Source organism: Paenibacillus lutrae (genome assembly GCF_009757775.1).
GTDB lineage: Bacteria > Bacillota > Bacilli > Paenibacillales > NBRC-103111 > Paenibacillus_F > Paenibacillus_F lutrae.
On sequence record NZ_RHLK01000002.1, the window covers coordinates 576,717 to 632,883 of the forward strand.

61 protein-coding genes (1 of these 61 running past the window's edge) are annotated in these 56,167 nt (G+C 53.9%); 55 read left to right on the forward strand and 6 right to left on the reverse strand.

What is annotated here, in order from left to right; genetic code table 11:
* The 9 genes in view from EDM21_RS25350 to EDM21_RS04840 are tightly spaced (at most 27 nt apart) and all read left to right on the forward strand, a layout consistent with a single transcriptional unit that may run on beyond the window.
* On the forward strand, positions 1 to 193 hold the 3' end of the coding sequence (locus EDM21_RS25350) for a glycosyltransferase family 9 protein (RefSeq protein ID WP_157333357.1). It extends 1,499 nt beyond the left edge of the window; only the last 193 of its 1,692 coding nucleotides appear in the window; the start codon falls outside the window, past its left edge; it ends in the stop codon at positions 191 to 193.
* Positions 190 to 630 carry a hypothetical protein gene (locus tag EDM21_RS04805; protein ID WP_235918028.1) on the forward strand — a complete coding sequence of 147 codons (441 nt, stop codon included), beginning with the start codon at positions 190 to 192 and terminating at the stop codon, positions 628 to 630. The genes EDM21_RS25350 and EDM21_RS04805 overlap by 4 nt, the downstream gene beginning before the upstream one ends.
* 10 nt (positions 631 to 640) lie before the next feature.
* Positions 641 to 1,123, forward strand: coding sequence for an adenylyltransferase/cytidyltransferase family protein (locus tag EDM21_RS04810; protein WP_157333361.1), 483 nt, complete (start codon positions 641 to 643; stop codon positions 1,121 to 1,123).
* Positions 1,120 to 2,802, forward strand: a complete 1,683-nt coding sequence (locus tag EDM21_RS04815) for a carbamoyltransferase family protein (RefSeq protein WP_157333364.1) — start codon at positions 1,120 to 1,122, stop codon at positions 2,800 to 2,802. The genes EDM21_RS04810 and EDM21_RS04815 overlap by 4 nt, the downstream gene beginning before the upstream one ends.
* The gene (locus EDM21_RS04820; RefSeq protein ID WP_235918029.1) at positions 2,789 to 3,460 is read left to right on the forward strand and encodes a D-sedoheptulose-7-phosphate isomerase; all 672 of its coding nucleotides are present in this window, start codon (positions 2,789 to 2,791) and stop codon (positions 3,458 to 3,460) included. Before EDM21_RS04815 ends, EDM21_RS04820 begins: the two co-directional genes overlap by 14 nt.
* Position 3,461: 1 nt before the next feature.
* Complete coding sequence (locus EDM21_RS04825; protein ID WP_157333366.1) at positions 3,462 to 5,393, forward strand: carbamoyltransferase C-terminal domain-containing protein; 1,932 nt, start codon at positions 3,462 to 3,464, stop codon at positions 5,391 to 5,393.
* A 27-nt stretch (positions 5,394 to 5,420) separates the two neighbouring features.
* Complete coding sequence (locus EDM21_RS04830) at positions 5,421 to 7,283, forward strand: carbamoyltransferase N-terminal domain-containing protein (protein ID WP_157333368.1); 1,863 nt, start codon at positions 5,421 to 5,423, stop codon at positions 7,281 to 7,283.
* A gap of 12 nt (positions 7,284 to 7,295) precedes the next feature.
* Positions 7,296 to 8,402, forward strand: coding sequence for an exonuclease/endonuclease/phosphatase family protein (locus tag EDM21_RS04835; RefSeq protein WP_157333370.1), 1,107 nt, complete (start codon positions 7,296 to 7,298; stop codon positions 8,400 to 8,402).
* Positions 8,399 to 9,349: an NAD-dependent epimerase/dehydratase family protein gene (locus tag EDM21_RS04840; protein ID WP_157333372.1), complete on the forward strand. Its 951-nt coding sequence runs from the start codon at positions 8,399 to 8,401 to the stop codon at positions 9,347 to 9,349. The genes EDM21_RS04835 and EDM21_RS04840 overlap by 4 nt, the downstream gene beginning before the upstream one ends.
* 226 nt (positions 9,350 to 9,575) lie before the next feature.
* Here EDM21_RS04840 and EDM21_RS04845 read toward each other — a convergent pair whose 3' ends face one another.
* Positions 9,576 to 10,373, reverse strand: a complete 798-nt coding sequence (locus EDM21_RS04845; protein ID WP_157333374.1) for a phytanoyl-CoA dioxygenase family protein — start codon at positions 10,371 to 10,373, stop codon at positions 9,576 to 9,578.
* A gap of 193 nt (positions 10,374 to 10,566) precedes the next feature.
* Here EDM21_RS04845 and EDM21_RS04850 point away from each other — a divergent pair, with 193 nt between their 5' ends.
* The 37 genes from EDM21_RS04850 to EDM21_RS05030 all read left to right on the forward strand — a co-directional run bounded on the left by EDM21_RS04850 (position 10,567) and on the right by EDM21_RS05030 (position 43,424).
* Entirely contained in the window at positions 10,567 to 12,525 is a 1,959-nt protein-coding gene (locus tag EDM21_RS04850; protein WP_157333376.1) for a carbamoyltransferase C-terminal domain-containing protein, read from the forward strand.
* Between the two features lie 18 nt (positions 12,526 to 12,543).
* Positions 12,544 to 13,335 carry a phytanoyl-CoA dioxygenase family protein gene (locus EDM21_RS04855; RefSeq protein WP_157333378.1) on the forward strand — a complete coding sequence of 264 codons (792 nt, stop codon included), beginning with the start codon at positions 12,544 to 12,546 and terminating at the stop codon, positions 13,333 to 13,335.
* 4 nt (positions 13,336 to 13,339) lie between these two features.
* Positions 13,340 to 14,176 carry a phytanoyl-CoA dioxygenase family protein gene (locus EDM21_RS04860; protein ID WP_157333380.1) on the forward strand — a complete coding sequence of 279 codons (837 nt, stop codon included), beginning with the start codon at positions 13,340 to 13,342 and terminating at the stop codon, positions 14,174 to 14,176.
* On the forward strand, positions 14,160 to 15,449 hold the full coding sequence (locus EDM21_RS04865) for an aminoacyl--tRNA ligase-related protein (protein ID WP_235918030.1): 1,290 nt from the start codon (positions 14,160 to 14,162) through the stop codon (positions 15,447 to 15,449). Before EDM21_RS04860 ends, EDM21_RS04865 begins: the two co-directional genes overlap by 17 nt.
* Positions 15,446 to 16,492: a hypothetical protein gene (locus tag EDM21_RS04870; protein ID WP_338043926.1), complete on the forward strand. Its 1,047-nt coding sequence runs from the start codon at positions 15,446 to 15,448 to the stop codon at positions 16,490 to 16,492. The genes EDM21_RS04865 and EDM21_RS04870 overlap by 4 nt, the downstream gene beginning before the upstream one ends.
* A 9-nt stretch (positions 16,493 to 16,501) precedes the next feature.
* Complete coding sequence (locus EDM21_RS04875; protein WP_157333382.1) at positions 16,502 to 16,753, forward strand: acyl carrier protein; 252 nt, start codon at positions 16,502 to 16,504, stop codon at positions 16,751 to 16,753.
* Between the two features lie 132 nt (positions 16,754 to 16,885).
* Entirely contained in the window at positions 16,886 to 17,425 is a 540-nt protein-coding gene (locus EDM21_RS04880) for a hypothetical protein (RefSeq protein ID WP_068776331.1), read from the forward strand.
* Between the two features lie 36 nt (positions 17,426 to 17,461).
* Entirely contained in the window at positions 17,462 to 18,691 is a 1,230-nt protein-coding gene (locus EDM21_RS04885) for an NAD(P)/FAD-dependent oxidoreductase (protein WP_235918031.1), read from the forward strand.
* A complete protein-coding gene (locus EDM21_RS04890) occupies positions 18,684 to 19,583 on the forward strand; it encodes a PDZ domain-containing protein (RefSeq protein WP_157333384.1) in 900 nt (299 codons plus the stop codon). Before EDM21_RS04885 ends, EDM21_RS04890 begins: the two co-directional genes overlap by 8 nt.
* A gap of 28 nt (positions 19,584 to 19,611) precedes the next feature.
* Positions 19,612 to 20,508, forward strand: coding sequence for a phytanoyl-CoA dioxygenase family protein (locus tag EDM21_RS04895; RefSeq protein ID WP_157333386.1), 897 nt, complete (start codon positions 19,612 to 19,614; stop codon positions 20,506 to 20,508).
* Between the two features lie 2 nt (positions 20,509 to 20,510).
* Positions 20,511 to 21,335 (forward strand): phytanoyl-CoA dioxygenase family protein, encoded by an 825-nt coding sequence (locus tag EDM21_RS04900; RefSeq protein ID WP_157333388.1) that lies wholly within the window; start codon positions 20,511 to 20,513, stop codon positions 21,333 to 21,335.
* Positions 21,332 to 22,129: a phytanoyl-CoA dioxygenase family protein gene (locus tag EDM21_RS04905; protein WP_157333390.1), complete on the forward strand. Its 798-nt coding sequence runs from the start codon at positions 21,332 to 21,334 to the stop codon at positions 22,127 to 22,129. Before EDM21_RS04900 ends, EDM21_RS04905 begins: the two co-directional genes overlap by 4 nt.
* A gap of 21 nt (positions 22,130 to 22,150) precedes the next feature.
* Positions 22,151 to 22,960, forward strand: a complete 810-nt coding sequence (locus EDM21_RS04910) for a phytanoyl-CoA dioxygenase family protein (protein ID WP_157333392.1) — start codon at positions 22,151 to 22,153, stop codon at positions 22,958 to 22,960.
* 126 nt (positions 22,961 to 23,086) lie between these two features.
* Complete coding sequence (locus EDM21_RS04915) at positions 23,087 to 23,326, forward strand: phosphopantetheine-binding protein (protein ID WP_166541830.1); 240 nt, start codon at positions 23,087 to 23,089, stop codon at positions 23,324 to 23,326.
* Positions 23,323 to 23,766 (forward strand): hotdog family protein, encoded by a 444-nt coding sequence (locus tag EDM21_RS04920; RefSeq protein ID WP_157333394.1) that lies wholly within the window; start codon positions 23,323 to 23,325, stop codon positions 23,764 to 23,766. The genes EDM21_RS04915 and EDM21_RS04920 overlap by 4 nt, the downstream gene beginning before the upstream one ends.
* A gap of 15 nt (positions 23,767 to 23,781) precedes the next feature.
* Complete coding sequence (locus tag EDM21_RS04925) at positions 23,782 to 24,195, forward strand: 3-hydroxyacyl-ACP dehydratase FabZ family protein (RefSeq protein WP_157333396.1); 414 nt, start codon at positions 23,782 to 23,784, stop codon at positions 24,193 to 24,195.
* Positions 24,188 to 24,994: an alpha/beta hydrolase gene (locus tag EDM21_RS04930; protein ID WP_157333398.1), complete on the forward strand. Its 807-nt coding sequence runs from the start codon at positions 24,188 to 24,190 to the stop codon at positions 24,992 to 24,994. Before EDM21_RS04925 ends, EDM21_RS04930 begins: the two co-directional genes overlap by 8 nt.
* A 3-nt stretch (positions 24,995 to 24,997) precedes the next feature.
* Positions 24,998 to 25,849, forward strand: coding sequence for an alpha/beta hydrolase (locus EDM21_RS04935; RefSeq protein WP_157333400.1), 852 nt, complete (start codon positions 24,998 to 25,000; stop codon positions 25,847 to 25,849).
* 10 nt (positions 25,850 to 25,859) lie between these two features.
* Positions 25,860 to 26,828: a hypothetical protein gene (locus EDM21_RS04940; protein WP_157333402.1), complete on the forward strand. Its 969-nt coding sequence runs from the start codon at positions 25,860 to 25,862 to the stop codon at positions 26,826 to 26,828.
* An 8-nt stretch (positions 26,829 to 26,836) separates the two neighbouring features.
* The gene (locus tag EDM21_RS04945) at positions 26,837 to 27,934 is read left to right on the forward strand and encodes an aminopeptidase (RefSeq protein ID WP_157333404.1); all 1,098 of its coding nucleotides are present in this window, start codon (positions 26,837 to 26,839) and stop codon (positions 27,932 to 27,934) included.
* A 15-nt stretch (positions 27,935 to 27,949) separates the two neighbouring features.
* Positions 27,950 to 29,104 (forward strand): glycosyltransferase, encoded by a 1,155-nt coding sequence (locus EDM21_RS04950; RefSeq protein WP_157333406.1) that lies wholly within the window; start codon positions 27,950 to 27,952, stop codon positions 29,102 to 29,104.
* A 12-nt stretch (positions 29,105 to 29,116) separates the two neighbouring features.
* Positions 29,117 to 29,350, forward strand: a complete 234-nt coding sequence (locus tag EDM21_RS04955) for a phosphopantetheine-binding protein (RefSeq protein WP_068776346.1) — start codon at positions 29,117 to 29,119, stop codon at positions 29,348 to 29,350.
* Between the two features lie 134 nt (positions 29,351 to 29,484).
* Positions 29,485 to 30,276, forward strand: a complete 792-nt coding sequence (locus tag EDM21_RS04960; RefSeq protein ID WP_157333408.1) for a phytanoyl-CoA dioxygenase family protein — start codon at positions 29,485 to 29,487, stop codon at positions 30,274 to 30,276.
* Between the two features lie 16 nt (positions 30,277 to 30,292).
* Positions 30,293 to 31,720, forward strand: coding sequence for a class I adenylate-forming enzyme family protein (locus EDM21_RS04965; RefSeq protein ID WP_157333410.1), 1,428 nt, complete (start codon positions 30,293 to 30,295; stop codon positions 31,718 to 31,720).
* A gap of 10 nt (positions 31,721 to 31,730) precedes the next feature.
* Positions 31,731 to 33,056 carry an aminotransferase family protein gene (locus tag EDM21_RS04970; protein ID WP_157333412.1) on the forward strand — a complete coding sequence of 442 codons (1,326 nt, stop codon included), beginning with the start codon at positions 31,731 to 31,733 and terminating at the stop codon, positions 33,054 to 33,056.
* 5 nt (positions 33,057 to 33,061) lie between these two features.
* Positions 33,062 to 33,823 (forward strand): class I SAM-dependent methyltransferase, encoded by a 762-nt coding sequence (locus EDM21_RS04975; RefSeq protein ID WP_157333414.1) that lies wholly within the window; start codon positions 33,062 to 33,064, stop codon positions 33,821 to 33,823.
* A 55-nt stretch (positions 33,824 to 33,878) separates the two neighbouring features.
* On the forward strand, positions 33,879 to 34,241 hold the full coding sequence (locus tag EDM21_RS04980; RefSeq protein WP_068776350.1) for a cupin domain-containing protein: 363 nt from the start codon (positions 33,879 to 33,881) through the stop codon (positions 34,239 to 34,241).
* Between the two features lie 18 nt (positions 34,242 to 34,259).
* Complete coding sequence (locus EDM21_RS25355) at positions 34,260 to 35,336, forward strand: methyltransferase (protein ID WP_166541831.1); 1,077 nt, start codon at positions 34,260 to 34,262, stop codon at positions 35,334 to 35,336.
* Between the two features lie 11 nt (positions 35,337 to 35,347).
* A complete protein-coding gene (locus tag EDM21_RS04990; RefSeq protein WP_157333418.1) occupies positions 35,348 to 35,491 on the forward strand; it encodes a hypothetical protein in 144 nt (47 codons plus the stop codon).
* A 58-nt stretch (positions 35,492 to 35,549) separates the two neighbouring features.
* Positions 35,550 to 36,398, forward strand: a complete 849-nt coding sequence (locus tag EDM21_RS04995; RefSeq protein ID WP_157333420.1) for a tetratricopeptide repeat protein — start codon at positions 35,550 to 35,552, stop codon at positions 36,396 to 36,398.
* Entirely contained in the window at positions 36,395 to 37,663 is a 1,269-nt protein-coding gene (locus tag EDM21_RS05000) for a beta-ketoacyl-[acyl-carrier-protein] synthase family protein (RefSeq protein ID WP_235918032.1), read from the forward strand. The genes EDM21_RS04995 and EDM21_RS05000 overlap by 4 nt, the downstream gene beginning before the upstream one ends.
* An 81-nt stretch (positions 37,664 to 37,744) precedes the next feature.
* On the forward strand, positions 37,745 to 38,575 hold the full coding sequence (locus EDM21_RS05005; RefSeq protein ID WP_157333422.1) for a beta-ketoacyl synthase N-terminal-like domain-containing protein: 831 nt from the start codon (positions 37,745 to 37,747) through the stop codon (positions 38,573 to 38,575).
* Positions 38,575 to 39,831: a beta-ketoacyl-[acyl-carrier-protein] synthase family protein gene (locus EDM21_RS05010; RefSeq protein ID WP_338043928.1), complete on the forward strand. Its 1,257-nt coding sequence runs from the start codon at positions 38,575 to 38,577 to the stop codon at positions 39,829 to 39,831. Before EDM21_RS05005 ends, EDM21_RS05010 begins: the two co-directional genes overlap by 1 nt.
* A gap of 10 nt (positions 39,832 to 39,841) precedes the next feature.
* Positions 39,842 to 40,591 carry a 3-oxoacyl-ACP reductase family protein gene (locus EDM21_RS05015; RefSeq protein WP_166541832.1) on the forward strand — a complete coding sequence of 250 codons (750 nt, stop codon included), beginning with the start codon at positions 39,842 to 39,844 and terminating at the stop codon, positions 40,589 to 40,591.
* A gap of 14 nt (positions 40,592 to 40,605) precedes the next feature.
* A complete protein-coding gene (locus tag EDM21_RS05020; protein WP_157333426.1) occupies positions 40,606 to 40,866 on the forward strand; it encodes an acyl carrier protein in 261 nt (86 codons plus the stop codon).
* Positions 40,867 to 40,913: 47 nt separating this feature from the next.
* The gene (locus EDM21_RS05025; protein ID WP_157333428.1) at positions 40,914 to 42,644 is read left to right on the forward strand and encodes a CRTAC1 family protein; all 1,731 of its coding nucleotides are present in this window, start codon (positions 40,914 to 40,916) and stop codon (positions 42,642 to 42,644) included.
* Positions 42,645 to 43,424 carry an RnfABCDGE type electron transport complex subunit D gene (locus tag EDM21_RS05030; protein WP_157333430.1) on the forward strand — a complete coding sequence of 260 codons (780 nt, stop codon included), beginning with the start codon at positions 42,645 to 42,647 and terminating at the stop codon, positions 43,422 to 43,424.
* A 73-nt stretch (positions 43,425 to 43,497) separates the two neighbouring features.
* Here EDM21_RS05030 and EDM21_RS05035 read toward each other — a convergent pair whose 3' ends face one another.
* Positions 43,498 to 43,698: a hypothetical protein gene (locus EDM21_RS05035; protein ID WP_157333432.1), complete on the reverse strand. Its 201-nt coding sequence runs from the start codon at positions 43,696 to 43,698 to the stop codon at positions 43,498 to 43,500.
* Positions 43,699 to 43,824: 126 nt separating this feature from the next.
* Positions 43,825 to 44,661, reverse strand: coding sequence for a transcriptional repressor LexA (gene lexA, locus EDM21_RS05040; RefSeq protein ID WP_157333434.1), 837 nt, complete (start codon positions 44,659 to 44,661; stop codon positions 43,825 to 43,827).
* Between the two features lie 377 nt (positions 44,662 to 45,038).
* On the opposite strand from lexA, the gene EDM21_RS05045 reads away from it, so the two are divergent.
* From EDM21_RS05045 to EDM21_RS05065, 5 genes are all read left to right on the forward strand, one after another.
* A complete protein-coding gene (locus EDM21_RS05045; protein ID WP_235918033.1) occupies positions 45,039 to 45,680 on the forward strand; it encodes a helix-turn-helix transcriptional regulator in 642 nt (213 codons plus the stop codon).
* A 94-nt stretch (positions 45,681 to 45,774) separates the two neighbouring features.
* The gene (locus EDM21_RS05050) at positions 45,775 to 46,782 is read left to right on the forward strand and encodes a DUF1702 family protein (RefSeq protein WP_157333436.1); all 1,008 of its coding nucleotides are present in this window, start codon (positions 45,775 to 45,777) and stop codon (positions 46,780 to 46,782) included.
* Between the two features lie 126 nt (positions 46,783 to 46,908).
* Positions 46,909 to 47,805: a YqaJ viral recombinase family nuclease gene (locus tag EDM21_RS05055; RefSeq protein ID WP_157333438.1), complete on the forward strand. Its 897-nt coding sequence runs from the start codon at positions 46,909 to 46,911 to the stop codon at positions 47,803 to 47,805.
* Positions 47,806 to 47,817: 12 nt separating this feature from the next.
* Positions 47,818 to 48,648, forward strand: coding sequence for an RnfABCDGE type electron transport complex subunit D (locus EDM21_RS05060; RefSeq protein WP_157333440.1), 831 nt, complete (start codon positions 47,818 to 47,820; stop codon positions 48,646 to 48,648).
* Between the two features lie 40 nt (positions 48,649 to 48,688).
* The gene (locus EDM21_RS05065; RefSeq protein WP_157333442.1) at positions 48,689 to 49,009 is read left to right on the forward strand and encodes a hypothetical protein; all 321 of its coding nucleotides are present in this window, start codon (positions 48,689 to 48,691) and stop codon (positions 49,007 to 49,009) included.
* A 272-nt stretch (positions 49,010 to 49,281) separates the two neighbouring features.
* Here the strand turns inward: EDM21_RS05065 and EDM21_RS05070 are convergent, their stop codons facing one another.
* From EDM21_RS05070 to EDM21_RS05080, 3 genes are read right to left on the reverse strand one after another with little or no spacing between them, the layout of a single operon-like run.
* A complete protein-coding gene (locus EDM21_RS05070; RefSeq protein WP_157333444.1) occupies positions 49,282 to 50,187 on the reverse strand; it encodes a glycine betaine ABC transporter substrate-binding protein in 906 nt (301 codons plus the stop codon).
* A 1-nt stretch (position 50,188) separates the two neighbouring features.
* Positions 50,189 to 51,022 carry an ABC transporter permease gene (locus EDM21_RS05075; RefSeq protein ID WP_157333446.1) on the reverse strand — a complete coding sequence of 278 codons (834 nt, stop codon included), beginning with the start codon at positions 51,020 to 51,022 and terminating at the stop codon, positions 50,189 to 50,191.
* A complete protein-coding gene (locus EDM21_RS05080) occupies positions 51,019 to 52,218 on the reverse strand; it encodes a quaternary amine ABC transporter ATP-binding protein (protein WP_157333448.1) in 1,200 nt (399 codons plus the stop codon). Before EDM21_RS05080 ends, EDM21_RS05075 begins: the two co-directional genes overlap by 4 nt.
* A gap of 255 nt (positions 52,219 to 52,473) precedes the next feature.
* Between EDM21_RS05080 and EDM21_RS05085 the strand changes: the two genes are divergently transcribed.
* The 4 genes from EDM21_RS05085 (at position 52,474) to EDM21_RS05100 (ending at position 56,081) form a co-directional block, all read left to right on the forward strand.
* A complete protein-coding gene (locus EDM21_RS05085; protein WP_157333450.1) occupies positions 52,474 to 53,049 on the forward strand; it encodes a GbsR/MarR family transcriptional regulator in 576 nt (191 codons plus the stop codon).
* 207 nt (positions 53,050 to 53,256) lie between these two features.
* Complete coding sequence (locus EDM21_RS05090; RefSeq protein ID WP_157333452.1) at positions 53,257 to 53,628, forward strand: hypothetical protein; 372 nt, start codon at positions 53,257 to 53,259, stop codon at positions 53,626 to 53,628.
* Between the two features lie 113 nt (positions 53,629 to 53,741).
* Complete coding sequence (locus EDM21_RS05095; protein WP_157333454.1) at positions 53,742 to 54,467, forward strand: AAA family ATPase; 726 nt, start codon at positions 53,742 to 53,744, stop codon at positions 54,465 to 54,467.
* A 360-nt stretch (positions 54,468 to 54,827) separates the two neighbouring features.
* Complete coding sequence (locus EDM21_RS05100) at positions 54,828 to 56,081, forward strand: S-layer homology domain-containing protein (protein WP_157333456.1); 1,254 nt, start codon at positions 54,828 to 54,830, stop codon at positions 56,079 to 56,081.
* Positions 56,082 to 56,167: the final 86 nt, after the last annotated feature.

Genomic DNA, 56,167 nt, shown 5'->3' on the forward strand with positions numbered 1-56,167 from the left:
TGTAAGCTTCCGCACGCTCAGCGCGAATTACAGCCTCGTACCCCGAAGCGCGGATATTCGGGACATCAGTCCCGAGCTGGCTTTTGCAAGGCTGAAGGAACTTCTCGACGGACGTATTTGCCTTTCCGCGGAAGTAATTACGGCCCATGACACGTTAAACGAAATAGGAATCGAATGGGTGGACGGAGCATGAGCCGGATTATGTATTTTGCTGTAAGGACTTCCCGTTGTTCTTCCAATTTGGAAGAGATACTGGAAAACACCCGGCAGGGCTTCCAGTCGCTTGGCTATACGGCTTCTTTGTCCTTATCGGATGAGAACAAGGCGGATTTCCTGCTCCTGCGGGAAGCAGAGATGACACCGGGAAACCGGGAGAACCAAGGGGTAGTCATCATCACCGATGACGAGAGTGTGCTTGCCGACACGAACAGTTTCCGCAGTGCGGCGGAATGCTGGGAAATGCCTTATGACATAGGAGCGGTCGTTCTGCTGGGAGAACGGAAGCTTTTTTCTTCCAGGTTTACGGGATTCGCTTTTTCCCCTCTATGTCTGGTACACATTGAATCACATTCTTCGTCCTATAAACGCCTGGCTTCCTATTGGATACATAAATCAGGCAGAAAGGGCTGAATGACAAAGTATGAAAGGCAAACAGTCGGATATTCAAGAATTGGCCGGTTTCCTTGAACGGAAGCGGATTACGAATTCGAAGATTGTGCTGGCAGGAGGCTGCTTCGATATTTTTCATATCGGTCATCTGGATTATTTGGAGGCGGCCCGCAAACTGGGTGATGTTCTGATTGTAGGGGTCAATTCGGATGAATCTATAACCAGAATTAAGGCGCGTCCGCCGGTTTTTCAAGCAAAAGCGCGTACAGCCGTATTGGCCGCCCTGACCGTCGTCGACTATGTGTTCGAGTTCGGCGAGGATACGCTGTCGGAGCAGCTGGTGAGGCTCCGGCCTCATATTTTTGCCAAGGGCTCCGATTACCGGGACCGCTGGTTTCCCGAGATGGAAGCCGCCCTGGAAATCGGCTGTGAAATCCGGATTGCGGGTGAGGCCAAAATTTCCTCGTCCTCGCAGCTGCGGCATCTGCTGGCACCCGAAAGGAGGAGGCAATGAACGTACTTGGAATAGGCGGCTCCATTCATGACTTTTCGGCCTGTCTCGTTCGTGGGGGAGAGGTTCGTTATGCAGTAGAGGAGGAACGTTTGACCCGGGTAAAACACTGTCTCGGGATGGGGGGTAAATTATTCCGGTGCAAGGCCGCGGAATACTGCCTCGAAACGGAGGGGCTGCACGCCCGTTCCCTGGATCTGATTGTCGGCAACGACTTGATTGAGCCCGTCTACTTTATGAAATACGGTAAAGAGATCAAGCTGATTAATCATCATCTCGCACACGCGTCAAGCGCATTCTATCCTTCGCCATACAAGCAGGCGGCAGTGCTCGTGGCCGATGGAAGAGGCAGCTTTACCGGCTCTGCACCACGCCAGCGGGAAACGGTTACTTATTATTGGGGGGATTCTACGGAGATCCGGGAGATTAAGAAGCTGACCGGAGAAGACCGTCTCGATTTTACTATCGACCATGAGTCCGAGAAAGAGCTGACCGATGCGGATATGTCTCATTCGATCGGAGGCTTCTATGAGCGGGTGACGTCTGAGCTTGGGTTCGGCCTGCTGCAGGAGGGGAAGACAATGGGGCTTTCCGCTTATGGAACTCCGCGGTTCGTCGAAGCATTCTATGCCTTCTATTCCATGGACAGAGAGGGGAATTTCAGTCAGACCCTGGAGCAGTTAAGCGATCTCAGAAATTATATCCGGCAAGGATTAAGTCAGATCAAGGATGCGAGGCAGCTTCTGCAGACCAAGGCTGATTTGGCTTATGCCGCGCAGCATCATATCGAACGCATCCTGATTATGGCGTGCCGGTATCTTCATGAGGTTACCGGGAGCCGTAATCTGTGCCTTGCGGGCGGTGTGTTTCTGAACAGTGTGGCGAATTACAGAATCCTGCGGGAAACCCCTTTTGAGAATGTGTTCATACAGCCCGCTGCCGGAGATGCGGGAACGGCTGTCGGCAGTGCGCTGTATGGTGCGCACATGCTGGGGGGCGAAGCGCGCACGGTGACGAACATTCCGTTCTCCCCGTATCTGGGCAAAGCTTACGGGGAGAAGGAATGCCTGGAAGCGGCTCTTGCTTGTCAGGATCAGCTGGAGAGAGTGGAGACGGACGACGTGTACCGCACAGCGGCCGGACTGCTGAGCGAAGGCTGCATCATCGGCTGGTTCCAGGGCCGCTCGGAGATCGGCCCCCGCGCTCTCGGCAACCGAAGCATTATCGCCGATCCACGGCACTCTGGCATGAAGGACACCATCAACGATAGAATCAAGCACCGTGAGGCTTTTCGTCCTTTTGCTCCGGCTGTATTAAGGGAGCGGCAGGGGGACTATTTTGAGTTGGAGTGTCCGTCGCCCTACATGCTGATGGTGTCTCCCTTCCGGGAAGGAAAAGGAGCGGAAGCAGGGGCAGTCTGCCACGAGGACGGGACAGGCCGTGTTCAGACCGTCACCGAGGAGATGAATGCCCCGTTCTACCGGCTTATCTCGGCATTCGACGAAATAACAGGCGTTCCGGTTCTGCTCAATACTTCCTTCAATGATAACGGAGAGCCGATAGTGGAAACACCCTCCGATGCCATCTCTTGTTTTTTGCGGATAGATCTGGATTATCTGGTGATGAATCAGATGATTTTCAAAAAACGAGCAAGGGTGTTGAGGACTGATGATGAGAAATAGTGTCCGCAGTTGTATGCACACCCGGCTGCTCTCGCATGAGCACCTGCAGGGCTGCGAGACAGTGCTTGCAGAAGCTTTTGACCTGCTTACGCACTGCTTTGAAAGCGGAGGAAAGCTGCTCATATGCGGCAACGGGGGAAGCGCCTCGGATGCGGAGCATATGGTGGGAGAACTGATGAAAGGGTTCCGTCTGAAACGGCCCCTGCGGGAATCACAGTGGAAACGGCTCGGACGGCGGCTTCCACCGCTGCTTGGACCAAAAGGCTTTGGCAGGCTGCAGAGCGCCCTTCCGGCGCTTTCGCTCGTCAGCCAGACCTCGCTTATCTCTGCGATTATGAATGATATTTCCGCCGAAGCGGTGTACGCCCAGCAAGTTCTAGGCTACGGCGCGGAGGGCGATGTGCTGATCGGGATCAGCACATCGGGCGGTGCCGAGAATGTGTGCTGCGCGATGGAACTCGGCCAAGCGATGGGCCTTAGAACCATTGCGCTGACCGGCGCGGCGCAGGGGCGTATCCGGTTGTTCAGCGATGTTGTGATTGCCTCCCCGTCAATCATCACGGATGAGATTCAAGAGGATCATGTCAGGCTGTACCACACTCTGTGCATGATGCTGGAAGAAGAATTTTTCGGACACGAGATGGAAACGGAGGGATAGCATGCGGGACGGCTACTATTTGTCCGCTTATTTGCATATAGATCCGCTGGATCACATGCTTGGCACCATTATCCGGCACGATCAGAACGCTTCGCTGTTTCACAAATCCGGCAGTGAGGTGCGGCTGGTCCGCATGTGGGAGCTGGAGAGAGTGACCGGCATCAAAGAGCATTACGTATCGTTTTACAGTGTGGAACAGGCGCAAGAGGTCCTGAACAAACTTCTGGGGGCTCTTGGCCTGTCGCTTGACGACATGGTTGAAATCTGGGGGACACCCGGCCTGCAGACGACAGAGGACTATCACTGCGCCGAGCTCTACAGTTCCTTGTCCTATCACAGTATTTCTCATTTATTCTCGGCTATGATGATGGATTCGCAGGTGTTCTATAACGGGAATATTCTGGGACTGGCCGTGGACGGGGGGCCGGACGGAATCGTGGACCGGAGGGAACGATCGGAGAAATGCTTTTTTGCGGGCGGCTACGCGCGGCAGGGGAAGCTGGATCTATTTGCCGTAGAGTCTCCGGGGATGTTGTGGGGATGGGCCAAGTTTTATTTCAAAATGCGTGAAGGCACGCTGATGGCGCTTGCTTCGGCAAGCACCAGTACGATCCTGTGGGAAGCGGGGGGGACGCTGCCTGTGCTGGACGGACGTCACGATATTTGGGAATCCGCGTATATCCGGGACCTCGTCGATCAGGTGAACAACTTGACGGACCAGGATGCAGGGACATTATTCAGCGGTTTTGATCCCCGGTTTACCGAGCGGGAGAACAAGATCAGCATGATCATGAAGCAGGTTCAGCAGGCATCCATAAAAATCATGGATACCAACATCGAACGCATTCTTCATGATTATAAGATTGATCCCGGGGAAACCTGCCTGGCTATGGCCGGAGGATATACCTTGAACTGCCCGACGAACAGCCATCTTATGAGAAAATACGGATTCCGGAGCTTTATGGCTCCTCCGTGCGTGGGCGATTCGGGTCTTTCTCTGGGTATGGGACTCTACGCTTTCCATAAAAAGCTGCAGGGCGGAGCGTTCCGCTTTGCCCTCCCGCATGCCTATTTCGGGGAACCCGACACGACTCTGCACAGCATCCTCACAGGAGGAGAATATGCTTCCTTTATCCGGAGCACGGCCCCGCTTGACTGCTCGCAAGCGGCTCGTGACATTCAAGAAGGGCCTATCGTCTGGTTCGATGGCGAAGCGGAAATCGGTCCGCGCGCACTGGGTCACCGGTCGCTGATTGCCGATCCGCGTCATGAAAGCTCCAAGAAGCGGATCAACGAAATAAAGGAGCGGCAGTGGTGGAGACCCGTTGCGCCGATCATTCTGGAGGAAGAGACGGGCTTATGGTTCGATACCTGTTATCCTTCCCGCTTTATGCTGCATACCTTCCAGGCCCGGGCGGAGAAGGCGCATCTGATCCCGTCCGTGCTTCATCTGGACGGAAGCGCGCGGGTCCAGAGCCTCGGGCGGGAGGAGAATCCCGTGTTATACCGTATTCTGTCTGAATTTTACGAGCAGACCGGCGTACCCATTGTGGGCAATACTTCTTTGAATGACCGGGGAGAACCGATCATCCATACGGTTCATGAGGCGTTCAACTTCGCTTTGCGCAAGGGATTACGTATTCTCTATGTGAATGGGATAAGGATTGAGCTTCACAATCATCAGGCGTACGCCGTAACCGCGCCGCATCCCAGGAGTATTTCGATGCAGATACTGGATGAGGAAGCCCGGCTAGATGCCTGGAACAGACTGAACCCATGCGGCATTCCTCAAGATGTGCTCTATCATTACCGCGATCCTAACGAAAGTGAGCCGGCGGGCTCATTCGATCTGACGAACCCGCAGGATGCGGAGCGGCTCTGCAGAGAAGTCCGTGCAGTCCAGCGGCATAAGAAGCTGTTCAGAACCATTTAGGGCAGCAATAAAAGGGTGTGGTGGAGATTGTTCATATTAGGCTTGGGAGGTTCCATTCATGATTTCTCCGCCTGCCTCCTCCAGGAGGGAGAAATAGTCTGCGCGATTGAGGAGGAACGCTTATCCCGCCATAAGCAGGCATTCGTCGATGCTTCGACGTTCCGCTGCAAAGCGGCCCGTTACTGTCTGGAGACAGCGGGAATCACGGAGAAAGACGTGGGCCTGATTATCGGAGGAGACAATATCGAAAGCCGCTACTATGCCAAATTCGGGCCGCGAATCCGCTTGATGAATCATCACTTGGCTCATGCCGCCAGTTCTTTTTATCCCTCTCCTTTTACAGAAGCGGCCGTTCTGGTTGCGGATGGCAGAGGGAGCTATTTGGACAAGCCCGGCAAGATTGTGGAAACGGTCACTTATTACACGGCACAAGGGACGTCCATCCGGGAAATACAGAAACGGCAAGGGCTGGAAAGTGCCGATTTCCGCAACGTTTCCAATTCAATCGGCCTTTTCTATCTGGCGGTGACCGAAGAGTTGGGTTTCGGGCCGATGCATGATGACAAAACAATGGCGCTGGCAGCTTACGGGACAGACCGTTACGTCGAGGCTTTCCGCGCGTTCTATTCCATGGACGACGAGGGGGGATTCAAGCAGACACTCGGGCAGCTGGAACGGCAGCGGGAATATATCCGCGCCGAGCTGAATGGGGCAGCACGCGAGGCAGCAGATTCAAGCGGGGGTTATGCTGCTAAAGCCGATCTGGCTTATGCCGCGCAATATCATCTGGAGGAAGTTCTTATCCGGGCCTGCCGATATTTGTATGCGGCAAGCGGCTGCGAGAATCTGTGTCTCGCCGGGGGAGTTTTCTCAAACCGTAAGGCTGTCAGCAGGCTGCTTAAGGAAATTCCATTCAAGCGGATGTATATTCCGCCTACTCCGGGAGATGCAGGGACAGCCATCGGCAGCGCCTTGTACGCGCACTATGTACTCGGCGGGCATACTCGCCGTGTACCGCCCATGCCGCCGGTGCCATCCGTGCCGCCCGCAACAACCGTACCAACCGTACCAACCGTACCGCCCGAGTCACCCGTACTGCCCGCACCATCCGTACCGCCTGCACCATCCGTACCGCTCGCACCATCCGTACCGCCTGCACCATCCGTACCATCCGTACCGCCCGAGTCACCCGTACCGCCTGCACCAACCGCCCCATCCGTACCAACCGAACCGTCCGCACCATCCGTACCGTCATCTCGCGATTCGCCCTATTTGGGCAGGGACTACGGGGAAGAAGATTACGCAAGGGCGGTCCGCACCTACCGGGAACAGCTGGAAGAGATTCCCGCCGCCGGCAATCCGAACCGTGCAGTGGCCGAGCTGCTGGTTGAGGGGCGCATCGTCGGCGTGTTCCGCGGCCGCTCCGAGTTCGGATCGCAGTCGCTCGGCAACCGCAGCATTGTGGCGGATGCCCGCAGCGCCCGGATGAAAGAGCGGCTTGATGCGGCCAAGGGGCGAGAAGCCTTCCGCCCTCTTAGCGCTGCAGCGCTGGCGGGAGACCCTTGGCTGTCCGCAGATCCGGGAATGGCTGTCCCCTATGGCTGCCGGATTCCCCGGCAGATCAAAGGCGAGCGCATCAGCTGCGTCCCGGCGATTCTCCAGGCGGACGGAACCGCCGATGTCCAGGCTGTAACGGCCGGTCTCAGCACGGGGCTGACCTCGCTGCTGGAGGCATACAGGCGTCTTGCGGATTCATCTCTGCTGGTGAATACGTCCTTCAATGCGGATGGTGAGCCGATGGTGGAAACGCCCGAAGAAGCGATCCGGTGCTTTTTGAAGCTCGGACTGGATTATCTTGTGCTGGATAACCGGCTGTTTACAAAACGCTGAGGAGGAACCGTTATGAGATACCTGGACGAAGAGAGGCTCCGCGAGTTTCGCCGGTTTTACGAAGAGCTGGATGAGCGTGAGAACGTATTTTATTTATTTTTCACAACAGGACTGCTGCACTGGGTATGTAAATCGCTCCAGTTTGTGCCCGCCTCCATTCCGGTTGTGCTGATCGGCTCGGGGCTTTCACGGGAGGAACGGGAATGGGTGGACGAGTCTCTCGGCCGTCCTTTCTTCTGTTTTCCCGAAAACGTAGATGAGGGAATTGTCTGGGACTACCTTTTTGCGGTCAACACATCTGATTTCGGCTGGCTCGATATTGACTGTTTTGTGCTGAACCCGGACATCTTCGATGAAATGGCGGAGATCCGAAAATCCGACTCGATGAACTGCATCTGGTCTTATGATTACGGTTTGCGAACGGAACCCCGCTCACGATTTTCTTTTCCGGTCGTCCGGACATTTTTCCTGTTCGTGAACCAGCATGTGATTCAGCGGTTGAACCGTACACGGCAGTTCTGGTCTCCGCGTCCGTTTCTGTGGGAAGAAGCCCCGGCCTCCTCTTCTTTCAAAAGGTACTCGACCTTCCACCTTCTGCCGGAAGCCCACAAAGAAAACCTGGCCCGGATTCTGCCTATGGATTCTTGTGGAAATGCCATTTTCCCGGTCCAGGAAATCAAGAAAGACGGGGTAGTGACCCGCCATCTCGATACGATGGTGCTCTACCAGCTGCTGGCTCATGAAGCCGGGTACCGCTTACGCCAGGTAAGACGGCTGGATGAGAACGGAACGGCAATGACCGATGAAGTCATTCATGTCGGCTCTATCTCCTACTACCGTTCCTTCGGGAATCCGGATTACGAGACCGTGAACGAAGAGGAGCGCAGCAAATACCGGGAAATCTATGAAAGGGTTCTACTTCTTGACTATCTGATTGCCGGTCAATTTCAACAAGAGCTGCCAAAGTCCTATTCTGTTTATAAAAGAATGCTGGAAAGAGAGATCAGGCAGATAGGCAAGCCGCTGGAAGGGGTGCTTGAGGAGGCGGTGTCGAGGATGACCGATGAGGGATTAAGCCGGGAATCGGCTCTGCGAATATGCAGCGGTGGCCGGCCATGACAAGTCCCCTTCGTACCGTTCTTGTTACGGGAGCGGGAGGCTATATCGGATGTGTACTGGTGCCGGAGCTGATCAGACGGGGGTATGAGGTCCGGGCGCTGGATAAGTATACCCGTTCCAGCGGAGCCGCTTATATCCATCCGAATCTTACCCGCATTTATGCGGATACCCGCACCTGGGGAGGCGAAGGACTGGAGGGCGCCGATGCCGTCATAGACCTGGCGGCTATTTCGCATGACCGAAGAGGAGAGGTTACTCCGCACGAGACGCTGGATATCAACCAGTTCGCACGCCACCGCACCGCCGTCAAGGCTAGAGAATCGGGCGTCCGGCGTTATCTTCTGATGTCCACTTGCGGCGTATACGGGCTTCGGGATTCAAGCTGCATGGCAAGCGAAGAATCCGATATAGCGCCCGTGACGACTTACGCCAGAGCCGCTGGCCAGTCAGAGCGCGACATTCTGCGGATGAATAGCGCCTCATTCGAGGTGGCAGCGGTCCGTCCGGCAATTCTGTACGGGTATTCTCCACGGATGCGCTTTGATCTGGCGGTGAATGCCATGGTACTCGCCGCCTGGCGGGAAGGTGTCATCCGGGTTGCCGGAACAGGCGGACAATGGAGGCCGTTTGTCCACATCACGGACGCCGTCGAAGCTTTCTGCCGGCTGCTGGATGCTCCCGCCGACCAGGTGGCGGGCGAGATTTTCAACATTGGCTCCAATGAGGGGAATATCCGGATCCGCGCTCTAGCCCAGCTTATTGCGGACACTCTTCCTGTTCCGGTGCAAATCATCACAGATGGCGCTGAAGATAGCCGTTCTTACCGGATTGACTTCACGAAGATACAAGACCGGCTCGGGTGGCAGGCCGTGCACGGGCTCAGGCAAGGTATTGCCGAAATATACGGACAACTGGAACGAGGCGTGATTCTGCCGGATCTTAAATAAGATAGCCGGAGTGAGGAGTGGTTGTTAATCGTTCACGGAGCCACCGGTGGTTGAACGATCACGAGGCTTACAACGAAGCTTGCCGCTGGCAAACGCAGAAAGACCTTCAGCAGCACCCTGACGGGTAGGGCTGAAGGTCTTTTCTGTGTGCCCGCTCGGCTTGCGGGGCCGGCACCGAGAATCCGGCGCAGTCCAGACCGGGACGCGTGCGCCTGCGGTTATGGCGTTATACCCTGCTGTAAGCCAGCGGGTTATAGGGACTTGCCGCCTTCTCGCCGATCTGCTGGCCGCCGAAATACTGGCTGAGGTGAGCCGACGGGTCCGTCCCGAATGGATTGACGATGGAAGCGCCATCCTCGTAATACATGATGGTCATCGCCTCCCGGGTCTGGGCGGTCTCGTTCGCGGGTGCATCATGAAGCGTCCAGCCGGCATGCAGCGTGATGTCCCCGAGTGCCACCCCGCCGTAGGTGTGTTCCTTGAGTGCCAGTCTGTAAGCCGTTTTAAGATTCTGCTTGGCGGTTTTGCCCCGGTTATCTAACAAGTGGGAACCGGACAAAAAGCGGAGCGAACCGGTTGCAGCCGTTACATCCTGGAGAGGAATCCAGGCCGTAATCGAATTGTCCCGGTCAAGCAGCATGTAGTTGTTATCCTGATGCATGGGGGTGGCTGCTGCTCCGGGCTGCTTGAAGAAAGCGGAGTCCCGGTAAATACGGACTCCGCTGACGCCCATCAGGTCAGCGGAAATCTTAGCCAGGCGGCGGGACATAACGAATGCGCTGACCTTGGCGTAGCGCAGGCGCAGGTTGACCGTGCCGTAATCGTCCGGACCGGAAGAAGGAATGTGACGGGTCCGGAAATCGCGGACAGCCTCCAGAATGGAGGGGCGGTAAGCAAGCACCTCTTCGGGACGGAATACATCTTTGAGGTAGATGTGGCCGTTTTCTTGAAAGAAGCGGATCTGCTCGCGGGTCAAAACATATTCCGAGGAAAGATCCGGCAATACATGGTTATCGAGTTCCAATTCGGGCCCCCCTTGTAGGACAGACTTTTTTCTATTATAAGACTGCGGTTTCCCGGCGCCTCTTGTTTTTTTGTCTGCTTGAGGCTAGTCGGTTTATCTGCTAAAGAAACCCCGATTAATACGCAAGAAGCTCAGATTGTCTGCCGGAAGCCGTTGATAGAATGAAAGTAAGTTCAAGTAGAGGGGGGAGAACATGCAGGACGGATACTACCTTTCGACTTATTTGCACATCGGAACTCTCGATTATTTGTACGAAACCTGCATCCGCCATGACCCGAATATGGCCTTGTTTCGCAAAACGGGCAGCCGTATCAAGCTCGTGAGGTATTGGGAATTAGAGCGGTTTACGGGGATGAAGCAGCACAGGCAGTCTTTCTTCAACCGGGATCATGCGGTGAACGTAATCAATGAATTGCTCCGGCCGCTGGGATTGACCATGGATGACATGGAGGAAATTTGGGGGACGCCGGGCCTGTCGACATGCGAAGATTATCATTCTCTTGCCGATTATCCGGGACTTGCTTATCACAGTATTTCTCATTTGTTTTCCGCCGTTATGAGCGACAGCAGGCTGTTCTACGGCGAGAACATCATCGGACTGGCCGTGGACGGGATACCGGACGATGTTATCGACCGGGAAGTCGGCAAGAAAAATTTTTTTGCAGGCTGTGTGGTGAGAAGAGGGGAGCTTGAGCTGTTTCCGGTAGAGTCCCCGGGTCCGTTATGGGACTGGGCCAGCTCCCGCTTTAAGCTGAGAGAAGGTACGCTGATGGCGCTGGCTTCCGCATGCGGGAGTGAGGCTCCCAAGCAGAATTTGTATCTGCCGCCGATAACGGACGGTTCTTTTAACATTTGGGAACAAGATTACTTGCGTCCTCTTCTTGAAAGCGTCCATGCCCTTATGGAGAAAGAAAGCGAAGGGAATTCCGCCGCTTTAGATCCCCGCTTCACCCGGCAGGAGAATGAAATTTCGATGGTGATGAAGCAGGTTCAAGCCGAGTCCATCTCCATCATGGAGAAGAATGTTGAGGCTATACTCGGCCGCTATGGGCTTGCGCCCGGCGACACTTATCTGGCTTTGGCAGGCGGTTATGCGCTGAACTGCCCGACGAACAGCCATTTGATGGACAAATACGGCTTTAAAGGCTTCATCGCACCGCCCTGTGTGAATGATTCGGGTCTCTCGCTCGGTATGGGCCTGTATGCGTTCTACCGCAAAATGTCCCCGCAGCGGCTCCGGTTTCAGCTCGGTCACGCCTATCACGGCAGCAGCGGGAAGACGCTGGAGGAGGTGCTCGGGGCCGGCACTTTCGAGGGCTGTATCGGCAAAGTCAGCCCGATCCGGTACAAGCGTGCTGTCGAAGATCTGATCCGCAGTCCGCTGATCTGGTTTGACGGAGCCGCAGAAATCGGCCCCCGGGCTCTGGGCCACCGCTCTCTGCTCGGAGATCCCAGGCGGCAGAGGACCAAGGATATCCTCAATGACATTAAAAGCAGGGAGTGGTGGCGCCCGGTCGCGCCGATCATTCTGGAAGGGCAGACGCAGCGGTGGTTCGGGCAGGATCAGGCCTCTCCGTATATGCTGCATACCTACACCGTTCAGGACGGCATGCGGGAGCTTGTGCCCGCCGCTCTTCATCTGGACGGAACAGCCAGGGTGCAGACCGTCTCCGGAAGAGGGCCTGCGAAGCGGCTGCATAAACTGCTCCGGCAGTTTCAGGAGACAACCGGCGTGCCGATGCTCTGCAACACCTCCCTGAACGATAAGGGCGAACCGATCATCCAGGATGTGGAGGAGGCGCTCCATTTTGCGCTGGTGAAAGGGATTCCGGTTGCCTATATCGACGGTATGCGTGTGGAGCTGCTCAATCACGACCGCTATAAGTCCCGCTGGGGGAAGCGCCCCTACACACGCTTCATTTCGTTTGAATTATTCAACGCGCGGGAGAGGCAGGAAATTGCCCGGCTCCACAATCCATGCGGAATCCCGGACGATGTGCTTAAGTTCTACAAGGAAAGAATCCAGCGCAGCGGGATTACCCGTTATGACATCTCGAATCCGGCGGATGCCAGGCGTCTGACCCGTGAGGTTAATTACATCAGGCAAAGCCGAGGAACACGGAATCGTCTGAAGTACAATAATCCCGACTAAAGGAAAGAGGAGGCAATTATGACCTTGTATACACTCAGCGGGCTGGAGAAAACGTTTTTTGAAGAGGAAGGGTACGTGGTCTTGAAAGGGGTGTATTCCCTGGAGGAAGTCAGAGCGCTGAAGGAAGAGTATCACAACATCTGGCTGGACTCGGTCGCCGGTAAAACCATTGTCCAGGACCCCGGCAAACCATTAACGAGCCTGTTCCCGCGAATGAAAGATCTCCACAAGGAGAATGAAGCAGTCCGCAGGTTTGTCTGGCAGGAGACTGCGATTGCCTGCCTGGAGGAGCTGATCGGCGAGCAAGCCCTGCTTGTATCGACCAACTATTATTTCAAGCCGCCGGGCGCCAAGGGGATGCCGTATCACCAGGACAATTACGGAATCGGCGTGCTGCCCGGCACTTGTTATGCGATCTGGGCCGGCCTCGATAAGGCTGGCGTTCATAACGGCGGCATGCGCCTGATCCGGCATACGCATACTTCTGAACTGCAGGAGCCGGGGAAGGTCTATACAGCGTCCGAGGATACGTTCGCGGGCTATGTGCAGACGCTGGAAGTTCCCGAAGGACATCAAGTGATCGAACTGGAAACGGAGCCCGGGGATATTGTCATCTACCATGGCAATCTTATCCACGATTCGGCGGACAACAACAGCGAGGTGCAGTTCCGTCATTCGATTATTAGTCATTTTGCGGCAGAGAGTGCGGAGAAAACGACCCTTAATTTTAATTATCTGATGGACAAAGAGGGCCGTCGCGTCCGCAAGCGGATGAATGCCGGAGCCAATATTTTGAGAAGAGGGGAGTGATCTTATGACTGAACAAGTGCTGCCGGCTTCAGATCTGGAACATTTTAACGAGCTGGGCTATCTGGTCGTCAAAGACCTGTATAACAGTCAAGAGGTAGAGGAGCTTATCCGGCAGTTTGATCTTCACTGGGTTAAGCTGACCTCCGGGGGAGAGATTATCCAGAACGGGGAGCGGCCGCTGGAAAGCTTGTATCCCCGGCTGAGGGATTACCACCGGAAGAATGAAATCATTAAAGGGCTGTCCCTGAAGCCGGCTTTGTTCGCCTATCTGGAGCAGCTGATCGGCGAAGAGGTGCTGATTATCTCGACGAGCTATTACTTTAAGTCGCCGACGACAAGGGGTCTGCCTCTGCATCAGGACAATTACGCTTTCGGCGTATCGCCCGGAACCACTTATGCGGCCTGGATCTCTCTTGATCCCTCGGATGAGGAGAACGGCGGCATGCAGTTCGTGCCGGGTACGCATTCGCTTGATCTGCAAGTGCCCGAAGGGGATAAGTCGAATGTACAGTCTTATTTTTCGGATGAGGGGCAGTGGCTGAAGGAATACGAGTCCGGAGAAATCAGGGAAGTGGCGACTGAGCCGGGGGACGTGATTTTTTTCAACGGGAATATTGTGCACGGTTCTTCGGATAATGGGTCCAGGCACCGATTCCGCCGTTCTTTGCTCATTCATTTTACAGGAGTGAGTGTGGAGAAACTCGCGCTGAATTTTAATCAGCTTATGGACAAAACCGGAACCAGGGTGCGCAGAAGACTCAATACGGATACGAAGATTGCGGAAGGCCAGGCGTCTGTATTCTCTATTCAGGAGGCGGATTATTTTGCCGGATGGAGGTAAGGCTGGCGATGCAGGAAAGGCCGGTGAGCGTATGAGGATACAGGTACCGATGGATAGAGTGAAGCGGGCGGGTGATCTCTCTCAGCTTGCGGAGAAAGTCTACTACCTGTCTGTAGACATTAAACATGTCAGCTGGGACGCTGGCGGGATGAACATAGAGTACACCGGCGCAGACGGGGAAGAGCTGCTGCTGAGGCTTGATGCGCTCTGCACTGCGCTGGCCGCCGGACGCAAGCTCCCGTACAAGAGGCTGAGGGACAACCGCAGTCCTCGCCGGCCAAAGCTGCGGGAAGCGTCCGCGGAGCCTCTGTACGCAGGCAGCCCTGTGCTGCAAGGAGCGCAGGTGCTGCTGGAGCAGGCCGTCGTCCGCCTGCTCAGAACGAGGGCGGATGCTGCAGGAGCGGTCCTGCGCAAGTATCCCACGCTGATTCCGGAAGAGGTCATCCGCAAAAGCGGTTATCTGCGCAACTTCCCGCAGAATGTGTATGCCGTGTCCGAATTCCGGCATCAATTCGACACGCTGGAGGGGGTGCGCTCCAGTCTGTCCGCAGGGGAGCCGCTGGACAGTCTGATGCAGCCCAGCGGTGCTTACATGCAGCCCTGCGTCTGCTATCACGTGTATGAAGAGTGCAGCCGGGACGGCCTTCCTCAGACGGATCCAGGCAGCGAGGCGGGGGCAGCCGGCTGCGACTTTGCAGCTGCGGGCGGCAGCGGGCGGGAACCGGATGAGCGGATGCCGGGGCCGGAGCGGGGACGGGAGCCGGTGCCCGAACCGTTCCCGTTCCGGTTGTTCTCGGCGTACGGGACGTGCTACCGGCATGAGCATGACAGCAGGATCAGCGAGTCCCGCCTGAGGGAATTCGGGATGTTCGAGATGGTGTATATCGGGGCAGCGGAAGCTGTGAAACAGATGCGCGCCGATCTGCTGGAAGATACTTGGGCGCTGTTTGGGGCGCTTGGTCTCCAAGGCTATGTCGAATCCGCCTCCGATCCGTTCTTCCTGCCGGAAGACGGCGACCGGCGCATGTTCCAGCTGGCCGCCGAGTCGAAGTTCGAGCTGCGCTGCACGACCTCAGGCGGAGACGATTTTGCCGTCACGTCCTTCAATGTGTGCGGGGATGTCCTGTGCCGGGCGTTCGGCATTGGCGGCAGCGGTTCGTATCCGCACTCGGGTTGCACAGCCTTCGGTGTGGACCGGTGGGTGCAGGCGATTCTGGATGCGTGGGGGCCTGATCCCGCCGGCTGGCCGGCGCTGATCAGGGGGCATCTGTGAACAGGGGCAGGATGAATCACCTGCCCGTTGTGGAAGCACCGGGATTTGAGACCGAATGCTACCACAACATCCGGCTTAGCATCGTTCAGGCTCACCGTGAACTGATGCCCTGGTATTATAGTCATTTTATGAATTTGACTTTGAAGACTGCGGGTGAGGATCTTTTTCCGGTCATCCGGTTCGAGGAGCACCTGGAGGTATACTCGGACATCATCGAAGAGACACCGCTGCCGGACTGTGAAGACTGGGTAGAGCAGGTCCGCAATTGTATAGATAAAGGCCGGTATCTCGTCGTTTACTTTAACTGGCGGCATATTCCGACTTCCCGTTACTTTAAGAAACAGGATATATATCACGAAGCGCTTGTGTATGGTTATGACGATTCCAGGCAGACGCTGCAATTTGTGGCTTTTGACGTAGAGGACAAAGGCTATGGAAGCTCGGAAGTGCCGTATTCTCTGTTCAACGACGAAATGAAGAGACTGGTGGCGGAGGACATGCACTCGCAGCGCTGGTTTGCTTTCTACGGTTTTCCCGCCTCGGTTATTTCCCTCAGAGATTCGCAGCGGACCCGTCCGGATACCCGCAGCATGTATTTTGCTTTGGACCGGGGACGTGTACGGGCGAGCCGTACGGAGAAGGATACGTTTGCAGCCGGATACTATGTGAACGAATATTTGGCGGGTTATTTCCGCCAGCTGGCGGAGGGCAGACCTCTGCAAGTGAAGGAGTTCGTCTATTGGAATATTATCGTACACAAGATGATTCTCCATAAAAGTCTGATGCTGCAGAGGATCGACTACATGAGGGGTTCATCCGGCTCTAAACAGCTGGAGCTTCTCAAAGCTCTGTATGTCAAGGTTAAGACGGAGATGGACCGAGTCAAGTGGACGAGCATCAAATACCAGCGGACGAAAGCGTCCGTATATCTGCATCAGCTGGCGGACCATTTCCATACGCTTTATGAGCTGGAGAAGAGGGCCGCCGCCATGATGATGGAGTTTCTTACCTTGTCTCATCTGAATCAAAATCTGGGTCACTGAGGTGCGAGAATGAATACTTCGGAAATGGAAGCCATTATTATCGACAATGTTAAACAGATTCTGCCCGAGAAGTTCGAAATTGAACCCGGGACCAAGCTGCTGGAGACGGGAATTGATTCCATGAGCTTTATCCGCCTAGTGGTCCTCTTGGAAGAATCTTTCGGCGTTGTAATTGAAGATGAGGAAATTCTTCTGGAGAATTTCGCGAATGTAGGGACGATCCGCTCCTTGATCGAACGCTGCCTTCCGAATAAAAGTTAGACCAGCGGGCACGGGATGCCAACAGAAGACGAAGAGTTCGTGGTCAAAAGCAGAGTATTAGGGCGCAGGGATATGAGATAGTAAAAGTACCCCGGGGAAACAAATAACAAGCCAACTCTAGGAGGAATGACCATGAAAACCGAACTTTCCAAGAACGCGAAGAATGCAAAGAAAGTGACCATGACGCTTGAAAACTCCAACAGCAAAACCTACTTGGAGATGCTGGACGGACGCTCCGAAGAGCTCCACTTTGCTCAAGTGGCACCGACGCAGTTCACGGTTGACGATTCCGAATTCAGCCTGAAGTCAGGCATCAACGTCGAGCTGGGAATCCTCAACGTAGACCTGGTGGCCACTTCCAGCGTGATCTGGCCCGGACAAACCATCCGCGTACGCGGAGGCCTGCAAGGACAGGGTGCTGCGATGAAAGCTCAGGCAACCATTCCTTTCAACAAGAAGATGGCGGACGGTGTCCAGGGTGAGTCTTGGCTGTACTGGGTTATCGAGACCCCGGAAGGTGAGCTTCACAATAAACAGCCGATTCACATGAAAGGCGTCCTGAAGGGGCTTCCTCCGAAGAATGCAACTTTCTATTCGGACAGCGTAACTCCGCTGTTCGACCGTGAAAACAATCAGGCGGGTACGGTTTACGGCTGCCTGCAATCCAACTAATCGCAAAGCACACGGAGGCACGGAGGGGTCATTTCTATGGACCCCTCTTTCCATACGTTAGAAGTCTGTATACGACAGGAGAATGCGATGTATGACGTTATTATCGTAGGCGCAAGGTGCGCGGGTGCGGCTCTTGCCGCTTTTCTGGGAAGCAGGGGACACCGTATTTTGCTGGTGGATCAATTTCCGTTCCCGAGCGGAACCAATTCGACTCACATTCTGGGTGAAAGCGGGGTCTACGAGCGTCTCGGAATTCTTCAGAAGATGGAGTCGGCGGGAGCGCCCGCATTAACGCGCATGAGGATCGATCTGCTGGGCACTGTATTTGAATCTGACATCACCGTAACCCAAAGAGCGCTCGGACTGCGCAGAGAGATTCTGGACCCGCTGCTTCTGCAGAGTGCGGCCCGCAGCGGCCGGGTCGATATTCAGCTGAATACCAGGGTTACGAAGGTCTTGATCAGAAGCGGACAAGCAGCAGGAATCCAGTGCAGCCGCAAAGACGGAACGAACGTCCGCTTCTATGGCAGGATCATAGTGGGGGCGGACGGACGGAATTCCATGGTGGCCCGTCAAGTTCAGGCTCCTGTGACAGCGGAATCGCAGCAGCCGCTGCATGGCGTAACCTACGCCTATTTCTCCAGGGTCGAACCTCTGCCTATTCCGGCGGTCGAATGGTACTGGCACGGCTCTTCTATCGTCATCAACAGCCCGATTGACGGACTTATGCACTGTATCGCCTATATGTACCCTCCGGCAGAGCGTCAGGCGATGGCGGGAATCAGCCCGGACAGCTTTCTTGAGAAACTCAGAGCCATCCGGACGCTGCAGCCGAGGCTTGGGAGGAGTGAAGTCGAGGGTGCGATTAGAGGGATACCGCCTCTTAAAAGCATCATCCGTAAAGCATGGGGTCCCGGCTGGGCGTTAGCGGGCGATGCGGGAGCTTTTCTTCATCCTGCTGCGGGTGTGGGAATCGACAATGCGGTCTGTACGGCGGAATACCTGGCGGAAGAGCTGCATGCTTTTCTGCAAGGGCGCAAAACCTGGGAATACGCTATGGAAACCTACGAAAAACAGCGTAATAAGCGGATATTCCCCCAATATGATCATTCTTTGGCTACTTTGGATTTCTCTCTCCAGCCTGTCCCCGAAGCTTCCCTGGACACGCTCGCAATGCTCGCCACTTTCCCCAGTCTCGTTAAGAAGGTCGGCCTTCAGGCCGGAGAGATTCTTTCAATAATTTCTGGAGGCAAAAATCATGAATAATGCTCACGCAGATTCTTCACTGAATGTTATCTATCTGGAGTCTTCACTAGAGAAGGTATGGTGGTCGGTTGCCACGGTGGAAGGGACCAATACTTATCTCACCTACGCGTCTTCAACCACCGGAATGTCCGGGGAGCCGGCGGTCGGAGATATCTACCTGTTAAATTACGGGGATATCGAGAACCGCGCACAGGTTACAGAATGCCAGCCCTGCCGCCGGTTTGCGCTGTCCGATGCTTACAACTCCCTGGCTCCGGACGGAGACAGGGAGGCGTTCCGCGTCAGCACTTCTTTTACGCTGGAAGAAATGGGGCCGTTCGTTAAGCTGAGTCTGTCGGTTCGGGGCTTCTCCGGGGACACAAGCGGGCAGTGGCTGCGCGAGTGTCTTGAAATGGGCTGGCGCCGGTCGCTTATGAATCTGAAATCGGTGCTGGAACTGGGTCTTGACTTGCGCACCGAGCTGTTCAGTTATCCGAGGCTCGGCGTTACCAACTGCACGGTAAACACGGAGCAAAGCCTGGAAACGGGTGTTCAGGCGGGTGGAGGGAACTATTTGCTTGAAGTCTTCCCGGGCAGTCCCGCCGGACAGGCGGGGCTAAGAGCAGGAGATGTCGTAACAGCGCTGGGCGGTTTGGAGACAGGTACTTACAGCGACTTCGTCCGGGTGATTTCGTCCTTCTATGGCACTCAAGGACTTGTATCCGTCACATTCGTACGGGAAGGCAGAGAGCAGGAAACAGAAGTCCGGCTGTCGGTAGAGGAGCAGTTTACGGGGCTGAACAAGGACAGCCTGACATTGGATCAGATTCAATCCAGGCGCGAGCAAATGGCCAGGAGCCGCTCGGCATCCGGGGCGTTCTGGTCAGAAGAACGGCCGCTCCCGCAAGAATAACCTTATTCGTCAGGAAAGGAGACATAAGATGAGTGAGAATGAGGAAGCCCTGCTGCCGGGTCTTGAAGAGGAATACAGCCTGACGAGCCGGCAGATCCAGGAGTATCAGGCGGACGGACATATCTACCTCAAGGGTGTCTGTTCGGCTGCAGAAACGGCAGTTTACCGTCAGGCAATCACGGAGATATACCCGGCGTTCACACCGGAATCTTATCCGCCCGGTGAACGGGAGTTTTACGGTGTGGAACGGGCTTTTCCGACAGTGATGAATATGTGGGAAAGAAGCCGGAAGGTAAGAAAGTTTTCTTTGGCCAGACGATTCGCCAAAATCGCCGCCGATCTGATGGGTGTGGACAGGCTGAGGCTGTATCATGATTCCGCTATCTTTCTTGAAAAGGGCGGGGGAGCCATCCCGTGGCACCAGGATAGCCCGTACATGCTCCAGACAGACCCCGATATGACCATGACCATGTGGATGCCGCTCGTCGACTTGCCCGCAGAGCTGGGCTCCATGAGGTTTATGTCGGGCTCTCATCTCCTGAAGGCGGATAAGCATACGAATCTGCTTCTCCAATCGTACCGGAAAGGGCTGTCTGAAGTACATTACGGAGCCATGCCCGCAGGAGATGCCACGTTTCATTCCGGTCTTACGCTTCATTATGCGGCGGCCAATACCACGAATATCGTGAGGGAAGTCGCCACAATCATTTATATTGCCGACAATCTGAAGATTGTGGAGCCGGATACGGAGGCCAGAGCCTACCATTTAAAACGGATATTCCCCGGTATGAAAGCCGGCGATCCTGCAGTCAGCCCATGGACACCTCTTGTGTTCGACAGGGATACGGAAGCGGAGGCGGATGTCCACCCGGTTGCCCAGTCGGATGCCCAGCCGGATGCCCAGCAGGAAAGGAAGGAGGATTAAGGATGGAGAACCAGACCGTATTCCACGCGCTTGAGCGTGAACGTGCACTGAGCCCGGAAGAACTCGGACAATTCCAGAGAGATGGCCGTCTGATGCTCCGGCAGCTCGCCCAATCAGAAGATATCGCCCGAATCCGCCCGGCACTCCTGGAGGAAGTCGGGAAGCTGGGGGAAGGGCTCCGGTTACAGGTGATGAATGTATGGAAGAAATCACCTGTCGTGCAGGCATTTGTGTTCGCCCATCTGTATTCCCAGATAGCCGCCGACCTGCTCGGAGTCGACGGTGTCCGGCTTTATTTTGATCAGATCTTCGTCAAAAAGCCAGGAGCCGGCGCAATGCCTTTGCATCAGGCGAACCAGTTTATGCTTCCGCTTGATCCGAGCAAGGTCATCTCGATGTGGATGCCGCTGACGGACATACCGGATGAATCCGGGCCGCTGTCTTATGTGCCGCAGTCCCATCTGCACGAGAAGCTGCGCAGCGCGAAGAATCCGCTGCTTGCGGCAATGCGGCTGGGTCTGGCAGAGGAGGCATGCGGTCCGATGATGGCCGGTGACGCTGCGTTTCATACCGGCTGGACGCTGCACGGGGCTTACGCGAACAACGCCGATACAGCGCGGGAAATGCTGATCATTACCTGGTTTGCGGATGAGGCCAGAGCCGTAGACCCTCAGGATACAGAGAATAAGAATCCGCAGCTGAAGAGCCTGTTCCAGGGCCTGGAGCCCGGTGATCCCGTGAAGGGGCGTAATTTCCCTTTGCTGTTCTACCGCCATTACAGAGACATCATGCGGATCGTGCATGAACGTGGGGAGGATCAGCGATGAGCAGCCCGTATCCCGGCGCTATGCCTGACCTGGCGGACAGTTATTATCTGGATGACAGCCTTCTGGAGCAGTACAGGGTCAAGGGCCATATCTGTCTAAGACAAGCCGCCTTTGTGGATGAAATTAGCGCTTACCGGCCTCACATCATCCACGCCGTCCAGAACTATATCGGAGACCGGAGTGTCCGCCCGCACAGGCAGCTTTATATGAATGTATGGGAGGAGAATGAGCAGGTACGCCGGTTTGTATTTGCACGCCGCTTTGCCAAAATGGCTGCCGAGCTGATGGGGGTGAGCGGTGTGAGGCTGTATCTCGATCAGGCCAGCTTCATCGAACCGGGAGCAAGCATCACACCGTGGCACAGGGCCGATGCTTATATGCTGGAGCTAGATCCCGACCGGATCATCACGATGTGGATGCCTCTGGTTGATGTTCCTGAACCGGAGGGCCCCGTCTCCTATATTACGGGCTCCCATCTGCTCGAACATTCTCCTTCCAAGAACAGTTTACTGGAGGCCAAACGTGCGGGCCTGCCGGAGGAAAGCTGCGGCCCGCTGAGGCTGGGAGATGCGGTCTTTCATTCCGGCCGCATTCTACACGGCGCACCGGGCAATAACGGTGTCATGATGCGGGAAATGATGACGATCACTTATTTTGCCGAAGACGCCTGCATTATAGACCCGGAGGATAAATCCGGGCGGGCGCCTCATCTGCGGAGACTCTTCTCGGGAATAGGGCCGGGACAGCCGGCGGCAGGTCCTCTGACCCCTGTGCTGTACAGCAATAAGGCTTGAATACATGGGAGGTAGGCGGAAATGGAAAACGGGATTTTCTCATCCGATCTGGAGAAGGAAATGATTCTGCTGCCGCAGCAGATCGAAGAATATCGCAGCCAAGGTCACCTTTATGTCGGACAGGCGGCCTCAAGGGAAGATATCGCAGCCGTCCGGCCTTCTATCACGGAATTGGTGCAGGCTTGCAGCAGGGATGTTCGGCCGCTTGCGGAGCGGGATGATTTCGGCAAGGCTTTTCTACAGATCATTAACCTCTGGCAAAAAAATGAACAGGTGAAGAAATTCGTGTATGCGCGCAAATTCGCCCGCATGGCGGCGGACCTGATGGAAGTAGACGGGGTCCGGTTGTACCTGGACCAGGTATTTTTTAAAGAACCGGGAGGAGGTCCCACCCCGTGGCATCAGGATGGCACCTACATGCTCCGCTTCCGGCCGGACAAGCTGATCACCCTGTGGATGCCGCTCGTCGACATCCCGGATGAGGTAGGCTCACTGCGGTTTCTGTCGCGGGCTCACGACATTGAAGCGATGAAGGGCTCGGACAATGTACTGCTGGACGCCCTCCGCAGAGGGCTGCCTGAGGCAGGATACGGCGGCATGAAAGCCGGCTGCGCAACTTTCCATGCAGGATGGACGCCCCACAGTGCTCTAAGCAATCCTACTTCTTCGATGAGAGAAGTGCTGACTATTACGTATATCCCGGACGAAGCTGTCGTGGCCGACCCGGCCGGCAATCCGGCACGAGAGAACCACTTGAGGATATATTTCCCCGGCGTGCTTCCCGGTGCAGTGGCGGCAAGCCCGCTGAATCCCGTGCTGTACCGCAGATAAAAGTGCCCAAGCATGAACGATGGTGCGGCTCAACAAAGGAAGAATGAACCGCAAGCGAAGCAGAGAGAAGGAAAGGGGAGCCCTATACAATGAAGATAAATGCACGGGATTGGAAGGTGAAGGACAGTGTCTGTTAAAAAGCAAGTCTGCGTGTTATTGAGCGATCAGGGCTGCGGCGTTCTGCCGGTTGATGAGATCGGGGAGGACATGGGACTTTTCGAGATAGGGTTTGACTCACTCCGTTATATGGAGTTTATCGTTCTGCTGGAAGAGCATTATGGCATCCAGTGGCCCGATGATGCGCTGGAAATCAGCAGTGCAACGAAAGTTAAGGACATGATCGGTGTGCTGGAAGGCTGTTTATGAGTCAGGCTCCCGATTGGTCCGCTCTCTTGACCATGCTCCCCCACCAGTATCCGCTGCGCCTTATTGACGAGGTCAGAGACTACAGTCCGGGGGAGTTTCTTACAGCTTCTTTCCGTCCTGCCAAACTGCGGCCTTATTGTGGAGACAAGGATGAAATTCCTCCCACGATTCTGATTGAAGGGCTGGCACAGACCTGCGTGATCATGACCCAGCTGGAAACGGAGCCGCTTGCCGATGGGGAAATGCCCCTGCTGGGTGCCGTGAAGGCGCGGATAGCCTGTCCCGTCTATTGGGATCAGCTTCTTTTATACAAGGTGAATCCGGTACGGATCTGGGCCAAGAAAGCGATCTTCAGCGGAGTTTTGTATGGCCCGGACGGGAAGATTGCCGTGACCGCGGACCTGAGTGTGGCGGTAACGAATGAAGCAACTATCAAATAGGCGGGGGATCATCGTATGTCAGCAGATGTTTATTCGCTCTATCCGAAGCCCTGGATCATGGTGGATCGGATTATCGACCGCAGCGCTGCCCGGATTACAACGGTGAAACTTATATCGGCCAGCGATTTCTACCTCCAGGGGCATTTTCCTTCCTACAGCGTCTATCCCGGCATGCTGATGGTCGAGTGCATTCTGCAATCGGCGGAGCTGTTATTGGGGCAGCGGCAGGGAGTTGGAAGCGTCGGACCCTCCTACATAGTGAGTGAAATCGCTTCCCGCTTCCTTAGTCCGGTCACGCCGGGAGATACCGTCGTTTTTGAGACGGGTTTGAGCGTCTCGGGGCTGGAAGTCACCGCTGTAGGCAGGGCCGGAAGCCGGACGGTTATCCATGCCAGAATGAAGCTGGCGAAGGGGGAGGAATATGCTTGAGAATGAAGAGTTCGTGGACTTGTACGATCAGGGAAAATTAGCGGGAATCCTGCATCTTCCGCCAAAGCATCTGAGACCGTGCCCGGTTGTGATCTACTGCCCCGGCAAGAACGGGGAGAGATATGAGGTGCACCGGCTGGCAGTAAAATTCGCGCGGAGGCTCGCGGAGCGCGGAATTGCCTTTCTCCGGTTCGACTATTACGGAATCGGGCTCAGCGACGGCAATTATTATGATATGACAACCTCAGGTAAAGTTTCCAATGTTGTGAAGGCGTATGAATTCGTGTCCCGGCATCCCGACCTGGATGCGTCACGCACGGTGTTTCTAGGCTTCAGTGACGGGGCGCGCATCGCCCTGATGTCCGCTTTGCGGACCCGGGTCAGGCGAACGGTTCTCTGGAGCCCGCTTTTCTACGAATTCGGGGGGAACTATCCGGGCGGCAGACATCCCCGTTTCACGAGGCACCGGAATGAGCGGGGAAAGCTGGTCATGCCATGGGCGGGACTGTGGGTCGGCATGGAGTTTTACCGGGATTTGCAGAGTCTGGATACCGAAACGGCACTTACATCCTATGCAGGCAGTTCTCTTCTGATTTACGGGGATAACGATCCGCTCATTCAGGAGGAAATGCGTCTGTCGTATACAGATCAATATGCCATCTACAGCGGGACAGACAGAAACCGGGTGGTCGAGGTTCCGGAAGCAGGCCATCTGTTTACTTCCCGGCCGCTGGAAGAAACGCTGATGGAACAGACTGAAGCTTGGCTGAGATCCGAGCAGCTTGTTCAGGGAGGGTAGAGCATGTGGAAACAAAGGCGGTTCGGCAAAGGCGGGGAAATTTGCGGTATCGCAGTTGAACCCCGCAGGGCGTCTCCCGTTCTCGTAATCACTTTGCCCGGATTGGGTCAGGCGATGAGCGAGAAAAATTACATGTTCTCCGGGCTGAGAAAGATTCTGGCGGGACACGGACAACGGGTCGTCCAGTTTGATTACCGGGGCCACGGGGACAGCATCGGCGAGTTAGGGGACGCTACGGTCACCACGATGAAGCGGGATGCCCTTGAGGTCCTGTCGGAAGTTACCGAGGAACACCCGGCAGAGCGGATTTACCTGATCGGCCATGCCCTCGGTGCCGTCGTTGCCCTGCTCGTGGCTGACCAGTGGGAAAGAGAGTACGGCACTCCATGCGTTCTGGTCCTGCTGGCCCCGCCTCTAGCCGCATTTCCGTCCAAGGAAACACTGTTTCCTCCGGAAGTTCTCGGCAGGCTGGAACAAGAAGGCGTACTGGATTCCCAGCAGCTGGTTCCGGGGTTCGATTACTATACGCTAAGCGACTTCGACCGCCGGCAGTACGACTATTTCAGCGCTTGGGGCGCTCATATGCTGTATCTGCACGGGCAGTGCCTTTCAGCCGGTATGATCCATGAATTGGATGGACTCCGGCCCGTGCAGCTAATACAAGAATACGGCAGAGAAGTCCATATCATTTGCAGTACCGAAGATGCGCAGACCCAGGCAGCGGTCCGTGGGCTATCGCATGTATTCCTGCATCCGGTGGAAGGATACCGGTATTTTTACCAGCATCCCGAAGCGATGGACAGGTGGATAGAAGCTGCAGCCGGGATTGTGTTAAACCGCAAACAGGGAGAGTGAGAAGGATTTTATGGAACCAAGCCAAAAGACGATAGCCCAAACGATTCTGTCCCGGAATACGGACTGGCGTTTCCCGGATGGGGAAGGCTTGTCACAGCGGACGCTGGACTGCAGGCAGCTGTGTATGATGGAGGTGCTCAAATGGAAGGGTGTCTCCCGTTTGACGCCTATCTTTCTGAACGCGTTCGATTGCGAGTCGGCCGGCATGCTTTTGAGGAGGCAAGAACCGCAGCTTAATCTCGGCTGGAAGCTGACGCGGTATTCCCCCTCGAATCCGGAAGGATTATTTCCTCTGATTCAATCGATTTTTGATCACGAAGGTTATGTTCTTCTATTCTATAAAGCTCATGAGGCACCCTTTTCCGGCTATTACGAGAAATACGATATCGTTCACTGGTCCCTGCTGATCGGTTGTGACGAACAGGGTGTCGATCTCGTGGACGATGAGGGAGCACCGGCGTATTTTAATGGTTACATCGGAAGAGTTCCCCGGGAGGTTCTGCAGGATACTCTCGGCGCTTCCGGCTTCGGAGGTGCCGCCATTATCAAAGAAGACCCGGCCTACACGCGCAGCTGGGAAGAAGATTTCAGGTCGCTTGTGCAGATGTCCGTCGACAACATGATCAACCGGGAGGGACTTAAGAATCTGGCAAGTTTCGTTCAGGCTGTGGAAACCGCTCCTCTGGAAGAGCTTACCGGCAATCTGGAACGGCTGGAGTTCGACATCCATTACTACCGCAGATTGAGAGAGCTGTGGAAGACGGCGGTGGAGAAGCAGGTTGTTCCGGAAAGGTGTGTCGCCCCGGGATGGGTGGAGGAACTTCTGTATGTATGCAAATCCTGGTCTCTCGTGATGGGAGTGCTGGCGAAGTGGAAAAGGCAGCCTCAGCGGGATTACCGGCTCAAATTAACCGATTACCTGAACCAGACGCTGGAAAGTGAGCGCGGCTTTTTCAGGGAGCTGCAGCGGATACTGTGAGGTGGGAGATGGAGAAGCGGTATAAACAAATCGCGGATAGGGTTGTCGCGCATTCCCTCGGGCTGAGGCCCGGGCATAAGGTTGTACTTAAAGTACGCGGACAAGCGGACGGATTGACCGAGTGCCTGATTCCGCGAATCTACGAGGCCGGAGCGGTTCCTTTTCTGCAGCAAACCAGAACCGAGGAACTGAAGTGGCTGCTGAGCGGAGCGTCGGAAGAGCAGATCCGGCTGTGGGCGAAGCATGATCTGGAGCTTATCAAGGAAATGGATGCGTATATCGGTATTCATGCGGAAGAGAACATTTATGAGATGGAAGACGTGGACAGCGCGAAGTACAGCCTCTACGTTAAGCATTATTTGCAGCCCCTTATGATGGCCATGGCTTCCAAAGAACAATGGACTCTTCTGCGTTATCCGACCGGGGGAATGGCCCAGCAGGCAGGGCTGGGATCGGATAAGCTTCAGAATCTTTATTTCCGGAGCTGTACGATGGATTACGGCCGGTTGAAGGAGCAGGCCGAACCTTTGGCCAGGCTGCTGGAGAGGACCGAATCGGTCCGGATCGTATCTCCGGGCACTGATCTGAGCTTCTCCGTCAAGAACATTCCCGTATTCCTGTGCGACGGCCGTTACAACCTGCCGGACGGGGAACTGTTCACGGCCCCGGTGGCCGGTTCGGCGGAAGGGCGGATCCGGTTCAATGTGCCGACCAGCTATATGGGCCGGCAGTTTCATTCCGTCTCTCTGGAATTCCGTGAAGGCAGGCTCGCCGATGCCGCATGCAGCGATACGGCCGGATTGTTGGAGATTCTGAATTCCGATCCGGGCGCATCGAGGCTGGGGGAATTCGGAATCGGCTTTAATCCACATCTTACCGTGCCCATCAACAACTTATTGTTCGATGAGAAGATGGCCGGAAGCATCCATTTGGCGTTCGGGCAGGCCTATGAGATGGCGGACAACGGCAATACATCCGTCATTCATCTGGATCTGGTGCTCTGCCAGCTGGAAGCTTATGGCGGGGGAAAACTTTATTTTGACGGGGTGCTGGTGAGAAAGGATGGCATGTTCGTGCTGCCGGAACTGGCGCCTTTGAATCCATAGCGGGGAGAGAAGCGGATGGCCAAGGTTTATATAGCCGTGCAGCGGGTGCTGGGTCACGTCTATCCGGCACTTGGCATCGGGCAGCAGCTGCAGAAGAGGGGGCACGTGGTAACCATTCTGACCCACTCTTCGAACGAAATGCTGGTCCGCAGAGCCGGTCTGGATTTCCTGCCGGCCCAGTGGGGCAAATTTCCGGAGAAATTTGTATACGAGCAGACAATGGAAATCCATGCGTACGCTGCGGGCGGATCACCCGATCTGCTGATCTGCGATTCTTCCCAGGCGGCTCCGGCTTATGCCGCCGAGATGCTGGGGATGCCATGGATCAGTCTGCAGACGACGGTCCCTTACCCCGACTTTCTGCTGCCGGGAAGCAGAACCGTGCAGGAGCGCATGCGCAAAGTATACGAGGCGGAGCTTAATCATGTCCGGCAGAGGCTGGGTCTGGCTCCTCTCTCCGATCCGCTGCGCACGCGGGGGGATTTGGCCGGACTGTCCCCCCGGCTGCATCTGGTTAATGCAGTTTCCCTGCTGTTTCCCGGCGTGGAGAGTCTGCCGGCACAAACGAAGTTTGCCGGGAACTGCGTGCCGGACACCGGGGGGCAGCGGGAGGCAGTCCCGCTTCTGGAACCGGCGCGCGGGAAACCGGTCGTGCTCGTCTGCGCCTCCTCCACCGGGCGGCATGATTCCAGGGAAATCATGAACCGGTATATCTGGGCGGCCGCCTGGCTTGCCGGAGAAGGCGCGTTCGAGCTTATTGTATCGGAGCATCAGCCTTATCAAGGCCGGCAGCCCCTGCCCGCGAATGTCCATTGGATCAGCGAGTATCCGAATCATGATCGTCTGATGCCCATGGCTGATGCCGTTCTTACCCACGGGGGCTGCGGCACGCTGCAGACGGTCATGAAGCATGGGCTCCCGATGCTGATCGTGCCGCTGGCGTCCGATCAGGAGCTGCTTGCTTCGCGCTGCGTCGAGCTCGGTTTTGCCCGGGCCATGGGAGCAGAAGAAATCTCCAGGCAGCGGATACTCACCGAACTGGAGGCCCTGCTGCTTCCGGGCAGCCCGCTCAGGTACAGGGCGAAGCAAACCGCTGAGCTTGCGGAGCTGCGAAGCCCGGGTGATGTGGCTGCGGATGAGATCGAAAGCTTTTTGACAAATACAGTGTAGAGGGTGAAGCGAATGTTAACGGGCGAAGCGGCATTAGAGGTGATCGGTAAAATCGGCGGACTGGACTCTGTTGAACTGGATACTCATTTGCTGGAACAAGGAATTGACTCGGTCAAAGTTGTCGAAATTCTGATTGAATTTGAAATGATGTTCAATATTGATGTTCTCGATGATCAGCTGAATCTGGATGAGCTGACCACACCCGGGCGCATTCAAGCTTATATTAACGGCATACTTGCCAAGTAACGCAGAGCCGTGACGAAAGCCGAGTCATGCAGCGGGGTTCCTTTTATGCTTAAAAGAGACGAAAGCTAACGAGCAGGACATGATCTATTGTCAGATATGGACAGCGGGATTCGTCAGGAGAGGAGGGATCATGAATGACGACACAATGGGTTTCCCCGGAGCAGCTCCTTCAGTACAAGCAGCAGGGATATGCTGTTATTCCGGGAATGTTTGCAGAGCATGAGGTTGCCCGGCTGAAGCAGGGACTGAGGGAAGTGTGGACAGAAGGCATCCGGAGGCGGACGATCTTGCAGAGCATGCTGTTTCCTGTGGAAAGTCTTTTTCCGCCTTTGCGCAACGTCCACCAGGGACATAAGGATCTCCTGAATTGGGCGCTGGACCGCAGAACATTCGGTACAGCTTCGGAGCTTCTCGGCGAAGGGGCTCTGCTCGTCGGATCAACAGGCTTCTATAAATGTCCGGGAGCCAAGCAGCTTCCGCTGCACCAGGACAATTATGACATCGGTGCCGATCCTTCGGCAGGCTGTGCCTTCTGGATCTCCCTGGACGGGGCGGACCCCGGCAACGGCGGGTTGAAGATGGTGCCCCGCAGCCACCGTCTCGGCCTGCTGAAGCCGAGAATGCCGGGCAGCCGCTCCACCTACGGGCAGTCGGTTCCGGTCCCCGATCATCACGAAGCGGTCGATGTCGTTACCGCCCCCGGCGATGTTGTCGTGTTCCACGGCTTTACGGTGCACGGCTCCCATGCGAACCGGACACGCTATGATTTCCGCAATTCGCTGGTCCTGCATTTTGTAGGGGAGAGCGTTAAAAGTCTCTTTGTCCAGAACAGGGAACTGTTAAACTCGGCGGGGGATAAAATATTCAGGCCCGTCAACAAATCACACAGTGTTAAAAGGTTGTTTCTGACCTCCGATTCCAACTGAAACGGGAGGGAAGGCTATGGATAGCAGGCAGTTTTTCTCCGAATTATACAAGCATGGCGGAGTATGCGCAGCGGACGGGACCGGGGGCTTCATGACGTATAAGCAGCTGCGGGAGCGGATGGAACAGAACGCGCAGATCCTCACCCGGCTGGGTTTCGGCAAGAGCAACAGCAAGGGCCAGCAGCTGCTGGCGGTTGACGTCTCGCTGGGCTTTAGAGTGGTGCCGGTTTACTTGGCTGCCCTGCTCCTTAACATCACGCTTATCCCTGTGGATCCGCTCAGAAATCCCGCCTTGTCGGACAAAATCCTCCGGTGGACGAAGGCGGAGCTTTATATCACGGACAGCAGCCTGGACAGTCTGGGTAAGATTCTGCCGGGAAGTCTTCCCGGGACGATCCCTTCGCACAGGCAGGAACTGAGCGAGGTAGCCGTTGTGCTGTACACATCGGGAACGACGGGGCGTCCCAAAGGCGTAATGTTGACCTACGGCAACATTTGGTCGAATCTCCGCAGTATTCTGGATTATTTTACGCTAACCCCGAAGGACAGGCTGTATTTGTTCCGTCCTCTGACTTACGCGTCGGCCTTCACCGGTGAACTGCTGCCTGCCTTGTACAAAGGAGCAGCCGTTTACTTCAAGCCAGGAGATATCAACCCGATCGGCACGATGAAGAGTCTGGCCCGGGACGGGATTACGGCCTTGGGCGTCACCCCGACCGTGGCTGCCGCTTTTGCCCGTTTCCGCAGCCGTTATGATTTCTCGGGGCTGCGCTATCTGATTCTGAGCGGGGAATGCCTGAGCGCCGCACATGCCGAGCAAATTACGGCCGCCTTTCCGGCAGCCGGGATTTGGAACGCATACGGATTGACCGAGGCTTCTCCGAGAATAAGCTGTCTGACGGAGGCGGGTGCGGTAATCCGCAAGAAAGGCTGCGTGGGCAGACCGCTGGCGGGTGTAAAGGTGAAGGTAGCGGATTCTCAGGGGCGCCCTGTACCGGAAGGGCAGGAAGGCATCCTTTACGCTGCCGGCCCCAATATCATGAAGGGCTATTATGGGGATCCGGAAGCGACCGCCCGCAAAATAACGGATGGCTGGCTGTGCACCGGCGACCGGGCGGTAATCCGGGAGGGCGAAATTTATGTACTGGGAAGAAGTGACTTTCTTTTGATCCGGGGCGGAATCAACATGGATCCGAGTGAAATCGAAAGCGAGCTGACCCGAATTCCCCAAATCCGCGAAGCATTGGTATTCGGAGAAACCAGCGAAGGAAGAACGCGGGTTCATGCCTGGATCACTTGTGACAGCGGAGCGGAGATTCCCCAGATCCGTTCGACTATCATACGGACGATCAGGGACTCCAGACTCTGGCCCGATGTGATCGAAATCAAGCAGGAGCTTCCCAAGACCGCAAGCGGCAAGTTGATTCGACCTATTAATCCTTAGAGGTGAGAATATGCAAACAAGCTATCCGGTCATTCACCCGTTCACGTGGATGCCGCCGAGCGGGTCGCTGACCCCGGAAGCATGGTACGGGCAGTATACGTGTCTGGAGAGGGGGGAAGGATCGTGGGTGTACGACACACACGGCAACGCCTATCTGTATACGACAACGGCTGTGCCTGCAGTGGGTCTCGGGCATTGGCAGGTAATCCGGGCGATGAAGGAGCAGATGGAGAAGCTTAGCTTTGCTTCAACCTGTGCCCAGACGCACAATCTTGTTCAAGCTCTGGCGGAAAAACTGATCTCGCTGTGCAGCCGCCGATATTCCAAGGTATTCTTCGCCAACGATGGGTCGGGAGCCGTTGAAACCGCCATGCGGATGGTCCGTCAGCACTTTATTACCCGTGGGGAAAGCAGGCGGGAGATGTTCATTTCCCTGGATGGCAGCTATCACGGAACCACATACGGGTCAGGTTCCGTGACTCATCTGGGCATCCGGGAAATGTTCGGCAAAGGTCTGGAAGGCTGCTTGTGCGCGCCGACTCCGAATCTGTACCGGCCCCCGGCCGGCACAGATTCCCCGGAAAGCGCCGCAGCTTTCTGTCTGAAAGAACTGGAGCGGATAATCACGGAGGCCGGACCGGAGAACATCGCAGCCGTACTCGTCGAGCCCATTCAAGCGGTCAATGGGATTGTTCTCATGCCGGAGTCGTTTTTTAAGCAGCTCAGGGCTCTGACACGGCAGTACGGTATTCTGGTCATCGCCGACGAAGTAACGACCGGGCTCGGCAGAGCGGGATATTGGTCGCTCAGCGAGCATTACGGCCTGGAACCGGATGTACTGGCTGTATCCAAGGGTTTGACCGGCGGTTACTTCCCTATGGGAGCGGCTCTGATATCGGATGCTCTGGACAGCAGCCTGTTCGGCGAAGGAGGCATCCTGCTTCATGGCTCGACCCAGTGCGGCCATCCCGTAGGGTGTGCGGCCGCTCTTGCGGTACTGGACATCATCGAGCAAGAGCGGCTGCCGGACAATGCGCTCCTCCGGGGCAAAGACCTCATCAACGGATTCAGGGAATCGCTTGACGATCATCCTTGCGTAGGTGACATACGGGGTCAAGGACTTATGCTCGCCCTGGAGTTTGTGAAGGACAAGCAGACGAAGGAACCGGTAGATTACGAATGGGGCAAGAAGCTGACCAAGTTACTGCACGGGGAGGGTATTCTGGGCAACTACTTTAACGGAATCCTGCTCATGTATCCCCCATTGAACGTAAGTGAAGAAGAATGTGACTTTCTTATCCATGGCGTATCAAGAGCGCTGAGAAGAATGAGGTGAGTCTATTGGCGGACAGAGAGCATTGGCATGATTTTTTCGGTGCAGATTATCTGCTTTTCTCCGAAGTGATATTGCATGAAGAGCGGACGGCCTTCGAGGTGGATCAGCTCCTCCAGCTGCTCCGGCTCCCGCAGGGTGCCCGCATACTGGATCTGGGCTGCGGACAGGGACGGATTAGCGTGCCGCTGGCGCGAAGAGGCTACAAGGTGACAGGGATGGATGCATCCCGGACGCTGCTGGCAGCAGCGCGGAAGAGGGCGGAGTCCGCTGGAACGGCCGGGAATGCCGAGTTTGTAGAGCTTGATATGCGGGGGCTGGAGGCTGTGGAAGAGTTCGATGCGGTCATCAACCTGGGAACGGCCTTCGGCTATCTCCAGCATGAAGAAGAAGACCGGGACATTGTCCGCCGGATTGTCCGCAGTCTGAAGCCGGGCGGACAGTTCATCCAGGAAACGGAGAACCGGGAGTTTAAGCTTATGCACAGCGCGAAGAAAACGTGGGACATGATGAATGGCCAGCCTGTCTGGTCCCAGCGCGAGTTCGACAGCGTGAGCGGCAGATGGAATGAAGTGATGAACTGGCTGGAAGCCGGCAATCTCAAGACATCGCGCCTGAATCTCAGACTGTATGCGGCTACCGAGCTGCTCGGCATGCATACCGAAGCAGGTCTGATCCGTGAAGGGGTATACGGCGGTTTCGACTTCTCCCCCCTTACCACGAACAGTCCCCGACTTCTGATTCATTTGAAGAAAAAACAGGATGCATAACTTGCACAGTGGCACTTTAAGCCGGGAAAATATCCGATGAGCAGGGGGAGAACGGATGGATAACGTTAACAAGCACAAGCTGATCAAATGGGATGAAATGAAGTGGGAGCCCGGGATTTATGAGAATACGGAGATGAGTTATCTGTACGAAGATGAGCAGGGCCGGCTCTGTTTTCTGGTGAAGCTGCATCCGGGCAGTTTTATCCCGATGCACGATCACCCGCGCCGGGAATTCGCCTACTTGATTAAGGGTGATTTGATTCTCAATGAGGATGAAGTGATGAAGGAAGGGGATTTTCTGACAGCGGGGCTGGCCGAATCCCATGACGTGCGTACGGAGAACGGGGCTCTTCTATACGTCTTTATTGACTACCATGTAATCCGGCAGCAAATCGTTGAAATCGAAGCTACTTCGTAAGCCGAGGAGGAAATGGAAGTGACCGGTGTTGCAACAGTCAAGACGGCTCTATTCAATGAAGCCTATCATGCTTCCTATGATTATGTGTCTGATTATACGGCCTTTACCATCCTGCAGGTTTTGAAGGAGGAGGGCTTGCTCTCCTCAGCTCTTGCCGGAGAGCAAGAAATCATCTCCCGGCTAGGCGGCACGGATGCCAACATCCCTTTGGTCCGGTGGGCCCTGTTATTTCTGGAGCAGCAATTGTTTATCCGGAAGACGGATCCGGGCGTTTGGGAAACGACGGACAAAGGAAAACACTGGACGGATCGCGGCAATCCGTTCCCGGCCGTTCATGTCACTCCTTCCCTGGATCTGATCCGGTATGTCGGCTCATTCTGGCTGAAAGCGCTGCGGGATGAAGTGGAGCCCCGGCAAGTTCTTTTTAACCGGAGCGGAGCCGCTTTGTGGGAACGTTATTTTCATAACGCCCATGATTTGTATGCGGTTCACAACCAATGGGCGGCTGAGGAACTGGCGGACCTGATGACAGGACCTTGCGAAGTATTGGAGCTGGGTACCGGCTTCGGATCGGCAACCCGGGCTCTTCTGACGGAGATGAGGCTCCGGTCTAAGAAACTCCTCCGCTACACGGTTACGGATGCCAGTACGCTTCTGGCCGTCAAAGCCAGAAGGTCTCTGGAGACAGAGCTTGCATCCGACAAGCTGAGGCACAAGAAGCTGGATCTTAACGATATACCGGCCGGAGAAGGGGAGCATGATTTTATTTTCGCCGTGAATGTGATGCACTGTGCGGATCAGCCGGTCCATGCTCTAAGCAGACTGCGCGAGCATCTGAAGCCCGGCGGCTCTATTCTCCTGTCCGAGTGCGTCCGGAGGGACTACAGGAGCAAGCTGCAGCAGGAATTTATTTTCTCCATGCTGCCGGACTTCCGGGAGGTTGGTACCGGAAGCGGCGATCTCACCTGTTTCGGCTTATTAAGGCCGGAAGACTGGTGGGACATTATGCAGGCTGCCGGCTTCGGGCAAGTTGAGGTCAAAGTCAACGAGGGGCCTGTGCGTGGCGCCATAATCACAGGAACCAGGGAGAAATAGAGGGCCGTCCGATGATTATTGTTGTAGAGCTATTTATTTATTATCTGGCCTCCATTCAGCTTCATGGGGTCTCCATACCTTTATTTACCAGCCCGGACAGTGAAGAGTTAAAGACGGTGCGGATAGAACAGGATTACAGCCAATTTAAACGGTGAATAACCCAGGACAAGGGAGAATCCCGTCCTTTCCTGATTCAAGTGAGAGGGGTGCTTTATGAAAAAAAGATGGCAGTTTTTTCTTGCTTTGCTGATTACAGCCGGCCTGCTGACAGGGGCTTACTTGTACTGGAATAAACCTTATAAGCTTCCCCCTGTCTCGGATGAGATGAAGCTGGCTGAATTCAACCTGGTCTTTGATCAGGAGAGAAGCGTGCAGATTGCAGGCGATGCTTCGGTCGACGAGCTGAAAAGGCTCGTAACGAATAATCCCGATAATCTGGCTTACAGCAATGAGCTTCGTTTGAAAATGGGAAAAAGCGAGCAGACGGAGGCTTTTATTTCTTTTATGACAGAAATGAATAACCCGCCGGCGAGGGCCAAGCTTCAGCTGGCATTGGGGTATATCGACAGGATGCAGAACCAGTCTCTGGGGACCGCTTCGCTCGGGCAGATTTCCGTACACTCCATCAACCAGTTGAACGAAATTCTGGAGAAAGATCCTTATGACTGGCTGGCACATTACGCCCGGGGGATCAATAATCTCTACTGGCCGGTCGGGCTGCAGCGGATCGACAAATCCATCCAGGATTTATCGTTCTGTCTGGCTGTCACCAAGAAATTCGAGCAAGAAACCCCTTTTTATATGTGGGCCCTGGCTTACACGGCTCTTGGAGATGCACTGGTTAAAAAAGGGGAGGTCGGCGATGGAATCGACATCTGGAAACAGGGATACAAGTCGCATCCGGATGACGCCGGTTTGAAGGAAAGAGCAGCCGCCTCCAGGGAGCAGGCGCTGGAGATCGTCATCCGTGACAGAGGAATGGATCAGTTCCAGCGGCCGTCTCCGGACATCGGCGATTTGAGCCCGATCTGGAAGCCTTCCAAAGAAGGGCAAATTCAATGAAAACGGGGAGTGCAGCAATTGCCGGCAATGGCAATACAAGGATTGCGGGGGAAGGGGGACGGATTATGATGAAGCCGCCCGGCAGGCAAGCCGTTGTAACCGGTCTGGGAGTCGTTACTTCTATCGGCAGCGGGGAAGAAACGTTCTGGCGGAATCTGCTGGAAGGATCTACAGGGCTTAAACCGGTCACGGTATTCGATACGAGCGGGCATACGAATAAGCTGGCCTGCCAGATCGATGAGATTCCGCTGTCGCTGTACAACCAGGAAGAGATCCGCGCTTCGGGAAGAGCGACCCGGATTCTGGTCCCGGCAATCGAGCAGGCACTGAGAAGCGCGGGTCTGGACCAGGAAGCGTCCGCAGACTGCCGGATCGGTCTCTGCGTCGGCACCACGATGGGGGACATCGATCCGCTGGAGAACGCTTTGCACGGGCAGAGAAGCCGGGCGTTCGGCGGTCCTCACGAAATTACGGGGCAGATCCAGAAGATGATGCGCCTGCAAGGGCCCGTCTGGACGTTCACGAATGCCTGTGCCGCCGGGAACTTCGCCATCGCCCGAGCCGTGGACGAGATTGCGGCAGGCCGGGCCGACATCATGATCGCGTGCGGAGTCGATTCGCTCTCCTGGGTCGCATTCACGGGCTTCAGCACCCTGCGGGCCATGGCGCCCGACAAGTGCCGTCCCTTCGATGCGGCCCGCAAAGGGCTCATCCTCGGCGAAGGCGCCGGTGTGCTTGTGATCGAATCGCTGGAGCATGCGATATTAAGAAAGGCCCGGCCCCGCGCCCGGCTGCTCGGATACGGGATGAGCTGCGACGCTCATCATATTACGCAGCCGGACCCGGCAGGCCGGGGCGCCGCCCGTGCCATGGAGGCTGCGCTGCGGATGGCGGGCCTGGCACCCGGCGCCGTAGATTACGTGAGCTTGCACGGTACGGGCACGATGGCTAACGACAGGATGGAGGCAAGGGCGCAAGAGGCGGTATTCAGCGAAGGAAGCCTTCCGCCCGCCAGCTCCATCAAGGGCCATCTCGGCCACACCCTGGGGGCGGCCAGTGCGATTGAAGCCGTGATGAGCGTCAAGTGTCTGGAGACCGGGATAGCTCCGATGACGCTCAATCTGGAGCAAATGGACCCCGAATGCTCCATTCCGGTTATCAGGGGACAGTCCAGGCCCGGAAAGTACCGGACGATTCTTTCCAATTCTTATGCTTTCGGGGGCGTGAATTCCTCTATCCTGCTGGCCGCTTGTACTTCCGACTGACGGCCGCCCGGCTATGATGATATGCAGCGGTACATTCACGGCGGTGAGCGGTCCACATCAAGCGAGTAAGGAGAGATTGGCATGGAACCGGTATATATAACGGGGGCAGGATGTCTAAGAGCCCCTGGCTTCAGAAGTCTGGCAGAGATGCTCGGGGGAGGCTTATCTCCTGAGCGCGAGAACAAATTCCTGAGGATTGAAGACATTCCGCCAGCTCCCCCGACCCTCAAAAGATTTAAAAGGCAGTCCAGAGCGGTGCAGCTGGCCGCTCTCGTGACAGGCGAGGCGCTGGGTGAGGCGGGGATTCCCGTTCCCTGCCCGGACGGGGATAAGGTCGCCATGGTGGTGGGAACCGATGACGCAAATCTGGATGCCATTTACAAGCTTAATCAGGAAGCGGAGGCTTATGGGGTCAACAACACGAGTCCGGGCTTGTTCCCGGATACCGTCCTGAACGTAACCGCCGGACAAACGGCCATTTATTATGGCCTGAGCGGGCCCAATGTGACGATTTCGAGCGGCAGCGCAACGTCTATCCGATCCTTGCAGTATGCTGTGGATCTGCTGGCTTCCGGAAGTGTTTCCCATGTGGTCGTTTGTGCCGTTCATCTCGCTGTGCCTGAAATTTTCCGGGATAATCTCCGGTATCAGACGCACATCGAATCTGCTGCGAGCCTGGTACTGTCTAAGCAGCCTCTTAACGGAACCGGCCTTAGAATGAGCATGAAAACCAGAGTAAATGAGAGCAGGGCAGATATAATCGAGATAGAAGATGAAGAACTCATTGCCTTTGCCGCTCTTGCGCTGAAAGAAAACGATGGGGCCCAGCCCTGCCGGCTTAAGATCGGATCGGCGGCCGAACGCCAGTATACGGTAGAGCTCGATAACGACGTACTGACGGAGGATGCATAGTGGGAAAAGGGGCTTTGGTAACAGGGACAAATATGCTTTGTTCACTGGGAGTAACGAACGGGGAAGTCTGGAAAGCAGCCCTTGCGGGAGCGGAGGGACCCCGGCAGCGCTCATACCGCTTCTCTGACAATTCCTGCGTGGAATACCCGGTCTACACCCTCCCGGACTGGAGACCTGCCGAATGGCTGGGGCGGCAGACGGCTGCCTGGCTGTCCGAGAACCGGCTCCTTGAAGACGCAGATTTCTGCATGCTGCTGGTCTCTGTCCGGCAGGCTCTGGAGGATGCCGGCTTTAGTCCGGGAGGATCATCGAGGGTCGGATTGGTTATCGGTCATGAGAATCTGGGCGTTGTAAGGCTGACGGACAAATTTGTGCAGCACCAGCCTGAATTAGGGAGAAGAGAGCGGGAAATGCCGCTTTTCAAGCAGTACCAGCACGAGTTTTTCAATCTTCAGACATTTCCGTATTTGTTCTATCTGGCCCAGCTTCTCGGCATTAACGGTCCCAGCTATGCGGTTAACAATGCCTGTGCCTCGGGGCTCTATGCCTTGGAACTGGGCAGGATGATGATCGAGACAGGGAGCGCCGACCTGATGATCGTCTCGTGCTCTGATTACGCCCATGTATCCGAGTACTTATGGCTGCAGGAGAAGGGATTTGTCTCAGGGCGGAATATGATCCGTCCGTTCGATCTGCACCGGGACGGTTCCATTCTCGGGGATGGGGCGGCTACAATTGTGCTGGAATCGGAAGAGCATGCTGCAAGAAGAGGCGCCTCACCCATAGGCCTGTACAGGGGCGGACGTTTTGTGCAGGATCACTGGCATATGACGCTGCCCGACGTATCCAGGCATTCCTATGCCAGTGTCATCAGCGGGGCTGCAGAGCTGGAACCGGATCGCGAGATTGATATTCTGGTTCCTCACGGTTCGGGAAGTACGCTCTGGGACCGCTATGAGGCCGCCGAGATTCAGAGGGCCTTTGCCGGCCTGGAGCGTCCGCTGCCCGCAGTTACGGCGTTCAAGGGATATTTCGGGCACCTGCTGGGAGCGAGTGCCATGATCGAAACGGTGCTGATGCTTCACTGTATGAAGCATAATACGCTGCTGCCTGCACTTAATCATGAGTATCCCGATCCGAAAATAAAGATTCGGGTTCAGACTCAGGCGGTGTCCCGGACTATCCGCTCAGCAGTAAAATCTGTACCCGCGTATGGCGGATTTCATGCGGCTGTTTTATTCAATAAGCTGGAATAGAGGGATGCATGTGGGAGCAATCACATACCATTTTACCGGACGCACAGTCCTTGTAACCGGAGGTTCGCGGGGGATTGGACGCTCTGTGGTCAAGCAGCTGGCTGCGGCGGGGGCTCAGGTGGTTTTTACTTACTCCAGGGACCGGGCGGCTGCCGAATCGCTGCTGGCTGAGACGGGGAAAGACGGATGCTCCGTCTCCTGTATACAGACAGACTTTACCGATCCAGGCTCAATCCGTCATCTGCTGGATGTTGTGTCCGAGAACGGGCCCCTTCACGGAGTTGTGAATAATGCAGGAATTATCCGGGATACGCCGGTTTACAAAATGTCGGATGAACAGTGGAACAGTGTCATTCAAGTCAACCTGACATCCATGTTCGCGATCATACGGGGGTTGATCCGGCCGCTGGGGCTAAGCCGGGGCAGTGTGGTGAATGTCTCCTCCGTCTCAGGCTTAGCCGGAGCTTCCGGCCAGGCGAATTATGCCGCTTCCAAGGCAGGAGTGATCGGCCTCACCAAGGCGCTGGCCAAGGAACTGGGTTCGCTGGGTATCCGGGTGAACGCAGTGGCTCCCGGCTATATCGGAACCGAGATGCTGAATGATATCGCGGACCGCCGGAAACTTGCTTTAGCGAAGAGCATTCCGCTCAAAAGGCTCGGGACTCCCGAAGAGGCGGCCGCCGCTGTATTATTTCTGCTATCCGGTGAAGCCTCGTACGTGAACGGTTCCGTGCTGGTTGTGGACGGAGGATTACTATGAAAAGGAGGAAGGCTATGAATCCGAAGCAAATTAAGTCGCGCATCATCGAAGTTACCCTGGATCTTATCGATTCTCCGGAAGTGCTGGAGGAAGTGGATAAAGACATCTTCTTAGACACGCCTCTAATGGATATCGGGATCGATTCCCTGGCCGTTCTGGAGCTGGTCGTTACCCTGGAGCGTGAGTATGGCGTACGCCTGTCGGAGGAAGAACTGGTTGAGATCACCTGTCTCCAGGATATCCTTAAGCTCCTGCTCAACAAGCAGGCCGGTTAAGGCAGAGAGCACCGTCTAAATCAGAAGGATGAGGAGATGAGAACTTCATGCGGCTGCAATCAATTAACCGAGCGTTCATCGGCGTCACCGCGCTGCTTCTGGTCACCGCCGGCTGCGGTAACCAGACCGTCCGGTCGGATTACGGTTTTACTTTGAAGGAAGCGACAGATGCCACCGGCATTACATTTACTCATACGAAACCGACTTTTGATGCCAAACTGGCCAATATCATGCCATGGATGGCTTCCACGGGAGCCGGTGTGTTTACAGCGGATTATGATCAAGACGGGTTGATGGATCTGTACTTCGTCAATTCCGCCAAGGGGTCCAAGAATGCGCTCTACCATAACAACGGGGATGGCACTTACACGGAAACAGCCGGGAAGCTCGGCCTGGCGGATGTGAATACGGACGGCATCTCGGAAGCGGCCGTCTGGTTTGATTATAACAACAGCGGATACCCCAGTCTGTTCGTCGGGTCATGGGGCAAAAGCCGCCTGTTCCATAACAACGGAGACGGGACGTTCAAAGAGATTACGGATCAGGCTGGAGTCGGGTACCGCGGATATGTGAACAAGGCGATCGTGCTGGATTACAACCGGGACGGGAACCTGGATTTGTATTTGTCGTGTTATTTTCATGAAAAGAACGACCTCTGGAATCTCACCACCACGAAAATCATGCACAATGATTTTGAAAGGGCGAGGAACGGGGGACGCAACGTCCTCTACAAGAACAACGGGGACGGAACGTTCACCGATGTAACCCAAGAACTTGGAGTTGGCGATACAGGCTGGACCCTTGCTTCGGGCACCTGGGACGTAAATAATGACGGCTGGCCCGATATTTACAATGCCAACGATTTCGGGCCGGACACGCTTTATTTGAATGAGGAAGGGAAGCAATTCAAAGCTGTCGTTCAGCCCCGCGGTGTCGGCGATGATACCTTCAAGGGCATGAATGTCGATTTTGCGGATGTGTTCCATGACGGGAATCCCGCCATGTATATCAGCAACGTAAGCAAATCGCAGTACATTCTGGAAGGGAATCAATTATGGCATGAGAAAGACGGACAGTTTGTAGACCGAAGCGAGGAAATGGGCATTAATATCGCCGGTTTTTCCTGGGGTGCCAGGTTCGCGGATCTCGATAACAGCGGGAATCCGAGCTTAGTGGTGCAGACAGGTTTCGTCTCCGCGAGCAAGAAGCGGGATTATTGGTTTGATCTGGGTACGCTGGCTACGACACCCGGCAATGTAGTGGAGGATGCGAAGAACTGGCCGGCTTTTGCGGATAAGAGTCTCTCCGGGTATGAGAAGAAGTTTCTGTTCTTCCGGGAGGGCAACAAATTCAAGAATATAGCCGAGCAGGCCGGTCTTGATTTCGTAGAGGACGGACGCGGAGTCGCAGCTGTCGACATCGACAATAAAGGAACGCTCGATCTGGTCTTTGCCAACCAAGGCGGGCCGGCGAAAGTGTATAAGAATGTAATCTCAAACCGCAACAATTGGATCAAACTCGACCTGACCGGAAGCGCGCCGAGCACCCGGGATGCCGTCGGAGCGAGAGTCACTTTTGAAGTGAATGGCGTGAAGACGGTCATGGAAAAGGACGGGGCGAACAGTTTCGGTGGACAGAGCGATCCGCGTCTGCATATGGGCCTGGGTCAGGCGGAGAAAGTCGATAAAATCACCATTCGCTGGCCGAGCGGACGAGTGGAAGAGCTCACGGATGTTCCGGGGAACAGGATCGTAAAGCTTGTGGAGAAAGCGGATTAGATGTTCAAAGATCCGCGGATGTATATCCTTGTTTTTCTGCTGTCTTTTGTAGCTGCCGGGCAGGTCTTCCTCGGTTTTTTTCAGAAGTGGGACGCCTTCTTTATTTCCGTGGGCACAGCCGCAGGACTGGAGTTTCTTATCGTCGGTATACGGAAGAAACAGTGGGTGTTTCCGCTCAGCGCCCTGATTACCGGGATCGGCATCAGTCTGCTGCTCAGTTCTTATGCGTTATGGCCTTACGCGCTGACGGCCGCACTGGCTATCCTCATCAAGCAGTTCGTGCGGCTTGGAGGCAGCCATATATTCAATCCCAACAATGTCGCCATGGTCATTATGTTGATCGGACTGCCTGCTTATGCCGTCAGTACGCCGAAGCAGTGGACCAACGGAATCGAAGTGATGATTCTCATTATGGCGCTCGGATTCTTGGCGGCCTACAAGGCCAAGCGTCTGGATTCCGTGCTGGCTTTTATCGGAGGCTTCGCGGTGTTCGCATGGCTGCGGGTGGAGTTGTTCGGCGAGCCCGTGTTCTATTCATACGGTCCTATGATGGGAGCGTCCTTTCAATTATTTGCTTTCTTCATGATCACAGACCCCAAGACAACACCTCCTACGAGGCGGGCAAGAATCTTGTTCGCCTTCCTGATCGCATTTGCGGATGCCTGGCTTCGGATTCTCCATATTACGAATTCGCAGTTCTATGCCTCTTTCCTTATTACGCTGCTGGTAGGAATCCCCTACAGGTTTAGGGGCGGCAAACAGATGAGGGAACCCGGATAATGCAAAGCCCGGCAGTACGGCTGAATGGACACCTTTCAGCCGCCTGCCGGGCTTATTTGCACTTCTCTTTCGATCACTGCGCATAGCGCTTATGAGCGCCCATGTGCCTGGCGATACAGGAGGGGCTGCAGAACCATTCCTGATCGAAATCCCAGTTCTTCTCGCCTTCGTAAATCGGATTCCTGCACCTGTCGTAGGCGCACTCGGCAATTTGGGCCGGCTCGTCGGCCTGCGGGTCACGCGGTCCCGTTTCAAATCGGTCCAGCGACGGCAAGGTTAACTCCTCCATTCGTCTGTTATGCAACTAGCATACGACGGTCTGAGAGGGGCCGACTCTTCTTTTGTTGCTGCCGATCCTGCAGGTTGTGACAGGATCGGCTGCCGCTTCTTCGCCGGGACTTTATTCCGCGTCCCTTAGCACACTGACTACTCTGCCGAGAATACTTACATCATTCTCCGGAAGGAGCGGCTGAAAAGCGTCGTTGGCGGGCTGCAGCCGTATATGATCCGCTTCCTTGTAGAACGTCTTCACGGTCGCTTCTTCGCCGTCGATCAGAGCTACGACCACATCGCCGTTATCTGCCGATGACTGCTGGCGCACCAGAACGAGATCTCCGTTCTTGATCCCTTTATTCACCATGCTCTCTCCGAGAATCCGCAGAATAAAATATTTGCCCGCCCCCACGAGGCTTTTAGGGACACTGAAATATTCTTCGATGTTCTCCGCAGCGAGAATCGGACTGCCTGCCGTTACCTTGCCTAAGAGGGGAAGACGGACATAGTACTCGGCGGAGAGGGAAGTTTCGCGAAGCTGGCTGTTGTCTGCCGGAATAGAGGTCTGCCTGATTCTTCCCGTTCTATATGGATCACCCGTTGAGGCTTCTGTGTTCTTGCGGGCCAGATGGTCGGCTAGTGTCTGAAGCATGAGCAGGTCATCTTCCATCAGCTGCCCGGCTAAGACTTGTAATGCTTCCATATAAGGACTGTAAGGAGCACTGGATTTGTTTTGGATATTTGTAGGAGTCTCCGGTTCCGAACCGGTCATGAGCCAATCGAGGGACACATTAAATTGTTTGGAAATGGAAATTAAAGCTTTTGCGGTGGGGGTTGATTTTTTCTTTCCATTTTCCCAGTCACTGATATTACCAGGAGAGACTCCTATCATTGCGGCTAGTTTGGCCATCGTTAATTTGTGTTTCAGCCGAAGCTCTTTGATGCGAATGTTAATTTCATTCATTAATTAGCCCCCAATCGGCATATTCCCGCCCCATTCAAACACGGCATGCAACAAACATACGTTCTAATAGTATAACAAACATTCGTTCTAGATCATAGTCGTTTCCATTCGAAAAATAACGCATATGCGTTATTGTTATTTGAATTCATACGCATATGCGGTTATAATGATGGTACTAGATATATCCATATATGTAATCAAGTATGTAAGGAGCAATCGCATGACAAAAAAATATGAATAAGTGACAAGGTCAGCAGATCGAATACAAACCTCTATGGTTACAATTAATAATAAGGATATTTATTTATCAATTTAATATAAATATACTTTTTGTAATTTTTTTGCTTATTCATTTAATTTTAAAAGGGGATGAAGAAATGATGAATTTGCTTGTTTTCGTCCACAAGGCTGACAAATGTAAGGACTATATTACCGAATTGCTACTGCTTTCCAAAAAGGTCAAGCTGATCGAGTTCGTGGATTTGAGTTCGGCTATTCGCATCGTCAAGCAAACCCATTACAAACTGGTTGTCTTCCTTACTTTCGAACAGACATTTCCGGAAAATTGGAATGTCCATAAGCTTCAGTTCGGCAGTCCTCTCATAGCACTGGCCGGAGCAGACCGGATCAGCTTCACCTCTTTGATCTCGCTCATCGATATGGTTGCCCAGAATCAGGAGCCTTCCTGTGATAACCGCCTGTTTGCCGAATCACTCGCGTTTATTGACGAGAATCTTTGTGAGAACGATTTGAATCTGGAAAAGGTGGCTTCAACCATTTTTGTGAGCCGGTGTCATTATTCCCGGATGTTCCAGAAGTATGTCGGTACAGGCTTCAAAGAATATGTGATGAACAAACGTATCCAGAAAGCAAAGCTGCTGCTGCAAAAGGGAGATCCGGTCACGGATGTCTGTTTCTCTGTGGGGTATAACGATTTGACCCATTTCGGCAGAGTGTTCAAAAGAAAGGTGGGGGTAAATCCATCGGTATACCGCCTGAATAAGGCAGCTTCTCAATAAAACAGGAAATGGGGCCTAATGTCACATAACCAGGCAATCGGCAAATTAAATTTATAAGCAGGAGCATTCCTGCCACGAAAGCTGAGGGTTGATCATGGAAACGAGTATAACAGCAGCCGGACTTATTGCAGGTACAGCTTTAATCTTTCCGTTTCTCTACCTTGGATTATTCAGGCAGAATATCTCCAAGACGATTAAAAGATTCAGCTTTTCGCAAGATCAAGCGTTTAACCGGAAGTTTCATCAGGTTTTGAAAGCGTTTTTAACGGGAAGCAACGGAGTCTTGAAACCGGTACTGAGAATGGCGGATGTGAGGGAGGAATTGGCTCATCAATTCCCGCCTTTTTACAGAGGTTTTGCCTATGAAGGAGTGGGCCTGGGGCTCGGAGTGAAAGCTTCCTTGTCACTTGGCAAGGGCAGGCGGTTCGAATCGTATCTGCACCAATTGTCGCCTGGGCATCTTTATCAATATTACGTGGGCTTGGGCTGGTATCTCAGTATCCGGCACCGGTTCGATTATGAGGCAATGGCAGGCTGGTTAAGGCAGCTTGATTCCAGATATGCGCCCATCGTGTTCGACGGAGTCGGCTTTAAAACCGCTTTATATCATTACCGGGAAAATAAACAGATTATTCAGAAATTGACGAGCTTCCCTTATCCGTACCAGCGTGTTTGTTACCAGGGACTTGGACGCTCTCTATGGTTTCTGCATGAATTTGACCTTAAGGAGGTCAGTGCCGAGATCGAGACTCTGCCCTCATCCTTCCGTAACGATGCATTCAGCGGGGCGGGAATTGCGGTTGCTTACAGCATGTTCGATCAGGTAGCGCATACGGCAGAGGCAGACTTACAAATTCCACTCGCTTACCGGGCTTCCTTCCGTCAGGGACTGGCTTTCGGCTGGGAGGCTCGCAAGCTGCAGGACCCGGCATATTGGCAGCGTCAAATGCAGATCTGCCCCTCTTCTGTCAGCACCAAAGTGAATCATTATGTAGACTGTGTGCATCAAGCCGAGCAGCGTATAGAGGCGGGCGCAGCTGAATCTTACTATTTTAAGTGGATAGAAGAGGCGCGCCGTATCTTGCAAGAGAAGCAAGCGTGAAGGAGAAGCGGTAATTGCGTCACAGGAGCAAAAAAGAACGAAAACACAGCTATTTTACAACGGGTAGGGAATCCGGAGCCAGGTTACGATAGTGTTGAAGAAATCCTGAATCGGAGGAGGGGTACGATGCCTGCCAAATTAGTAGTGAACACCCGGGCTATTTCGCATGAAGAATGGCTGTCCTGGCGCCGGAAAGGAGTCGGGGGAAGCGATGCGGCAGCGATATGCGGGAAGGACCGCTGGAAGACTGCGATGGAGGTATACCTCGACAAAATCGGGGAACTGCCGGAGACGGAAGAGACGGAGCCTGCCCGTTTTGGAGGCAAGCTGAAAGAGTTTATTGCCCGGGAGTTCTCGGAAGCAACCGGATTTAAAGTGATGCGCAGGAACTGGATCTTCCAGCACCCGCAGCACCCCTTTATGCTGGCCACCATTGACCGGTGGATTGTCGGCAGCAGCGCCGGTCTGCTGTGCAAAACGACAGGCGAGTATTTGAAGGACGAATGGAAGGACGGCCGGGTGCCGGATCGGGTGGCTGTCCAGTGTCAGCATTATATGGCGGTGACCGGTGCGGACCACTGGTGGGTAGCCGTTCTCATCGGCGGCAATAAATTCCGTACCGTACGGCTGGAGCGGGACGATAACCGGATCGAGCAGCTCATCAAGACGGAGTCCAGCTTCTGGAACGAGCATGTGCTGCCGAGAAAGCCGCCGGCCTTCGACGGGACGGAAGCATCTGCGAGCCTGCTGAAGCGGATGTATCCTCCCGGAGATTCTCCGGCAACTCCTTTGAAGCTTCCGGGGAAGGCAGAGGAATGGATCCGCCGATACCTGGAGGGAGCCCGGGACGAGAAAGAAGCCTCAGCGCGCAAGACAGAGGCGGAGAATATGCTCAAAGGCCTCCTGGGAACGAGCGAGCAGGGGATTCTGGGCAGTTATAAAGTGGAGTGGAAGAGCATTTACCGCAAATCGGGCCGCAATGCTTCCTACAGACGATTTGATGTCGTAACCATGTCCAATTGACGGAGGGGTTTCATGCGCAATGAGTTAAGAACCGATCTGAGGCCGGTCGTTTCCTGGCGGGATTACCGCCTTGATCCCAGGTATTTTATTCTTCTGTTTCTGAGCAGCTTCGCGATTGCCGGACAAGTCTATCTCGGTTTTTTTCAAAAATGGGACGCTGTCCTTATATCGGTTGCCTGCACCACGATTACCGAGCTTATTTTGTGCCGCTGTACAACTAAAACCTGGCAGTTTCCGCTCAGCGCAGTGATAACCGGGATTGGGATTTCCCTGCTGCTCAGCTCCAACCTGCTCTGGCCTTATGCGCTTGCGTCATTTTTAGCGATTGCCCTTAAGTACATGATCCGTTTTAAAGGCGGTCATGTGTTTAATCCGAATAACGTGGCGATGGTTCTTATGCTGTTCTTTCTGCCGCAGTATGCGGTCAGCACACCCAAGCAGTGGACGAACGGGATCGGCGTTATGCTCACTATTCTCTGTTTGGGCATTCTCGTCTGTTACATGGCGAACCGGTTGGATTCGGTGTTAGCCTTCCTTGGAAGTTTTACCCTGTTTGCACTGGTCAGGCACTTCCTGTTCGGGGCTCCGCTCCTGGCGGCACTGGGACCCCTGATGGGAGCTTCCCTGCAGCTGTTTGCCTTTTTTATGATCACCGATCCCAAATCCACCCCTTCGACCCGGAAAGCCCGTATCCTGTTCGCCTTCCTGGTAGCCCTGCTGGACGCTGTTTTCCGGATTAACCGGATTGCCAATCCGCAGTTCTACGCGTTGTTCCTGGTTTGTCTTATCCTGGTGATTCCTTACCGGATATGGGCATCTCGTCAAATCTCACTTGCACAGTAAACGTGTCTCTTCATCTTGCTGGAAATAGAGGTGAATTATTTTGTGTAAGAATGGAAATTGCACGGGTTCTGTGCCGGGCGGCACAGCAAGAACGGATGGTGACTCGGGTCAGCCGTCTGTCAAGGATTCATGCGCCGGACGGGCCTCTGCCAGTCACTCGTGCGCTAAGCGGTCATGTGCCAAGCAATCAGGTGCCCAGCGGCTGTGCGCCGACAGCGGCGAGCAGAAGTTCCCTGATGCGCAGAGGCCCGAAGAAGTGGATCCGACGACGTATAAATTGCCGCCGGATCACCTGCAGATGCGTTATTTTCTGCGTACACCGTACTCGAAGTACTGGGATTTCTGGGATCATTTCAACTAAGAGATTCATCCGGGAGTAAAGAGAACCGCCTGACAGGTTGTCCTGGTAATCAGTCCGATCATTTACCGCTGATCTGTACCCGTTCATGGGGGCGGAGAACGGATTGGAACTACACTTGGATCTGTGGATCTGGTTGGCCGGGAACAGCCGGCCGGAATACGCGCAGAAACCGCAAAAAACATAGCTGCCCGCACGGAAGCAGGTGCTTCTGTACGGGCAGCTATGTTTTCTTCGTGAATATAGGCAGATTCCGCTGCCGTTTAAACTTTCAATTACTTGATTTCGATTCCTTTGGTCCAGGTGTTTACTTTATCTGCGTTAGCTTCGACCCATTCCTTGGCGGCATCTTCGGGAGATTTGCCTTCCTGGATGGCTACCATGACCTGAGCCATGTCCTCAGCTGTCCACTCGAACTGGTCGAGGAACTGATGAGCAGCAGGCTGGTCTTCTTTGAGTCCTTTACGTGCCATTGTATGGATCTGCTCGGCACCGCCGTAGACGTTCTTCGGATCCTCCAGGTATTTCAGATCCATTTTGGCGAATTTCCAGTGAGGTGTCCAGCCGGTTACGACGATCGGTTTCTTCTGATCATAGGCTTTTTGAAGCTCCTGGGCCATGGCGGCCGACGAGCTCTCTACGAGCTTGTACTCGGACAGCGCATAATCTTTAACGGCTTGTTCGGTTGCCATCATAATGCCTGCGCCGGGTTCAATTCCGATCAGCTGGTTGTTTAAAGATTTGGCAACCTCAGGTTTTTTCAAATCCTCGATGGACTTGATATCCATATAAGCCGGTACGGCTAATCCTGTCTTGGTTCCGTCCAGATTCGGGCCCAGATCTTCCATGCTGCTCTTGTATTTCTCTACATAAGAGGCATGGGTGCTCGGCAGCCAGGCGGCTACCATGGCATCCGCACTGCCGTCGGCAACACCGGCCCACATCGGTCCTGCGTCAACCTGAAGCATCTCCACTTTGTAGTTCATTTTAGTTTCGAGAACGTGCTTAACCACATTCGTACTCGCGATTTCCGAGTCCCAGGCAACGTAAGCAAGCTTAATCGTCTTCTGTTTCTCTCCGCTTCCTCCACCATTCGAACAGCCTGCCACGAGGGCCACTGCTAACACGACGGACAACAATACACTCCACTTTTTAAAAGTAATCCTAAACACCCCTGTCATTTTAGTTGGTTTTCTTCTTGAACATATTTTGCGTCAAACGGTCCAGCAGGATGGCCATAATGACGATGGCGATCCCGGCTTCAAAGCCTATGCCGGTCTTGGCTTGCGTGACTGCCCGGTATACATGGGCGCCGACACCTTGAGCGCCGATCATGGAAGAGATCACGACCATGGACAGCGACAGCATGATGGTCTGGTTCACACCAGCCATAATGGTAGGCATCGCTATCGGCAGCTGGAGCTTAAACAGCTTCTGCGCCGGTGTGGAGCCGAATGCATCGGCAGCTTCCACAAGCTCTTCCGGCACTTGCCGGATACCAAGATTGGTCAGGCGGATGGTTGGCGGAATCGCGAAAATAACGGATGCGATTACACCGGGTACAACGCCGAGCGAGAAGAAAGAGACAGCCGGCAGCAAGTAGACGAATGCCGGCATCGTCTGCATGAAATCAAGCACAGGCGTGATGATGTTCTGCATCAGCGTGTTGCGCGAACATAGAATTCCGATCGGCACGCCTATCACGATGGAGAGAATGGAGGCGGTTAAGACCAGCGCCAGCGATTGCATCGAGAGCTCCCAGAAACCCAGGTTATCGATGAGCAGCAGTCCGATCAGCGCAAATAGCGCGATTCTCCATTTGCCGATCCAGTAGGCCAGAGCGGTGATGATCAGAATGAGCACGAGAGCAGGAAGAGCCGTTAGCGCGGATTCAATGGTTCCGACCATGAATCCGATGACGGCTTTGATCGCATCAAATAATGGAGCGAAATTCGTAGTAAGCCAGTCTTCCAGCGCTTCGACCCAGCTGCCAAGCGGCAGTTTCGGGAAATTCATGTTCCGTCACCTGCTCCCGGATCGGCATTGCCGGCCAGAGCGGATAGAACGGCGCCTTTAATGACAATTCCTTTTAATTTCTCATTCTCATCGACTACCGCAACCGGAAGCCTGGCTTCCCCCATCATCTCGAACAACTCGTTGAGGTGGGTGTCCGGCTTTGCTTTGGGAATGGTGCGCTGCATAACAGCTTCCAGTGTCTGATTATCTTTAATGGCCTGGGATGCATCATCTGCCGTAACGATACCCAGAAGCTTCATCCCTTTATCGGTTATGTACAAGCTGGATACTCCGCTGTCGCGCATCAGCTGCAGGGCTACCCGGGGACCGCGTTCCAAGGCGATCGTCTCCGGCTTCTTCATCACATGTGAGGCTGTGAGCACTTTGGATAAATCCACGTCCTCCACAAACCTTTCCACATATTTGTTCGCCGGCTGAATCAAGATTTCTTCGGGCGTACCGATTTGTACGATCGCGCCGTCTTTCATCAATGCGATCCGGTCACCGATTCGCAGGGCTTCGTCCAGATCGTGCGTAATGAACACGATGGTCTTCTTCAGGCGTGCCTGAAGCTCCAATAATTCGACCTGCATATCTTTGCGGATAAGCGGGTCCAGCGCACTGAATGCTTCATCCATGAGCAGAATCTCGGGATCATTGGCAAGCACACGTGCCAGGCCAACGCGCTGCTGCATCCCTCCGCTAAGCTGATCGGGCTTGCTGTTCTCCCAGCCTTCCAGGCCGACTGATTTGAGTGCGGTCTTGGCCAGCTCCGTCCTTTTTTTCGATTCAACGCCTTGAATCTCCAAGCCGTATTCGGCATTCTCCAGGACGGTCCGATGGGGAAACAATCCGAATTTCTGAAACACCATGCCGATATTTTTTCTTCTGAACTGGCGCAGCTGCTCTTGATTCATTTTCAGAACATCGGTCCCGTTAAACAGAATCTGACCCCCGGTCGGTTCGATCAATCGGTTCAACAAGCGAACCAGTGTAGACTTACCACTTCCCGAGAGTCCCATAATGACAAAGATTTCTCCTTGTTCAATCGCAAACTCCGCCTTGTTCACTCCGACAGTCAGCTTGTGTTCTTTCAGAATCTTCTCTTTAGACCAGCCGTCCTTCAGCAATGGCAAAGCTCGTTTGGGATCTTGCCCGAAAACTTTGGTAAGCTCTTTTACCTCGATAATAGGCATGTGGACCTCCTTTCATGGGTCTAATGAACTTGTTTACTAACTTCTCACAAGTGTATAGGGTTCACTTTTTAACCGTCAAACTTCATATACGCTTATAATTGTACGTACAGTTTTAACTTTACGTACAATACGTATCGTATGCTCTGTATTACTCGGAATCCCTTCCGGGCTTCTTCTTTACTTCTAAAGGGTAGTTTGATTACAATACAGAATAGAGGTTTGCAGGCTTAGACCTAATCCTCGGGAGGGAACCCCATGAACGATCTTAATGGCTTTACAGCAGAGCAAATTCAAAGAATTCAAAAAAACCGCGAGCGGGTAATCGACTCAATCGGCAAAAATATGGACCTGTATGGAATTACCTTGTCCATCGGGCATCTATACGGGTATATGTACTTTAACAACGGGCCGGTAACATTAGATGAACTGAGTCAATCGATGGGGATGAGCAAGACATCCATGAGCACGGGCGTGCGGACCTTGATGGATTTGAAAATGATCGATAAAGTATGGGGCAAAGGAACTCGGAAAGACCTTTACGAAGTTGAACCGGACTGGTACCAGAACTTTAGTGATTATTTCTCGATTAAATGGCGCAAGGCCATTGAGGGAAATATGAATGTGTTAAATAAAGCATTGCGCGAAATTGAAGAGATGAAGACGGAGAACGAAGCCAATGAACCGTTTCTTGGCGTGCTGCGGGAGGATGAGATCAAAATCATTCAGGCGCTTGATTATTACAAGTGGCTGATCCGGCTGATTGAGACGCTGGAGACAGGCAGGATCTTCGATTTTATCCCCAAAGAGAGCGATGGCGCCAAGGGAGAGTAATCGGGCTGTCGTGTACATACATGTATCGAACCAAAGACTGGTGTAAGCGTAGAGCTTACCCAGTTTTTTTAAATCATGAAAGATCCGGGAACCTGAATTTTTTGTCGAAAAATAAACTTTTTATACGTCCGCCAGCAGGTTTTCACCCTATCCAAAATGGATTAAAATAATGGAAAAGATCTATTTTCCGGGTAGGAGCAGGTGCGTATGTTGACTAATGAAAGACTTGCAGATTATATCGTGCTTATGAACGAAGCCAGAGAGCTTTCCAACAAGGCGAACAGCAAAGCGTATGAACTCCGGCAGGATGCTATTCGTCTTGGATTCGAAGCAACCGCTGCAGCGGATCATGCGGTCTTAATAGCGGATGTCGTGCAGGAGAACACAGATCCGTCGAGCATGCCTAAGCTTATCCATGCCAGCCGGGACGCCGCCGCCAAGGCCGCTGAAGCTACCTTGAAAGCTCTCGAAGCCATTAAGAAGGCCAATGAGGCGGATCATGAATCGACCGAAGCTTTTGAACGTACACGTATCGCTGCCGAGAATTTAACGGAAGCTTTAAATAGGGAAGGCTATTGACAGGCCGCCGCGGCTGCAGACACCCGCATGGGTCACAGTCAAACCCTGATTAGAGAATATAGTATAAGGTGATTTAAATAAGGGGACGCGCTACTTTCTGGGAGGAAGAGTCGATGTTAAAAAGTTTGACGATCCTAAAGGAAAAAATGGTTGATTTTCAAAGTTATCCGTTCTCTCTGCCACTAATAAACAGAATGAACTCCATGAATTTCTCAAATCATGTTACGTTTTTTGTAGGTGAGAATGGTTCGGGAAAATCGACACTGCTTGAGGCAATTGCCTATCAATGCGGATTCAATACAGCCGGCGGGGGGAGAAACAATACCTATTATGTGGAATCTTCCGAGGCCGCACTGGGAAACTACGTGAGACTATCCTGGTATCCCAAGATAACGACCGGATTCTTTATGAGAGCAGAATCTTTTTATGAATTTGCTACACACATTGATCATTTAGGAAGATACGATTCATATGGCGGTCGTTCCCTACACAATCAGTCCCACGGCGAATCATTTCTTAGTCTGTTTAAGCACAGATTTAAAGGCAACGGGATATATTTATTAGACGAGCCTGAGGCGGCACTATCACCGGCCAGGCAGCTGTCACTGCTTAGAATTATTAAGGATCTATCTGAATCTTCACAATTTATTATTGCTACTCATTCGCCCATCTTGCTGGGTTACCCGGATGCTCAAATTATTAGTTTCGATAGTAACCCGATATCACAGATTGCTTATGAAGACACGGATCATTATCAGATAACCCGAAGATTTTTAGAAAACCGGGCAGCCGTGTTTAGGCATTTATTTGAGGATTCAGATGATGATATGGACCAATAATATAAATAGGGCAAACGGAGCTAGGATGCTTTGTTTGCTCTTTTTATACCCTTATGTCGTTTCTTGTATTTTTCACTATTTCCAAAATTTACAATATCATTTATACTAGGATTTGAGACCTGCCCCTCCAGCAACATTCCGCAATACCCATCGGATTTCATGCTTCTTCTTTCTTTGCCGCCTTCCTGCTTTCTAATCCTTTCAAGCCATTCTTAATACCCCCTCTCTGTTAAAATCATTTTTCCTATCTCAAAAAGAACCATGGAAGGAGTTGTCGCCAGGTTTATTTGGATTTCCGTAAAACAGTAACCTGAGCAGTAAACTTATGAACATTCTATTCCAGTTAGGAGAACCCTACATATGAACAAAAGGATTTTAGGTACAATTATCACCGGACTTATTTGCGGTGGAGCAATTGTATACGGGTCAGAGGCAGATCCGGCACCCCATGTAACAAATGCCGCGAGCAACCTTTCACTTGCAGCCGCATCATTCAGCGATATATCCAGTGATTACTGGGCAGCGGCCGAGATTAAGAAAGCCCGGGAGCAGGGTTATATTGACGGCTATGCCGACGGAACTTTTCTGCCGGGCCGGAACGTAACGCGGGCTGAATTTGTCAAAATGGCCGTTAGCGCGCTTGGGATTGAAGCGGGGCAAGCTGACGGTGCGCAGTGGTACGCGCCTGCTATGGATGCTGCGGCAGCGGCGGGGATTTACCGGGCCGGAGACTTCGCGGATGACGACCTTAACGCTCCCATGAGCCGTCAGGAAATGGCGAAAGTCGCCGTGCGGGCTATCGGGCAGGATACTCCTATTGAGGAGAAGTGGATGTACCTGGCAACCAGGGCAGGATTGATTCAGGGGATGGACCATGCCGGAAAACTTGGCTTGGAAGAGAACACGAATCGGGCGCAATCCGTCACGATTATCAGCCGCATTCAGACCGTCCGAAGCGGAGGTACCCTGCCGACCGACAAGTACGCGATATCGAGTGCAGAGATTGCTTGGCATAAGACGAATATTGTGACGATGCTTCCGCGGTATTTTAGTGCTGCACAGGCATACTCGGATATCGACTACAAGAACCTCAAAGTTTCGGGCGGGGCCGGAAATTTTACTTGTGAAGTGGAGAAGTTTGTAGTGATAGATATGGAGGATCCTAATGATCCGAACCGTCATTTGCTGCCGGAAGGGACCAAGTGGTTTGATGCAATAGATCGGCAAACTTATCCTATTCCTAGCAAATCTTTCGTCGTTTTGTCCTTGAATAGGTTGGTGGTTAAAGATAACCCTTACGGGATTACTAGAGCTAGAGCTTGTACATTGGCGCTCCGTAACCAGACTTTAAAGGATCCTAACCTAACTCCAAAAGCTGGAGTACTCTATCAACTAACGGCATTAAATATTAAAGATGGCTACGGATATGATACTGGGTCTTCTGGGATAGTGACTATAAAAGGAGCAGGGATTTATGAATATGTGAACGGTCATATACTTCCCAAAGGAAACTTGGTTAGCTCTGAAATAAATCCTATTACTTTCTATGGATTAGCGGATTTTGGTATATCTCCAATCAAAGTTTACGGATCTAAAACTGATGAAAGTATTTAAGCACAAGATTTTGAAAAAGTATTTAGGTTTATCGATTATAACATTGTCACTTTTCAATTATATAATTACTCCTGCTCAAGCAAATA

What these genes read in the sequence shown, in the direction of transcription:
- EDM21_RS04810 (WP_157333361.1), top strand. Translation starts at nt 641, where the DNA reads ATGAAAGGCAAACAGTCGGATATTCAAGAATTGGCCGGTTTCCTTGAA.
- EDM21_RS05045 (WP_235918033.1), top strand. Translation starts at nt 45,039, where the DNA reads ATGATGAATTTGCTTGTTTTCGTCCACAAGGCTGACAAATGTAAGGAC.
- EDM21_RS04960 (WP_157333408.1), top strand. Translation starts at nt 29,485, where the DNA reads ATGACGACACAATGGGTTTCCCCGGAGCAGCTCCTTCAGTACAAGCAG.
- EDM21_RS05000 (WP_235918032.1), top strand. Translation starts at nt 36,395, where the DNA reads ATGAAAACGGGGAGTGCAGCAATTGCCGGCAATGGCAATACAAGGATT.
- EDM21_RS04970 (WP_157333412.1), top strand. Translation starts at nt 31,731, where the DNA reads ATGCAAACAAGCTATCCGGTCATTCACCCGTTCACGTGGATGCCGCCG.
- EDM21_RS04815 (WP_157333364.1), top strand. Translation starts at nt 1,120, where the DNA reads ATGAACGTACTTGGAATAGGCGGCTCCATTCATGACTTTTCGGCCTGT.
- EDM21_RS04920 (WP_157333394.1), top strand. Translation starts at nt 23,323, where the DNA reads ATGAGTCAGGCTCCCGATTGGTCCGCTCTCTTGACCATGCTCCCCCAC.
- EDM21_RS04835 (WP_157333370.1), top strand. Translation starts at nt 7,296, where the DNA reads ATGAGATACCTGGACGAAGAGAGGCTCCGCGAGTTTCGCCGGTTTTAC.
- EDM21_RS04910 (WP_157333392.1), top strand. Translation starts at nt 22,151, where the DNA reads ATGGAAAACGGGATTTTCTCATCCGATCTGGAGAAGGAAATGATTCTG.
- EDM21_RS05070 (WP_157333444.1), bottom strand. Translation starts at nt 50,187, where the DNA reads ATGACAGGGGTGTTTAGGATTACTTTTAAAAAGTGGAGTGTATTGTTG.
- EDM21_RS04840 (WP_157333372.1), top strand. Translation starts at nt 8,399, where the DNA reads ATGACAAGTCCCCTTCGTACCGTTCTTGTTACGGGAGCGGGAGGCTAT.
- EDM21_RS04900 (WP_157333388.1), top strand. Translation starts at nt 20,511, where the DNA reads ATGGAGAACCAGACCGTATTCCACGCGCTTGAGCGTGAACGTGCACTG.
- EDM21_RS04955 (WP_068776346.1), top strand. Translation starts at nt 29,117, where the DNA reads ATGTTAACGGGCGAAGCGGCATTAGAGGTGATCGGTAAAATCGGCGGA.
- EDM21_RS04825 (WP_157333366.1), top strand. Translation starts at nt 3,462, where the DNA reads ATGCGGGACGGCTACTATTTGTCCGCTTATTTGCATATAGATCCGCTG.
- EDM21_RS05090 (WP_157333452.1), top strand. Translation starts at nt 53,257, where the DNA reads ATGTTGACTAATGAAAGACTTGCAGATTATATCGTGCTTATGAACGAA.
- EDM21_RS04895 (WP_157333386.1), top strand. Translation starts at nt 19,612, where the DNA reads ATGAGTGAGAATGAGGAAGCCCTGCTGCCGGGTCTTGAAGAGGAATAC.
- EDM21_RS05005 (WP_157333422.1), top strand. Translation starts at nt 37,745, where the DNA reads ATGGAACCGGTATATATAACGGGGGCAGGATGTCTAAGAGCCCCTGGC.
- EDM21_RS05095 (WP_157333454.1), top strand. Translation starts at nt 53,742, where the DNA reads ATGTTAAAAAGTTTGACGATCCTAAAGGAAAAAATGGTTGATTTTCAA.
- EDM21_RS04880 (WP_068776331.1), top strand. Translation starts at nt 16,886, where the DNA reads ATGAAAACCGAACTTTCCAAGAACGCGAAGAATGCAAAGAAAGTGACC.
- EDM21_RS05080 (WP_157333448.1), bottom strand. Translation starts at nt 52,218, where the DNA reads ATGCCTATTATCGAGGTAAAAGAGCTTACCAAAGTTTTCGGGCAAGAT.
- EDM21_RS05060 (WP_157333440.1), top strand. Translation starts at nt 47,818, where the DNA reads ATGCGCAATGAGTTAAGAACCGATCTGAGGCCGGTCGTTTCCTGGCGG.
- EDM21_RS04885 (WP_235918031.1), top strand. Translation starts at nt 17,462, where the DNA reads ATGGACCCCTCTTTCCATACGTTAGAAGTCTGTATACGACAGGAGAAT.
- EDM21_RS04905 (WP_157333390.1), top strand. Translation starts at nt 21,332, where the DNA reads ATGAGCAGCCCGTATCCCGGCGCTATGCCTGACCTGGCGGACAGTTAT.
- EDM21_RS04990 (WP_157333418.1), top strand. Translation starts at nt 35,348, where the DNA reads ATGATTATTGTTGTAGAGCTATTTATTTATTATCTGGCCTCCATTCAG.
- EDM21_RS05050 (WP_157333436.1), top strand. Translation starts at nt 45,775, where the DNA reads ATGGAAACGAGTATAACAGCAGCCGGACTTATTGCAGGTACAGCTTTA.
- EDM21_RS05030 (WP_157333430.1), top strand. Translation starts at nt 42,645, where the DNA reads ATGTTCAAAGATCCGCGGATGTATATCCTTGTTTTTCTGCTGTCTTTT.
- EDM21_RS04925 (WP_157333396.1), top strand. Translation starts at nt 23,782, where the DNA reads ATGTCAGCAGATGTTTATTCGCTCTATCCGAAGCCCTGGATCATGGTG.
- EDM21_RS04935 (WP_157333400.1), top strand. Translation starts at nt 24,998, where the DNA reads ATGTGGAAACAAAGGCGGTTCGGCAAAGGCGGGGAAATTTGCGGTATC.
- EDM21_RS04940 (WP_157333402.1), top strand. Translation starts at nt 25,860, where the DNA reads ATGGAACCAAGCCAAAAGACGATAGCCCAAACGATTCTGTCCCGGAAT.
- EDM21_RS05055 (WP_157333438.1), top strand. Translation starts at nt 46,909, where the DNA reads ATGCCTGCCAAATTAGTAGTGAACACCCGGGCTATTTCGCATGAAGAA.
- EDM21_RS04890 (WP_157333384.1), top strand. Translation starts at nt 18,684, where the DNA reads ATGAATAATGCTCACGCAGATTCTTCACTGAATGTTATCTATCTGGAG.
- EDM21_RS04860 (WP_157333380.1), top strand. Translation starts at nt 13,340, where the DNA reads ATGACTGAACAAGTGCTGCCGGCTTCAGATCTGGAACATTTTAACGAG.
- EDM21_RS05100 (WP_157333456.1), top strand. Translation starts at nt 54,828, where the DNA reads ATGAACAAAAGGATTTTAGGTACAATTATCACCGGACTTATTTGCGGT.
- EDM21_RS04855 (WP_157333378.1), top strand. Translation starts at nt 12,544, where the DNA reads ATGACCTTGTATACACTCAGCGGGCTGGAGAAAACGTTTTTTGAAGAG.
- EDM21_RS04875 (WP_157333382.1), top strand. Translation starts at nt 16,502, where the DNA reads ATGAATACTTCGGAAATGGAAGCCATTATTATCGACAATGTTAAACAG.
- EDM21_RS04995 (WP_157333420.1), top strand. Translation starts at nt 35,550, where the DNA reads ATGAAAAAAAGATGGCAGTTTTTTCTTGCTTTGCTGATTACAGCCGGC.
- EDM21_RS04950 (WP_157333406.1), top strand. Translation starts at nt 27,950, where the DNA reads ATGGCCAAGGTTTATATAGCCGTGCAGCGGGTGCTGGGTCACGTCTAT.
- EDM21_RS05085 (WP_157333450.1), top strand. Translation starts at nt 52,474, where the DNA reads ATGAACGATCTTAATGGCTTTACAGCAGAGCAAATTCAAAGAATTCAA.
- EDM21_RS04850 (WP_157333376.1), top strand. Translation starts at nt 10,567, where the DNA reads ATGCAGGACGGATACTACCTTTCGACTTATTTGCACATCGGAACTCTC.
- EDM21_RS05025 (WP_157333428.1), top strand. Translation starts at nt 40,914, where the DNA reads ATGCGGCTGCAATCAATTAACCGAGCGTTCATCGGCGTCACCGCGCTG.
- EDM21_RS04980 (WP_068776350.1), top strand. Translation starts at nt 33,879, where the DNA reads ATGGATAACGTTAACAAGCACAAGCTGATCAAATGGGATGAAATGAAG.
- EDM21_RS04930 (WP_157333398.1), top strand. Translation starts at nt 24,188, where the DNA reads ATGCTTGAGAATGAAGAGTTCGTGGACTTGTACGATCAGGGAAAATTA.
- EDM21_RS04965 (WP_157333410.1), top strand. Translation starts at nt 30,293, where the DNA reads ATGGATAGCAGGCAGTTTTTCTCCGAATTATACAAGCATGGCGGAGTA.
- EDM21_RS04945 (WP_157333404.1), top strand. Translation starts at nt 26,837, where the DNA reads ATGGAGAAGCGGTATAAACAAATCGCGGATAGGGTTGTCGCGCATTCC.
- EDM21_RS05020 (WP_157333426.1), top strand. Translation starts at nt 40,606, where the DNA reads ATGAATCCGAAGCAAATTAAGTCGCGCATCATCGAAGTTACCCTGGAT.
- EDM21_RS04820 (WP_235918029.1), top strand. Translation starts at nt 2,789, where the DNA reads ATGATGAGAAATAGTGTCCGCAGTTGTATGCACACCCGGCTGCTCTCG.
- lexA (WP_157333434.1), bottom strand. Translation starts at nt 44,661, where the DNA reads ATGAATGAAATTAACATTCGCATCAAAGAGCTTCGGCTGAAACACAAA.
- EDM21_RS05075 (WP_157333446.1), bottom strand. Translation starts at nt 51,022, where the DNA reads ATGAATTTCCCGAAACTGCCGCTTGGCAGCTGGGTCGAAGCGCTGGAA.
- EDM21_RS04805 (WP_235918028.1), top strand. Translation starts at nt 190, where the DNA reads ATGAGCCGGATTATGTATTTTGCTGTAAGGACTTCCCGTTGTTCTTCC.